Raw genomic sequence first — 55,951 nt, 5'->3', positions numbered from 1 at the left:
AGTCGGCAGAGCTGCTGCAGGGCGTCGACCAGCTGCTCTGGGGTAAACGCCACGCGCTCGCGTACGTCTACCGAGGCAGTCTTATGGTTGATACCAAGTGCAAGAAAGGCCATGCAAGGTCGCTGGTTGTGACGGGAAGCCGATAATTGTCCTCTTTCGCAGGTTTTAGAACAACCACCGTTCGCTATTGGAGTGATAGCAGGCCTCGTCCTGGCGGCAGACGCCCCTGTGGGAGCCGGCTTGCCGGCGATGAAGGCACTGCGAATGCTTGGCACCGGCTACGCCGGTGATCGCCGGCAAGCCGGCTCCCACAAGGGTCGCTTCGATGCATCGAGGGATGTGCGCGACGGTCAGCACTGGGCTGCCAGTCAAAAACCGTTTAACCACTAAACGAAGTTCCGAGAGATTTCCTACAAAAGTTAGTGTCAATGAAATCTTTCGACATATTCGTATGGATTTAATCCACAAACTTGTAGTCCTTTTCCGAAATTGCACCCGAGTCATTGCATTACCCAGTGTCAATACCTAGTCTTGGCGATCACTGTCCGGGCCAGGTCCCCGTCAGCACATACAAGCCCTTCACACTTAATGATTGCCAAGGAGCGGTAAGCATGGCTTTTGACGCTTATATAAAAATCGACGAGATTCCAGGCGATGGATGAGAAGTACAGCAAGTGGATCGAAGTCACTGGCTATGACTTCGGTGTCAGCCAAAGCACTTCAGCCACCGCAAGTTCAGCCGGCGGAGCGACATCAGGTCGTACTGCCGTAAGCAACTTCACTTTCACCAAGTTCCTCGACAGTGCCAGCTGCAAACTAATGGAAGCCAGTTGTGCGGGCCAGCACCTCAAGGAAGTCAGACTTGCGCTCTGCCGCGCGAGTGGTGACAAGCTCAAGTATTACGAGATTGTCCTCGAAGAAGTTATCATTGCCGACTACACCCAGAGTGCCGCCGACGGCGTGCCAATAGAGGTGGTTCAGCTCGACTACGGCAGGATCAAGACTACCTATACCCAGCAGAAGCGCATCGACGGCAGCGGCGGCGGCAACATCGCCGGCGGCTGGGACCGGATCGGCAACAAGAAGTACGCGTGAGGGTATCGCCATGTCCCAAGCTCGCGCCTATGTCAATCCCAGGATGCAGAACTACCACACGCTCAAGGCTGGCCTTGCCCTGACGGGGCACGCTGCCAGCAAGTTCGATGTGTTGAATTCGCATATCTACAACTCAGTGGTCAAAAGTGGTGAGCTAGTCGTCATGGGTGACTGGTCCACGCCGTCCTGCACCAGCCATGAGGCTTTTCTGATGTCAAAGGCCGCTATCACCCATATGGGCCTGATGCGCAGCGGTCAGGGCGCTGACGAATTTTTCCTGGAGAATTTCGAACTGCTGAAGAGCCTGCTTGCCCACGCCTCTATGGGCGCGGGCGTGGTCAGTGATGGCTGGAGCCGGCATCTAAAGGCTATTCAGGACACCCTGCTGGAAATTGAAAAGCTGCATAAGGAATACCTTGGCTCCGGCACGCTCAAGGCGCGTGACCAGTTTTATGCTAGGCGTGCTGCGCTGTTCGTGAAGCTGGATGAACAGTTGAGCAAGCTGGCAGCATTCGGGGCTGGTCTGCAGAATAGAGGGTCGATCAAAAGGACACTGGCGATTTCTACGAAGAGTTATCTGCATACGGGGGAGATTGCAGGGTATGCCGATAAGGTTGCGGGAGTCGCAAAGGCAGCCAGGCTAGTCAAAAAAGGCACCTACATCGGCATTGCGCTTGATATCTACGCATCAGGAATGGAAGTACATCAAGCATGTACCTCGGGGCGATCGGATGAATGCAGGAGAGCAAAGTATGTTGAAAGTAGCGCATTGGTGGGTAGCCTGGCGGGAGGCGGCGCTGGCGGTTACTTCGCAGGGGCTGCAGCAGTAGCTGGCTGCAGTATCGTTTTAGGAGTTCCGACCGGTGGGACTAGCGCGCTAGTTTGTGGAGTGGTCGGTGGCGCAATAGGCGGAGTCGCAGGGGGAGAAGCGGGCAGTATGGCTTTCGAGGTAATGGCTGACTACCTTTATGAGAACTTCATCAAATGACTTCAGCGATAGCCGCGATTATTGGATTTCTCATAATCACACCATTGGGGGTGACCATGTGCGTAGTCACCTACATCGCTTATCGCCATATTGACGAGATCGAAGCTTGCTTATCAAATTGCAAAATGGTTCGCGACAACAAATCAGCCTACTCAGAAGCCGGCTTGCTCGGAAAGCTTTTACGTATCGGCATAATTTCTTTCTCCCTAATGGCACCCAAATTATGCGCACGCAGAGGCCTGATCGATTTAAATGACGTTCAAAATATGCCGACTCGATTAAAGACACCACTGATCACAACCTGGAATTTACTTCTTGGGCTACTTGCTGCACTAATGTGTTTCCGAGTAACTTTGTACTTTTGGATGAATTGATCGACGGTTGATCTTGCAGGCGCAGGAGTGCTTACCTGTCCCAAAACATATCAGAGCCGCTGACACTGACAAGATCTGCGATGCAGGCGGCGAGGTTTTCGGAATCCTTTGTGAAAAAGCAAGGTACCGGGTGTCAAACTAGTGCACCCAATACCTGAGAGGGACAGGCGACAAAATTTGGAGACTTTTTGTACGAGGCGTTTGATAAATGACAAGCTCGCCGTGGATGTTCCTTTCATTTTTTATGTTGATCTCACTAATGATCAGTCTTGTGGCGCTCATTTACATCGCCTGCCGACACATCGAAACCATTGAGTCCCAGCTAATTAACTGCAAGTTTGTGCAAGGAAACCGGTCGATGTACTCCACTGCAGGAGTTCTCGGCAAGATGATGAGACTCTGCGGGATCGCCGGGATGCTCTCGACCCCAAATTTTTATATACGCCGAAACTTGGCAGACCCCATTGACATCCAAAGCATCCCGCAGAAAACCAAGCACCTGCTTCTGTTTTTCTGGTATTACCTGATACTCTCCGTTTCATCACTAATCATCTTCGAAGGTTTCACAAGGTATTTTGAGCGAGGTTAACTCAAGAGATAAAGGCGAGGCGAGCGTGCTAAAAGTGGAGCTAGCACCCTCGCCCAGACTGCAGCAGAGACAGCCGACATTCAGCGCCTCAATATCTGATCAGAGCGTATTCGGCCCGACTTTCAAAGCCCTAAGACTCAGTGCACAGCCTGCTTTCACGTATTCAACCTGAGCAGTAACCGCATCCTTGACAATGGCCTCACCCAGATCAGTGAGTTCTTGCTTCTTGATATGCTCGACACTCAAATGCAGCATGTGCATGGCTACATCCATGGCCTTCTGGAACGCCAGCAATGTGGTGTTCGGCCCCAGTTCGTCAATTACCTTATCCCACCGGCGATCAGCATCGTCCTGCAGCGTCAGGAATTCACGCATGGAAACTTTGTCGTCGGCGTAAATGCTGGCAAGCAGTTCTTCAAGCGATTTCGACATTACAGACATCGTTATTTCCTTGAGTTAGAGCAGCACTGAAATTCACTTGAAAATTCTTGAAACTGGATTTCTCAAGGTACATTTCCGAGCGGCTTCGATATTTGAAGCCGTAAACTAACTCAACCGCCAAGATCGGCAATCAGAACACCCTGCCCAACCCGCAAGCCTATTCGCATCGTCAGATCGATTTTTTTCAGCCACTTGTTTCAACCGGCCATTTCCATCTCACCGCCTCGGCCGATCCCTCAGAACCTCCGCCCCTCGCCATGGTCCGACCCATGCAGCCCTTGCTGTAAACCTCGACCTTCGCAGGTGGGTTTGCCCCCGCGCTTGTGTCATCATGCTCCGACCGCCGGTAAGTCCTTCTAAGCCTCTTTATATGAACAGACCCTACGCATTGCTGCTTGCCTTCGCCCTGCTCCAGGGCTGCCAGAGCCTGGCCCCGAAAAGTGCCGAGCCTACCGTTGCCGAGGCTGACAAAAGCGAGGCGCAAAAGCCCGTGGCGTATGGGTCGTTCACGCAAGATACGCTGTACAGCCTGCTGGTGGCCGAGCTGGCCGGGCAACGCAACCGCTTCGACATCGCCCTGGCCAACTACACCGACCAGGCCGCCAAGACCCAGGACCCCGGCGTTTCCGAGCGCGCCTACCGCATCGCCGAATACCTCGGTGCCGACGAGCCGGCCCTCGACAACGCGCTGGTCTGGGCCCGCAACGACCCGCAGAATCTCGACGCCCAGCGCGCCGCCGCCATTCAGCTGGCGCGTGTTGGCCGCTACGACGACTCCATGACCTATATGGAGAAGGTACTGCAGGGCAAGGGCGACACCCACTTCGACTTCCTTGCTCTGTCGGCCGCTGAAACCGACCAGAGCACCCGCGATGGCCTGATGCAGAGCTTCGACCGCCTGCTGGTCAAGTACCCGGACAACAGCCAGCTGGTGTTTGGCAAGGCCTTGCTGCTCAACCAGGACGGCAAGACCGAAGAGGCGCTCGAACTGCTTGAAGCGCACCCGACACAAGATGGCGAAATCGCTCCGATCCTGCTCCGCGCCCGCCTGCTCCAGGCCCTCGACCGCGGCTCGGAGGCCCTGCCGCTGCTGCGTGGGGCCATTCGCGACAACCCGGATGACAAACGCCTGCGCCTGACCTATGCGCGTACCCTGGTCGAACAGGACCGTATCGCCGACGCCAAGGGCGAATTCATCAGCCTGGTCCAGCAATACCCCGATGACGATGAGCTGCGCTACTCCCTGGCCTTGGTGTGCCTGGAGAACAAGGACTGGGACGAGGCCGAAAGCTACCTGCGCGAAATGATCGAACGCGACAGCAACGTCGACGCCGCGCACCTGAACCTGGGTCGCATCGCCGAAGAACGCCACGATCCGGCGGGCGCCCTGCGCGAGTATGCACAGGTCGGCCCCGGCCCCGATTACCTGCCGGCGCAATTGCGCCAGGCCGATATTCTCATCGCCAATGGCCGTGGCAGCGAAGCCTCGCGCCAACTTGCCGCGGCCCGCGAAGCGCAGCCGGACATCGCCGTCCAGCTGTACCTGATCGAGTCGGAAAGCTACAGCAACAACAATAAGGACGCCCAGGCCAACCAGGTGCTGCAACAAGCCCTCCAGCACTACCCGGACGACCTCAACCTGCTTTACACCCGTGCCATGCTGGCCGAAAAACGCGACGACCTGGCGCAAATGGAGAAAGACCTGCGCGCCATCATTGCCCGCGAGCCGGAAAACGCCATGGCCCTGAACGCCCTGGGCTACACCTTGGCCGACCGCACCACCCGCTATAGCGAAGCCAAGGCGCTGATCGACAAGGCCCACCAGCTGACCCCCGACGACCCGGCAGTGCTCGACAGCCTGGGCTGGGTCGCCTACCGCCTGGGCAACCTCGATGAAGCCGAACGCTACCTGCGCCAGGCGCTGGAGCGCTTCCCCGACCATGAAGTGGCTGCCCACCTGGGTGAAGTCCTGTGGGCCAACGGCAAGCGCCGCGAAGCACGTCAGGTCTGGGCCAAGGCCTTCGAAACCCAGCCCGACAGCCCTATCCTGCGCAAGACCGTTTTGCGCCTGACCGGATCCGAGACCCTCTAACGCCATGTTCTTGCGCCATTGCATCACCTTTACCCTGATTGCCCTGCTGGCCGGTTGCGCCGGCTTCGGTAGCCGCGAAGCCCTGCAGGGCCAAGGCGACCCACAGCAGTGGCGCGCTCATAAAGAGCAGCTGAGCACCCTCGATGGCTGGCAGATCAACGGCAAGGTCGGCATCCGTGCCCCGCGCGATTCCGGCAGCGGCACGCTGTTCTGGCTGCAGCGCCAGGACTACTACGACATCCGCCTGGCCGGCCCCCTGGGCCGTGGCGCCGCACGTCTGACCGGTCGCCCTGGTGGCGTGGTGCTGGAAGTGGCCAACCAGGGCCGCTATCAGGCAGAAAGCCCCGAAGCCTTGCTGGAAGAACAGCTTGGCTGGCAACTGCCGGTCTCGCACCTGGTCTGGTGGGTGCGCGGCCTGCCCGCCCCCGACAGCAAGAGCAAGCTGACCCTGGACGGCGACAGCCGCCTGGCCAGCCTCGACCAGGATGGCTGGCAGGTGCAGTACCTGAGCTACACCGAGCAGAACGGTTACTGGCTGCCCGATCGCCTGAAACTGCACGGCAAGAACCTGGACGTGACCCTGGTGGTCAAGGACTGGCAGCCACGCCAGCTGGGGCACTGATCGATGCACAAGATCACCCTGCCCGCCCCGGCCAAGCTCAACCTGTGGCTGCACATCATCGGTCGCCGTCCCGACGGCTACCACGAGCTGGAAACCGTATTCCAATTCCTCGACCACGGCGACGAGCTGACCTTCGCCCGGCGTGACGACGGCGTGATCCGCCTGCACACCGAGATCGCCGCAGTGCCACACGACAGCAACCTGATCGTGCGCGCCGCGCGCAAGTTGCAGGAACAATCCGGCACTGGCCTTGGCGCCGACATCTGGCTGAACAAGGTACTGCCCATGGGTGGCGGTATCGGTGGTGGCAGTTCGGATGCCGCCACCACCCTGCTGGCTCTGGCTCATCTGTGGCAACTGGACTGGGATGAAGACCGCCTCGCCGCCCTGGGCCTGACCCTGGGCGCCGACGTGCCAGTGTTCGTGCGGGGCCACGCCGCGTTCGCCCAGGGCGTGGGCGAGCAACTGACGCCGGTCGACCCGGAGGAACCCTGGTATGTCGTGCTGGTGCCGCAAGTGTCTGTCAGCACTGTAGAAATTTTTTCACATCCACTGTTGACACGTGATTCCCTCCCCCTTAAGATGCGCCCCGTTCCCGAGGGAAACAGTCGAAATGACTGCCAACCGGTGGTAGAGCAGAGTTACCCAGAAGTTCGCAATGCGTTGAATTCATTGGGTAAATTCACAAAGGCTCGACTGACCGGCACTGGAAGCTGTGTGTTTGGGGCCTTCCCAAGCAAAGCCGAAGCTGATAAAGTTCTGGCCCTTCTTTCAGAGACCCAAACAGGGTTTGTGGCGAAAGGAAGCAATATTTCGATGTTGCATCGTGAGCTGCAAAGTCTGATCAAGAAGTCGAGTGCCTAGCGCTCGCAGCAACAGATACAGGGGCGTCGCCAAGCGGTAAGGCAGCAGGTTTTGATCCTGCCATGCGTTGGTTCGAATCCAGCCGCCCCTGCCATTTTCCTTATACTCATCCAGGTATACCCTCAGCCTTCAGGTACTGCGCGTGTCCAAGATGATGGTCTTTACGGGGAACGCTAACCCCGATCTGGCTCGGCGTGTCGTACGTCAGCTGCATATTCCACTGGGTGATGTTTCTGTCGGTAAGTTCTCCGACGGCGAAATCAGTGCTGAGATCAATGAAAATGTCCGTGGTAAGGACGTCTTCATCATCCAGCCAACCTGTGCCCCTACCAACGACAATCTGATGGAACTGGTCGTGATGGCTGATGCCTTCCGCCGCTCCTCTGCGTCGCGAATCACTGCTGTGATTCCTTACTTCGGATACGCCCGCCAGGACCGCCGTCCGCGTTCGGCACGTGTAGCCATCAGCGCCAAAGTTGTTGCTGACATGCTCACTGTCGTGGGTATCGACCGTGTACTCACCGTCGACCTGCACGCTGACCAGATCCAGGGCTTCTTCGATATCCCCGTCGACAACATCTACGGCTCGCCCGTACTGGTCGACGACATCGAAGACCAGCGTTTCGAGAACCTGATGATCGTCTCCCCGGACATCGGTGGTGTCGTGCGCGCACGTGCCGTCGCCAAGTCCCTGGGTGTCGACCTGGGTATCATCGACAAACGCCGCGAAAAGGCCAATCACTCCGAAGTGATGCACATCATCGGTGATGTCGAAGGGCGCACTTGCATCCTGGTAGACGACATGGTCGATACCGCCGGCACCCTGTGCCACGCGGCCAAGGCCCTGAAAGAACACGGCGCTGCCAAGGTTTACGCCTACTGCACGCACCCTGTCCTGTCGGGCCGCGCGATCGAGAATATCGAGAAGTCGGTACTGGACGAGCTGGTGGTGACCAACACCGTCCCGCTGTCCGCCGCTGCTCAAGCCTGTGACCGTATCCGCCAGCTGGATATCGCACCGGTTGTCGCTGAAGCGGTACGCCGCATCAGCAATGAAGAATCGATCAGTGCGATGTTCCGCTAAGCGGAACAGGTATTGATGTGAAGCGCCCCGCCCCAGCATTTGTTGGGGCGGGGCTTTTTTGCCATCCCCGTTGGCGCTGGTCGCAAACGCCCTCGGGGGGCTATTTTGGAGAAACAAAATGACTGATTTCATTCTGAACGCCCAAGCGCGTACTGACCTGGGGAAAGGTGCGAGCCGCCGCCTGCGTCACTCCGCCAACATCCCAGCCGTTGTATACGGTGGCGATAAAGAAGCTCAATCCCTGACCATCGTGGCCAAGGAAATCGCCAAGCTGTTCGAAAACGAAGCTGCCTTCAGCCACGTTATCGAGCTGAACGTCGACGGCGCCAAGCAGAACGTCGTAGTCAAGGCCATGCAGCGTCACCCAGCCAAAGGCTTCATCATGCACGCCGACTTCGTTCGCGTCGTTGCTGGCCAGAAGCTGACCGCCAAGGTTCCGGTTCACTTCGTTGGCGAAGAAGCCCCGATCAAGAAAGGCGGCGAAATCTCGCACGTTGTTTCCGAGATCGAAGTTTCCTGCGAAGCCAAAGACCTGCCTGAGTTCATCGAAGTCGACCTGGCCAACGCCGAAATCGGCAGCATCATCCACCTGTCGGACCTGAAAGCTCCGAAAGGCGTAGAGTTCGTCGCTCTGGCCCACGGTGATGACAAAGCTGTTGCCAACGTTCACGCGCCACGCGTTGCTCCAGAAGCTGAAGCAGGCGCCGCTGAGTAATCCACTCGCGCGCCGGTGTTGATCGGGTTACAGTGCCGCGCACCGTAACCCACCAACTCCAAGGAAGAGCCCCTACGTGACCGCCATCCAGTTGATCGTCGGCCTGGGTAACCCCGGCCCCGAATACGAACAGACCCGGCATAACGCAGGGGCTCTTTTCGTTGAACGCATTGCCAGCGCCCAGCGCATCTCCTTGACCGCTGACCGCAAGTATTTCGGCCTGACGGCTAAATTCAGCCATCAGGGCAACGACGTTCGTCTGCTCATCCCCACCACCTACATGAACCGTAGCGGCCAGTCCGTGGCGGCCTTGGCCAATTTCTTCCGCATCAAGCCGGAAGCAATCCTGGTGGCGCATGACGAACTCGACCTGCCTCCAGGCGTCGCCAAGCTCAAGCGCGGCGGTGGCCATGGTGGGCACAACGGCCTGCGCGACATCATCGCGCAGCTCGGCAACCAGAACGACTTCCACCGCCTGCGGCTTGGCATCGGCCACCCGGGTGACGCCAAACTGGTCTCCAACTTCGTCCTGGGCCGCGCGCCGCGCGCCGAGCAGGAGAAGCTCGACGCCAGCATCGATTTTGCCCTCGGCGTGCTGCCGGACGTGCTCGCTGGCGACTTTGCCAAGGCGATGCGCGAGCTGCACAGCCAGAAGGCCTGATTTCCTAGAGAGGGGAATACCCATGGGTTTCAATTGCGGCATCGTCGGCCTGCCCAACGTCGGCAAGTCCACCCTGTTCAACGCCCTGACCAAGTCTGGCATTGCGGCGGAGAACTTCCCCTTCTGCACCATCGAGCCGAACAGCGGCATCGTGCCGATGCCCGACGCGCGCCTGGCGGCGCTGGCGGAAATCGTCAAGCCCAACCGCATCCTGCCGACCACCATGGAGTTCGTCGACATCGCCGGCCTGGTAGCCGGTGCCTCGAAGGGTGAAGGCCTGGGCAACAAGTTCCTCGCCAACATCCGCGAAACCGACGCCATCGCCCACGTGGTGCGCTGCTTCGAAGACGAGAACGTGATTCACGTTTCCAACAGCGTCGACCCCAAGCGCGACATCGAGATCATCGACCTGGAGCTGATCTTCGCTGACCTCGACAGCTGCGAGAAGCAACTGCAGAAGGTCACCCGCAACGCCAAGGGCGGCGACAAGGAAGCCCTGGCGCAGAAGGCCATCCTGGAAAAACTGATCCCGCACTTCACCGAGGGCAAGCCTGCGCGCAGCCTGATGAAGAACATGGCTGACGACGAGAAAGCCGTCATCCGTGGCTTCCACTTGCTGACCAGCAAGCCGGTGATGTACATCGCCAACGTCGCCGAAGACGGCTTCGACAACAACCCGCACCTGGACGTGGTCAAGGCCATCGCCGAGGAAGAAGGCGCGGTCGTGGTACCGGTGTGCAACAAGATCGAAGCCGAAATCGCCGAGCTCGATGACGGCGAAGAAAAAGACATGTTCCTCGAGGCCCTGGGCCTGGAAGAGCCTGGCCTGAACCGCGTGATTCGCGCCGGTTACGAGCTGCTCAACCTGCAGACCTACTTCACGGCCGGCGTGCAGGAAGTGCGTGCCTGGACCGTCCGCGTCGGCGCTACCGCGCCGCAGGCCGCTGGCGTGATCCACACCGACTTCGAAAAAGGCTTCATCCGCGCCGAAGTGGTGGCCTATGACGACTTCATCCAGTTCAAGGGTGAAGGCGGTGCCAAGGAAGCCGGCAAGTGGCGCCTGGAAGGCAAGGACTACATCGTCAAAGACGGCGATGTGATGCACTTCCGCTTCAACGTTTAACGCAACACCAGCGGCGCCCCCTTCGCGGGGCAAGCCCGCTCCCACAGGTAACAGCGCAAGGCTTGAGAGCGGCGCTGTGTTTGTGGGAGCGGGCTTGCCCCGCGAAGGGGGCGCCGCCATTTCCGGCCTGGAAAAGAACTTGATGCCTCCCTGAGCCAAGGCCCAGAATGGTTCGACGCGGTTCATGCGTCCTCTTTCCGGAGCCTCGACCATGCATGGAACGCCTCCCCGCCCCCGCTTCGACTGGAAGCGCTGGCTCCCCGGCCTGGCCACGCTGCTGCACTATCAAGCGGCCTGGCTGCCCAAGGACATCGCTGCCGGCCTGGTGCTGACCACCATGCTGGTGCCTGTCGGCATCGCCTACGCCGAAGCATCCGGGGTACCGGGCATCTATGGCCTGTACGCCACCATCATCCCCCTGCTCGCCTACGCCCTGTTCGGCCCCAGTCGAATCCTCGTGCTCGGCCCGGACTCGGCACTGGCTGCCCCCATCCTCGCGGTGGTGGTGCAGTACGCGGCAAGCGACCCACAACGGGCAATCGCCATCGCCAGCATGATGGCCCTGGTGGCCGGTGCTTTCTGTGTGATCGCCGGGTTACTGCGCCTGGGCTTCATCACCGAACTGCTGTCCAAACCGATCCGCTATGGCTACATGAACGGCATCGCCCTGACGGTGCTGATCAGCCAGTTGCCGAAGCTGTTCGGCCTTTCGTTCGACAGCCAGGGGCCAGTGCGCGACCTGTGGACACTGGCCCAGGCGTTGCTGGCGGGTCAGGGTCACTGGCCCAGTTTTGCCATCGGTGCCGGCAGCCTAGCGCTGATCTTGCTGCTAAAACCTTTCAAGCGCCTGCCGGGCATTCTCATCGCCGTGGTGCTGGCAACGCTGGCGGTAAGCCTGTTCAAGCTCGACCAGTTGGGCGTCAAGGTGCTCGGCGAGCTCCCCCAAGGCCTACCCAGCTTCGCGTTCCCCTGGGTGACCGACATCGACCTGGTCGAAGTACTGCTGGGCGGGATCGCCGTGGCCCTGGTGTCGTTCGCCGACACCAGCGTGCTGTCACGCACCTACGCCGCACGCCTGAAAACCCCGGTCGACCCGAATCAGGAGATGTTCGGCCTGGGCGTGGCGAACTTGGCCGCCGGCTTGTTCCAGGGCATCCCCATCAGCAGCAGTTCGTCGCGCACGCCGGTGGCTGAAGCGGCAGGCTCGAAAACCCAGCTCACCGGCATCATTGGTGCACTGGCGGTCACCCTGCTGCTGCTGGTAGCGCCCAACCTGATGCAGCACCTGCCCAACAGTGCCTTGGCCGCCGTGGTGATTGCCGCGGCCCTGGGGCTGTTCGAGTTCGCCGACCTCAAGCGCATCTTCCGCATGCAGCAATGGGAGTTCTGGCTGTCGTTCACCTGCTTCGTCGGTGTCGCGGTGTTCGGCGCCATCCCCGGCATCTGCATTGCCGTGGCGATCTCGGTGATCGAGTTCCTCTGGGACGGCTGGCGCCCGCATTACGCGGTACTCGGCCGGGTCGACGGCACCCGTGGCTACCATGATGTGCAACGTTATCCACAGGCCCGGCGAATCCCGGGCTTTGTGCTGCTGCGCTGGGACGCGCCGCTGTTCTTCGCCAACGCCGAGCAGTTCCAGCACACGGTGCTCGCTGCCGTTGATGAATCACCTACCCCCGTGCAACGGCTGGTGATCGCGGCGGAGCCGGTGACCAGCATCGACGTCACCTCCGCAGACATGCTCGCCGAGCTGGACCGGGCGCTGGAAGCGCGCGGGGTGGAGCTGCAGTTTGCCGAGATGAAGGACCCGGTGAAGGACAAGATGAAACGCTTTGGCTTGTTCCAGCACATGGGCGAGAACGCCTTTCACCCAACGGTCGGGGCTGCAGTGGATGCCTACCTTGCAGACAGCGGCGTCGACTGGCAGCCCTAGGCAGCCCGAACCCGGCGCCGATCAATCCAGGTCAACATGGCACTGGCATACAGCGACACCGCCAGGAACAGCGCCATGCGCACGGCAAAGGCGCCATACACATCCTGGCCGTTGGCGCTGTCCTGCACCGACTGGCCAAGCAGGATCAGCATGGTGGTCAGGCAACTGACCCAGTAGCCCGGGCTGTGCCGGCTCAACACCACGCGGTAGAGCCGGCGCGCCTGCCAAAGGGTGAACAGCAGCACCCACAGGAAAAACATCCACAGGTGCGCGAACAGGCTCAACGCCCCCCACATCAGAATGGCCAGCACCCCGGCCAGCAAGGTCGAGCCGATCAGCTCGCGGCTGGCGTGCCGGGCGCGGGTTTCCTCGGCCTGCTGGCCCAGGCTCACCGACTTCATGATCAGCGGCATGAACTGATCCGGGGCAATCATTGCCAGCAGGAACGCCGGCATCACGATCAACGTGGCGCGCAAGGCGACCCAGCTGACCGCCTCGGGAGGAAGCAGTGGCGGCGAGGGTTGCGCAGGCGCATCGGCAGGCTCGGGGAACAGCACATGGGCCACGGCAGTCGCCAGCGTCGCCAGCATCATGCCCTTGGCCAAGGCCTCGACCACCGAAAGCGCCAGGGTGAAATCGCTGGTGCCGGCCGCGGCGATCATGGTCAAGCCGATCACCAGCAAGTTGGCCAGCAATCCATTACCGCCCTTGAGCGCGTAACGCAGCACCAGGAACACCCCGACGCCGACCAGCAGTACCCCGCTCAACGGGGCATGACGCAACAGCGGAATCAACAGCAGACCACTGCCGCAACTGAGCAGCACCAGCACCGCCAGCGCCGGTGCGGCGCGCACCGGCAGCGGCGCGCTGCGCATGGCCAGCAGCAATACCGCGAACACCGGCGCCAGGATCGGCACCGGCAACCCCAGGCCAAAGCTCGCCGCCAGGCACAGCGCTACACCCCACGCCAGGCGCAACGCCCGCAGGCGGCGCAACTCAATAGGCATAGGCCAACCAGCTCATCAGCCACATGAACATCCGGCCCAACAGGTTCAACGGGTTGCCCTCGCCGGGCAAGGCCATGACTTCGGCCTGGCCGCCCACACGCAACCCGGACCTGTCCTGCAACTGATCGGCGTCGAGTTCGACGATCACCGGGAAGCGTTGCGCCGAGCGCAGCCACTCTCGGCTGTTCTGCACCGTTGGCAGGCTGCCGGGGGGCGCAGCCTGGCCGACGCTCACGCCATAGCCGATGCTGCGGATCCGCCCCTTCAGCACCTCACCGGGCATGGCATCGAGGATCACCAGCACCGGCACACCAGGGCGCAGGCGGCCCAGGTTGTTCTCGGTCATGTCGGCACTGATCCACACATCATGGATGGCGATCAGGGTCATCATCGGGGTACCGGCGCCGACATAATGGCCAACATCGGTTCGCAAGTCGGTGATCAGCCCGTTGGCGTCAGCGCGCACTACCGTGCGGGCGAGGTCCAGGCGGGCTTTTTCCACGTTCGCTGCCGCACTGCGCAACTGCGCGTTGTCGGCGTCGTCCCCCCCTTGCTGTTCACGTGCCCGTGCCACTTCGGCGCGAGCCGCCGCCACCTTGCTGATGGCCTGGTCACGGGTGGCCTGCGCCCCTTCCAGACGGCGAACCGACACCGTGCCCGGATCCTCTTCGATCAGCCGCTTGAGCCGCTCGGCATCCTGGCGCGCCTTGCGCTCGTTGGCCTGCGCCGCCACCAGCGAGGCCTTGGCCGAATCGATGCCTGCCGTACTGGCGCCCACCTGCCGCCTTACGGTATCGAGGTCGGCCTCGGCACGGGCCAGGGCGATGCGGTACTGGTCCTGATCCAGCTCGAACAGCACATCGCCTCGACGCACTTCCTGGTTGTTGCCCACCGCCACACGCTTGACCTGCCCCGCCACTTCGGGCGCCACCGGGACCACGTAGGCCTGCAGGCGAGCCTGCTGGGTGTAGGGCGTGAAACGGTCGGCGAGCAGGTACCAGACCAGGCTCACGACAATCAACAACAGCACCCAGTGAATGCCGCGATCGGGTGCCTGTGCCTCTGCAGCGGGCACATTCTTTACTTCGCTCATTGCGTTCCACCCTGTTCAGCTTCGTCGAGCAGATCGCCCCAGTCGGTACGTTGCTGCATCTGCTGACGCGTTTCGCGGTCGATGGGCGCGCGCTGGGTATCCCAGCCCCCACCCAACGCCTTGTACAAATTCACCAGGCCGCTTACCGCATTGCCCCGACTGACCAGGTAGCCATCCTGCTGCTGCAGCAACAATTGCTGGGCATCGAGCACACGCTGGAAGTCGGCGAAACCTTCGCGGTATTGCGAGCTGGCCAGGTTCAGTGAGCGCTGAGCAGCCTCGGAAGCGTCCTGCCGGATGGTGGCACTTTGCAGCGAGCGCACCAGGCCACTGGCGGCATCGTCGGCCTCGCGCGCCGCTTCGCGCACGCCCTGGTGATACAGCTCGATCAGTTGCTGCAGGCGCGCATCTTCCACGCGCACGGCGTTCTTGCGCCGGCCGTAGTCGAACGGGTTCCAGATCATGCTGGGCCCGGCGGCGATGTCGAAACTGTCGGGCAAGTTATTGGCCGAAAGGAAACTCCAGCCAATGCTGCCGAGCAGGCTCAGCTGTGGATAAAGGTCCGCTTCGGCGACACCGACCAAGGCCGATTGCGCCGCCACTGCTTGCTCGGCCGCGCGCACATCCGGGCGGCGCAACAACAGGTTGGCAGGCACGTCCTGCAGCAATGCCCGGTCGGGCATCGGCAACTGGCCGTGGCGCGCCTGCAACTCCGGGAACGGCCCAGGCGGGCGGCCAAGCAGCGAGCTGAGCACATTGCGCAAGGCATTGAGCTGATTCTCGAACTCGGGGATGGTGGCCTGGGTCGCAAGGTACTGAGTGCGCGCCTGCTGCCAGTCGAGCTCATCGTTCTCGCCGTGGCGGAACAGCCGCTCGGTGATTTCCAGGCTACGGGCCTGGCGCTTGGCGTTCTCTTCGGCAATGGCCAGCCGTGCTTCGGTGGTGCGCACGGCGAAGTAGGTATCGGCCACCTGGGCGCGCAGCAGCACCATGACGTCGGCGTAGTTGGCCTGGGAGGCGAAGTAGGCAGCGTCGGCGCTTTCGATGGCGCGACTGAAGCGGCCCCAGAAATCGATTTCCCAACCGATGTCGAAGCCTACGCTGGACTGCCAGAACACCGAATCGCGGGCGCTGGACGCGCCCGACTGGTCCTGCTTGAGGTACAGGCTTTGCGCACGCATCTGTTGCAGCTGTGGATAACGCCCGGTCTGGACGATGGACAACTGCGCGCGAGCCTCGGCAATGCGCAGGCCTGCGACTCGCAGGTTGGTGTTGTGCGCGTCGGCTTCGGCAATCAGTGCATCCAGGGTCGGGTCGGCGAACACCGCCCACCACTGTTGCAGGTCGGGCGTCGCCGCGTGCTGCCCGGCCTGTTCCAGCACCGGTGTGTTCCAGTCGGCCAACCAGGGGTCTTGCGGCGCTTGGTAGTCCGGGCCGACCTGGGTGCAGCCTGCCAGCAGGGCGAGCAGGCTAACGGCGTTACAGGCAGAAGGCCATTTGATGCAGTGTTTCACGCGTCCGGCTCAACAGGGGTTTCCGGCACTTGCAGGGCGACCCATTGCCAGAACAGCACGTAGGTCACGCCGAGAATCACCGGACCGATGAACAGGCCGATGATGCCCTTGACCACCATGCCGCCCAAGGCACCGATCAGCACCACCGGCATCGGCACATCTACCCCGCGCCCCAGCAGCAGCGGCTTGAGCACGTTGTCGGCGAGACCGGCAACGAAGGTGTAGACGGCGAAGATGATGGTCGCGGCGGTGAAACCGTCGGCATGGAAGACATACAGGATCACCGGCAGCGTGATCAAGGTCGCCGGAGCCTGGGCAATCCCCAGCATGAGCACGGCGATGGCCAGCATCCCTGCCCCTGGCACGCCCTTGACCACGAAGCCGACGCCAATCAGCAGCATCTGGATGAAGGCGATGCCGATCACCCCTTGGGCCACTGCGCGAATGGTCGCGGTGCACAGTCTGGCGATCGGCTTGCCACGCTCCTCACCGGAAACGCGCATGGCAATACGCTGCGCCGCGATCTCGCCGCGCTCGCCAAAGGCCATGATGACCCCGGAGATGATGACCGCCGCGATGAACAGCAGGAAGGCACCACCCGCACTGGCTGCCGCGCCCAGCATGCCCAGGCCGGCGCCTTTGAGGTAAGGCATCATGTTGTTCAGCACCGGCGCCAGGCTCTCGGAGGCCGACAACCACAAGGCATGCACCTTAGGCCCGATCAGCGGCCAGCTGGCGACCGAGTCAGGCGGTGTCGGCACGCTCCAGGCGCCGCTCTTGAGCAGGGTCACCATGCTTTCCACCGACTCGCTGATGGACACCACCACCAGGTAGATCGGTACCAGCAGCACGACCAGCATCAACAGCACCACCAGGGTCGCGGAAAAACCGTCCTTGAGGCCCGTGCCGCGTCTGATCCGCTGCTGCAACGGGTACAGCGTGACCGCAAGGATCACCGCCCACAGCATCAGCTCCAGAAAGGGCTGGAACACCTGAAAGGAGAAGATCACCAGCGCGGCAATCAACCCGGCCTTGATCAGCACATCAAGCAAACCCCGTGACAGGGCGCTGTCCAACTTTAAACCTTGTTGCATTGTTCTTTCTCCGAACATTCAAGACGCCATATGGCGCCGTTCACTTGCCCGTCTCGGTTGCACGCTCGGGGCGAGTGTCATCCCGCAATTGACGCGCCAGGGCCAGCATCACCAGAGGCACCACGGCCATCGACAGGGTGATGGCGAGCACCAGCAAATTGTGCACTTGCTGTGTCAGCACCTGATGTTCGATTGCCAACTTGAACACGACGAAGGCGAATTCGCCGCCAGACGCCAGGACTATGCCCAGGCACAGCGCCTCAGGGTGGGTCAGCCCCCCTGCGTAGCGTCCCAAGGCAAGCAACAATGGCATTTTGATAGCTATCAGCAATAGAGTTAGCCCTAACACCACCCAGGGCATGGAAAACAGCAGGCTCAGGTCAGCGCTCATTCCCACGCCAACGAAGAACAGCCCGAGCAGCAGGCCCTTGATCGGCTCGATCTGGGTTTCCAGCTCGTGGCGGAAGGGCGAGTCGGCCATCAGCACGCCCGCAAGGAATGCACCCAGGGCCATGGACACACCCACATGCTCCATGATCCAGGCAGTGCCCAGGACCACCAGCAATGCCGTGGCCATGGACAGCTCGGGCAGGCCCGAACCGACGGTCCACCTGAAGACCGGGGTCAGCAGGAAACGGCCAAAGATGATCACCACACCGATGCCCACCGCTACCGCCAGCATCGGCCAGTGACGTTCGTCGACAACGTCGACACCGCCACCCAGCAACGGCACCACGGCAATCAGCGGGATGGCCGCGATGTCCTGGAACAGCAGGATAGCGATCGCCAGCCGACCGTGGGGCTTGTTCAGGTCCTTGCGCTCGGCCAGAACCTGCAGGCCAAAAGCGGTAGACGACAGTGCCAGGCCCACGCCAAGGACGATCGCCGCCGCCTTCGATTGATCGAACAGCCAATAGGCCAACGCGCCGATGATCGCAGCCGAGAGCCCGACCTGCAGCGAACCGATGCCGAACAGTGCCCGGCGCATGGTCCACAGCCGGCGCGGTGAAAGCTCCAGGCCAATCACGAACAGCAACATGACCACGCCCATTTCCGAGAGGCGTGCGACGTTGTCCGGGCTGCCAAGCAGGCCGAATACCGATGGACCAATGAGGATGCCGGCCAGGAGGTAGCCTGGCACTGCACCCATTTTCAAGCGTTGTGCCAGGGGTACCAGAAGCACCACGGCCAACAGAAATACGACTGTCGCCTGTAACAGGCTGCCATCATGTGGCATGGAAGCGACTCCCTAGGTTTTTCGAAGGGGGCGCATCATACGCGTTCAGGGATAACTTTGAAGGGGTAGTCTACGGCCTTGTATTTGCCGATCTTGCCGCGTTTAGGCAGCTTCACCACCTCGTCGCGGGTGATGTCCTTGTACGGAACTTGCGTCAACAGGTGACTGATGATGTTGAGTCGGGCGCGACGCTTGTCGTCGGAGGGCGCCATGAACCAAGGTGCCCACGAGGTATCCGAGGCAGCGAACATGGCATCGCGGGCGCGGGTGTAATCGTCCCAGCGGGTGTACGACTTGAGGTCCATGGGCGACAGTTTCCACAGCTTGCGGCCGTCGTTGATACGGTCCTGCAGGCGGCGGGTCTGTTCCTCGGGGCTGACTTCGAGCCAGTACTTGAGGAGGATTATCCCCGACTCGACCATCAGCTTCTCAAGCAACGGCGTCACCGCCAGGAACTTGTCGGCCTGGTCTTGCGTGCAAAAACCCATTACCCGCTCGACGCCGGCGCGGTTGTACCAGCTGCGGTCGAAGATCACCACTTCGCCTGCGGCCGGCAGGTGGTTGAGGTAACGCTGGGCGTACATCTGGCTCTTTTCACGCTCAGTCGGCGCGGGCAGCGCCACCGTACGAAACACCCGTGGGCTGACGCGCTCGGTGATGGCCTTGATGGTGCCCCCCTTGCCGGCGCCGTCACGGCCTTCGAACACGATGCACACCTTGAGGCCCTTGGCCACGACCCACTCCTGCAGCTTCACGAGCTCGACATGGAGGTCTTTGAGTTCGCTCTCGTAGGCCTTGCGACCGAGCTTTTCCGTAGCGGCATCGAGGTCTTTCTTCTTGGGCGTCTTGGACATCACGTACTCCTTACAGCGAATGAAGAGTCATTATGGTCGATCCACGAAGAGTAGCCGTTTCGCTTGTAAGCGCTGCGTGACGTGCGTCAACCAGATAAGCGCGCGATATAAGTACGGAAAGTCCGAAAATCCAAATCAAAAATTATTTTTGATGCGTTTAATGTGGGGCATGTCTCGAGTTCTCGGTTGACAGGAAGATCGAGCGCCGCCCGCGCGGCGCATCGCGAGCAAGCTCGCTCCTACATTTGTTGCAACGTGCCACGGCCTGTCAGGCCATGGTTGTCCGCTTCTAGCGCCCGCCGAGATAGCGTGTCGTATCTGTAGGAGCGGATTTATCCGCGATGCGCCGCGCCAGCGGCGCTCGATCGCATAGGCACCCCAAGGACCGAGTCGAACACTTCACAAATTCCTGAACTAATTATTTCCCCCCAGCGATTTTTCCCCTCCGCACTCCCCACCAGAATCGCTCACCACAATCACAATAACCGTGAGGCCACTCCCGTGGACCAGACACTCCAGGTACGGCAGGCCGCCGCCGACCTCGTATCCGCCTTCGCCAGCAACGACACCGCCCGCTACTTCGCCTGTTTCAGCGAAGACGCCACCTTCCTCTTCCACACCTTGCCGCACCCCTTGCTGTCGCGCCGCGCCTACGAAGACCTCTGGGGCCAATGGCAGGCCGAAGGCTTCGCCGTGCTCGACTGCGCGTCGAGCAATACCCAGGTGAGCCTGCAAGGTGACGTGGCGATCTTCATGCACGATGTCGCCACGCATATCCGCATCGCCGGTGAGGAACACCAGCTGAGCGAGCGCGAGACCATCGTCTTCCGCCGCCAGGGCGAACGCTGGCTGGCCTGTCACGAGCACCTGTCGGTCATCAGCGCAGCCTGACCCCCTTTTACGCGGCCCTGCCGCCCTGCCATCGCACCCACAATAGGGCCCGTGCACTGCACCGGCCTACAACTACGCGCTGGAGCATCACCATGAGCCACTCGACCGGTATCGAGACCAATGGCGTCGAACAGATCCCCGACGATCAACGCGACGCCTCCCCGCTGGACCTGTTCCGCCTGATCTTCGGCGGCGCCAACACCTTCGCCACCGCTGTATTAGGCAGCTTCCCGGTATTGTTCGGGCTGTCGTTCCAGGCTGGGGTCTGGGCGATTCTGCTCGGCGTCGCCGTGGGCGCGCTGATCCTCGCCCCCATGGGCCTGTTCGGAGCGCTCAACGGCACCAACAACGCCGTGTCGTCCGGCGCCCACTTCGGCGTGCACGGGCGCATCGTCGGCTCGTTCCTGTCGCTGCTGACCGCCGTGGCGTTCTTTTCGCTGTCGGTGTGGAGCTCCGGCGATGCCCTGGTTGGCGGCGCCAAGCGCCTGGCCGGGCTGCCGGAAACCGACCTGACCCTGGGCCTGGCCTACGGCCTGTTCGCCGTGCTGGTGCTGGTGGTGTGCATCTTTGGCTTCCGCTTCATGCTGTGGGTCAACAAGATCGCCGTCTGGGCGTCGAGCCTGCTGTTCCTGCTGGGCATCTTCGCCTTCGCCGGGCCGTTCGACGCGGGCTTCGCCGGCAGCGTCAACCTCGGCCAGGCCGGCTTCTGGGCAGCGTTCGTCGGTGCGGCGATCCTGGCCATGAGCAACCCGGTGTCGTTCGGTGCCTTCCTCGGCGACTGGTCGCGCTACATCCCGCGCCAGACCCCCAAGGCACGCATCATGCTGGCGGTCATCGCCGCCCAGGCCGCCACGCTGATTCCGTTCCTGTTCGGCCTGTGCACCGCCACCCTGGTGGCCACCCAGGCACCGGACTACATCGCCGCCAACAACTACGTCGGCGGCCTGCTGGCCGTGGCGCCGAGCTGGTTCTTCCTGCCGGTGTGCCTGATTGCAGTGATCGGCGGCATGTCTACCGGGACCACCGCGCTCTACGGCACCGGGCTGGACATGTCCAGCGTGTTCCCGCGCCTGCTCAGCCGCGCCGGCGCCACCCTGCTGATCGGCGTGCTGGCCATCGGTTTCATCTTTATCGGCCGCTTCACCTTCAACCTGGTACAGAGCGTGTCCACCTTCGCGGTGCTGATCATCACCTGCACAAGCCCCTGGATGGTGATCATGATCCTCGGCCTCATCACCCGCCGCGGCTTCTACCACGCCGACGACCTGCAGGTATTCACCCGCGGCCAGCGCGGTGGCCACTACTGGTTCCTGCATGGCTGGAACTGGCGCGGCATGGGCGCGTGGATCCCCAGCGCGGCGGTCGGCCTGTGCTTCGTCAACCTGCCGGGGCAATTCGTCGGCCCGCTGGGCGACCTGGCCGGCGGCATCGACCTGAGCCTGCCGGTCACCCTGGGTATCGCCTGCGTGCTGTACCTGCTGCTGCTCAACCTGTTCCCTGAACCTGCTGGCGTGTATGGCCCCAATGGCCCGCGCTGGGTGCGCTGCAAGAGCACCCGGCACATGCCGGTCACCACCGCCGAAATGGCCTGACTGGAATACCACCATGACCACTTCCCACTACATCGCTGGCCGCTGGGTCGAAGGCCAAGGCAGCGACTGCATCAGCGTCAACGACCCGGCCCTGGGCCTGCCCTTCGCCGAGATGATGGCCGCCAGCGTCGCCCAGGTCGACCAGGCCGTGGCGGCTGCACGCGAGGCCTTGCCGGCCTGGAAAAACCTCGGCGCAGCCACCCGTGCAGCCTTCCTGCGCGGCTTTGCCGAGCAACTCGGCCAGCGCCGCGAAGCGCTGATCGCCCTGCAGATGCGCAACAACGGCAAGCCGCGCCACGAGGCCGAAATCGACCTGGACGACGCCATCGCCACCTTCGCCTATTACGCCGAGCTGGCCGAGCAACTGCCGGAAAAGAACCGTGACGTGCCACTGGCCGCTCCCGGCTTCACTGCCCGCACGCGCCTGGAACCGGTGGGCGTGGTCGGCCTGATCGTGCCGTGGAACTTCCCGCTGGTGACCAGCGCCTGGAAACTCGCCCCGGCCCTGGCCGCGGGCTGCACCGTGGTGCTCAAGCCCTCGGAAGTCACCCCGCTGATTGAGCAGGCCTACGGCCAGATCGCCGAGGCCCTGGGCCTGCCTGCCGGCGTGTTGAACATCGTCAACGGCAAGGCCGAGACCGGCGCGGCCCTGAGCAGCCACAACGGCCTGGACAAGCTGTCGTTCACTGGCAGCAACAGCGTTGGCAGCCAGGTGATGCGCAGTGCTTCGGCGCAGTGCCGGCCGGTGACCCTGGAACTGGGTGGCAAGTCGGCGATCGTGGTGTTCGATGACTGCGACGTGGACCAGGCGGTGGAGTGGATCGTCGCAGGCATCACCTGGAATGCCGGGCAGATGTGCTCGGCGACCTCGCGCCTGCTGGTGCAGGACGGCATTGCCGATGCACTGCTGCCCCGTCTGCAGCAGGCACTGGAAAAGCTGCGCGTCGGTAATCCATCGAGCGAAGAAGTGGACATGGGGCCACTCACCAGCCAGGCGCAATGGCTGAAGGTTGCCAGCTACTTCGCGACGGCCCGTGAAGAGGGTTTGCAGTGCCTGGCCGGTGGCAAGGCGCTGGACCGCGAGGGCTGGTTCGTCAGCCCGACACTGTATGCCGATGTGCCTGTGGACAGTCGCCTGTGGACCGAAGAGATCTTCGGCCCGGTGCTGTGTGCGCGTCGCTTTTCGACCGAAGCGCAGGCGATTGCCGAAGCCAACAACAGCCGCTTTGGCCTGGTCGCCACCGTCTGCTCCGCCGACCTGGAACGCGCCGAGCGCGTGGCCGATGCGCTGGAGGTCGGGCATGTGTGGATCAACTCGGTGCAGGCGGTGTTCGTCGAAACGTCGTGGGGTGGCACCAAGGGCAGTGGGATCGGGCGAGAGCTCGGGCCTTGGGGGTTGTCGGGGTATCTGTCGGTGAAACATGTGACGCGGTGCATGGGCTGACCACCGCAGGGGGCCGCTTTGCGGCCCTTTCGCCGGCAAGCCGGCTCCCACAGAGACTTGACGTTACTGCAGCGACATCATCATGGTTTTCGGCGATAAAGCGGGGCACAGCCTGAAGCCTGCGTACTTGGCATAGAACTGTTCCAGCCGCTCATTGAGCGGGTGAACGATCATCGCTACACAACCGACTATTTCAGATGCGACCAGCGCCCTTTCGATCGCATCCTGCAACAGATCCGTGGCCACCCCCTGGCCCGCTGCCTCGCGGGTAACGCCCATGCGCCCAAGCACTATCACAGGCAGGTCGTCGGGGGCGTTACGCCGTAACCTCGCAGACACACCATGAGCGCGTGCAACAGAGCCGTTTGAAAGCGTGTAATAACCAGCAACGGTCTGCGTTCCCTTGAAACAGGTCACATAGACCACGGCGTGCTTGCTGTGCTGGGCCTTCCAGGCCCTGTCCCGCAGATAGCCATCGATGGATGCCTCGCCACAATCGAACTGACTCAGGTCGTGAAACGTGTCGAGGATCTGCGGAGCACTCAGCTCCAGCGCTTCGGCCTTGCCAGCAGCTTCTTCACGCATTCGTTACTCCTGATGGGGTTGTCGGCCAGCGCTTGGGCGAACGTTTCGAACGCTTGCTCGTCAAGCAAGAACAGCCGTCGCTCCATCAGCACTTCCTCGGCACGCTTGCACGCCGCCTCCAGCACGAAGCTGGTGCGATCACCACCGACGATTTCCACCGCCGCGTCGATCAGGTCGCGCCGATGCTCGGCGACCCGCATGTTCAATGGAACCGCTTTGCTGCGATCCCGCGTGTGCATTTCACTCATTGTTGACTCCTCGCCCGTTCCACGCGGGCAATGACATCGACCGCTTCGGTCGACAGTCATCAAGGCTACAAAACCGTAACGCCAATGTATATCTGTAAATCTATTTGCGTTACACGCAGCGACAAATGGTAGCAGACACAAGGCCAGCGTGACTTTCTGGCCCTGTCGCCAAGTCCCACTCCCTGGTACCCCCCACAATCACAAGACCAGGCCGGACCACCATGCACCCTCAACGCACCGCCTTGCACAACGAATTGCACGCCCGCCCGTCGCTGTATTTCGACGGCCCGGCGCATGTCTTCCACCTGGCCCTGCTCGGCGGCGATGCAGCCTGCGCCGCGCTGTTGCAACGCTGCTGCCCCGATGCCGTGGATGCCCAGGCCGTACAAGGCATCAGCGCGCTGAACGGGCATCCCTTCAAGTGGGAACGGCACACGGAATTTTTCACCCTGACCCTGGTGGTGCCCTGCTCCAGCGCCGAAACCGAATGGCAAGCGCTACCGCCCGTGCTGGCCGATGCCATCGCCCCGCAGGCCGCCCAGGTGATCAACTCGGTACAGGTGCTGGTGCGCGACGAGCAAGGTCTGGACTTGCCCCACTACGGCTTCAAGGACCCGAGCGGCTCCTGCGTCGGCGGTGGTGATGCGGTCGTGTGGAGCGACTTCCGCTTGACCGCCGACGGCACCAACCGCTTCCTGTTCATCAACCGCCGTCTCAATGCCTACCGCCAGGGCCGGATGATCCGCCGCCTGCTGGAGATCGAGACGTATCGCATGATGGCCTCGCTGGCCCTGACCACGGCCAAGGCGCTGAGCCAGGAGCTGGACGCCTTCGACAAGACGCTGGTCAGCCTCTCCGAACGCAGTGCCGGGGGCGATGGCCACGATTCCAAGGGCCTGCTCGAAGCCATCGCCCAGCTGTCGCGGCAGGTGGTCAGCCTTACGGTCAAGACCCGCCATCGTTTCGGCGCCACGCAGGCCTATGCACAGCTGGTGTTCGAGCGCCTTGGCGAATTGCGCGAGAGCCATGTCGGCGATTGCCAGCGTCTTGGCGTGTTCATCGAGCGTCGATTCAAACCGACCGTGCGCTACTGCGCCGCCACCGAGCAACGCCTGGAACAGTTGGCCAAGAACGTCGCCAATCTGGGCGACCTGCTGCAAGCGCGCGTGCAGGTAGAGATGGAGGAGCAGAATGCCGAGATTCTGCGCAGCCTCAATGCCCGGGCCGATGCCCAGGTGAAGATTCAGCGCGCGGTGGAGGGGCTGTCGATCATTGCCATCACCTATTACCTGCTGAACCTGTTCAAGCTGCTGTATGGCGGGTTGAATCTGCTGGGGGTGGCACTGACCGCGCGCGATGCCCTGTTGGGCATGGCACCGCCAGTGTTGCTGGTGCTGCTGGTGATCCTGTTGCGGATCAGGCAGGCGAAACAGCATTGAGGCTGGGGGGCTGCTTGGCAGCCCAATCGCCGGCAAGCCGGCTCTCACAGGGTCACCACAGATCTCGAGAACGGTGGGGTACCTGTGGGAGCCGGCTTGCCGGCGATTGGGGTCACGCCGGCTCGTCAGCCGGACGCGACCCTTCCTGCACCAGCACCATGCTCTGCGGCGAAGACAGGGAAATGCCCTCGTCGCGCAACTGGCCGAGGATGGTGAACAGCAAGTCGCTGCGCGCCCCCGACACCTGCCGCGGCCCCGCCACATAACCACTGACCCCGATCACCATGCCGCTGCTGGTCAGATCCTTGAAGGTCACCGACGTCGCCGGCGCATCGAGCACCGCCTCGTGTTCCTTGAAGGCCTTGAGCAATACCTCGCGCACCCGATTGGCATCGGTCTCCAGTGGCAAGGTCAGGGTAATGCCCACCACGCCCAGGGCATTGCCCATGGTCACGTTGCGCACGTTCTGCGAGATGAACTGCGAGTTGGGCACGATCACCGTGGAGCGGTCGGACATCTGGATCTCGGTGGCGCGCACGTTGATGCGGCGAATGTCACCCTCGACCCCGGCCAGGCTCACCCAGTCACCCACCTTGACCGGGCGCTCGGTGAGCAGGATCAGGCCGGAAATGAAGTTCTGCACGATCTGCTGCAAGCCGAAACCGATACCGACCGACAGCGCACTGACCACCCAGGTCAGGCTGGTGAGGTTGATGTGCAAGGTCGACATCACCAGCATGGCCAGGAACAGGAAGCCCAGGTAGCCCACCAGGGTCACCAGCGAGGCACGCATGCCGGCGTCCATGTCGGTTTCCGGCAGCAGGCGTTCGCTCAGCCAGCGCTTGAGTACGCGAATGGCGAACAGGCCACCGAAGAAGATCACCACGGCGAGCAGGATGTCCCGGGGGACGATGTTCAAGTTGCCAAGCAGTTTGCCACCCGTGCCGTCCCAGTCGCCTAGGCTCAGCAACAGCTCGCTCGGGCTGGTGCCCGACGGCATCAGCGCCAGCAACACGGCGAGCAGCAACAACGTGGTACGGGTGATACCGCTCAATATGGTGCTGGCCTGCGCCTGGTGGCGTGGCGCCAGTCCCAGCGTCGAAGCGAGCGCCAGGCCACCGGGCTGACGGGGCGACAGCATGGTCTCGCAAAGGTCGCTGAGGAAGGTGGTCAGCAGGTAGGCGCAGGTGGCCACCACGCTGATCCACAGCAGCTTGGCCGCGAGGAAATAGGCCAGGGTCAGGTAGCCGGCCAACAGCGCCAGCGTGATCAGCGCGACCCACACCACGACCACGAACGGAATCAACCCGGCCAGGCCGCTTGGGCGCTCCAGCCCATGCTTGCGCCGGGTGCGGCGGTAACGCACCAGCGCCGCCGAGAAGATCACCACCACCACCAGCGCAGTCAGGCCGTTGGTCGCCACGGTCAGCGCCAGGCTGGTGCCGATCGTGCTGTTGATGCGCTCCATGGTCAACATCACCATCAGCGACAGGGCTAGCAGCTTGGGGAACCAACCCAGGGCGTTGGCCACTTCGTCATCGATCGGTGGCAGGCGCCAGGACGGGCGCTGCAGCATCAACATGGCGCGACCCAGCCCGGAAATGAAGGCGCTGAACACCACCAGGGCGAGGAAATGATTGGTCAGGCTGGCGATATCGGAGCCCAGTTCCGAGCTGCTTTCCAGGCCCCAACGCAGCAACGAAACCGAGCCGGCGATGGTCCCCAGGGTGGCCAAGCTCACGCTCAAGGCCAGTGCGCTTCGGCGCAGGCGACCTTCCGGCAGCCAGCGGACCATGGCGTCGGCGAGCAGACGTTCGAGCACCCGGCGTACCAGCGTCCAGACCAGGATCGCCGCCACCAGGCTGGTAAGGAAGAACCAGCGTTGCCCCGGACTGAAGGCACTGGCCACGGCATCGGCGGCCTCGCCACGCAAGTCGCGCAGGCGCACCACGTCTTCGTCGGTGGGACGGATCAGCGACTTCCAGAAGGCCGGCGTCAATGGGCTGGCCGCGCGGCTGGTGACCTGCGAGTTGAACTGGCTGCGGCGCAGGTTGACGATCTGCGTGGACAGGTCGCGGGCCGACTGAGTCAGCTTGGTGGCCTGTTCCTGTTCGCCGAGCACCGACTTCTTCGCGGCTTCGAGCTCTTTGCGCTGCAAGGTCAGGCTCTGGGCTTCGTCCGGTTGTAGCGGGCCGATGACCTTGAGCTTGTCGTCCAGTTTCTGCGCATCGGCCGCGCGCAAGACGCTCAGGGCCTCGGCCTGACGCTGGACCTGCATGGCAGCCAGGCGCAACTGCGACAGCACGTCGTCGTTGGCGCTGCTGGTCACGCCTTGACGAATCTGGTCCAGCCGATCGCTCAACTGCGCGAGGCTGGCGTCCTCATCCAGCGCTGGCAGTTCGGCGGCGGCCAGGCTGGACACCGGCGTGGCGGGTGCCGACCAGGCCGGGGTGGCCAATGCCAGCATCAGGGCCAACATCCCAAGGTAAAAACGGGAAAGGCTGCAACGCCTCATCGGATATTCCTCTTTACACTTAAATCTGGCCGTGGATTCTACGCGGCTTGTGGCAATCAGAAGAGTGCCGTTTCTCGCAACAATCTAAGGCCATTACCCCGAGGCAGAAGAAAGTGATCGGATGAAGCCTAGAATAAAATGGCGCTGCAGCCCCGCCCCTGCACAGAATTCACGGTACGCAGGGGACCTTTTGATCGCTACTGGCCGTACTGGCCCTATCACTCCCCCAGGTCCGCCACCGCCCGCAGCTTGCCCACCCGTCGATACGACTGCCGGGCAAAACACACGAACAGCCCGGCCATGATCGCCAGCGCCATCGGCAACCCGTGCGGCGCCACATCCATTGCCGCCCCACTGACCAACGGCCCGACTAGACTGCCGACGCCCCACAGCAAGCCGACGCTGGCATTGGCCGTGACCAGGTCCTGGCCTTTGAAGCGTTGCCCGATCAACACCAGCGCCAAGGTATAGATCCCCCCCGCCACCGCGCCAAGCACGACCAACAGAGGCCACAGCAGCCAGTTCATGTGCAGCAGCCATGGCAAGGCGATACCGATCGCCATCGCCACCAGCCCGCACACCAAGTGCAGCCCCGTCCGCTCGACACGGTCGGCCAGCCAGCCCAACGGCATCTGGAAGACCATGTCACCGGCGAACACCACCGTCACCATCAACGCCGCCACGCCAACGGCAATCCCATGGCTGGTGGCATACACCGGCAGCAGCGACAGCACCACCGCATCGAAGAACGAGAAGAACAGCACCGCCACGCACAGTGCCGGCGCGACCCGGAAGAAACCGGCCAGGCCAAAGCTCTTCTCGCCTTCCTCGCCATGTTCGACATGGTCGTTGGGCACGGTCAGCAGGATGCACAGCAAGGCCAGGCCATAGCAGACCGTCACCACACCGGTGATCCACGGGCTGTTGGCACCGAGCAGCGCCAACAGCGCCGGGCCGAGCACCTGGAAGCCGGTGAAACTGGTCGCATACAGCGCCATGATCTTGCCGCGGTTATGGTCCGGGCACAGTTCGTTGACCCAGGACTCGCCGAGAATGATGGCGATACCCATGCCAATGCCCAGGCTCAGGCGCAGCACGGCCAGCAGCCAGAGGGAATCGAACGCCGATTCGAGCAACGCGATGCTGACGGTGCACAGGCTGAAGCACAGCAGGTAGATGGTGCGCCGGGTCAGCAGGCGGCAGCAGGCGTCGACCATGAAGGCCGAAAGCATCATGCCTGCGGCGGGAATGGCCGAGATGATGCCGATTTCCAGGGTCCCGGCGCCGGCTTCATGCAAGCGCAACGACACCAGTGGCAGGCTGGCTCCCAAACTGAAGCCGACGACCGAAACGGCGAACAGAAGGCCCACCAGCAAACGCATGTTCATGTACCACTCCAAGCAAAACTGAAAAGACGCGCAGATACAGGCGCCCACGCGCACGCCGCAAGGGCGGACGACGCAGAGGCGCGGGTCAGTTCAGGGCAAGGTGTGGCGAGAAGGTGAAGGCGAACAGCACGCTGCGTCGACGCTTGAGCACCGTGTCGCTCGGCCACGCGCGACGCATCGCCTGGAGGGCAGGCTGGCGGGCGTGGGGGAGGCTCTGGGTACGGCGCATTGCTTTGAGACTACGCAGGTGTGGAAAAAGAGGCGGCACTCTAGGCCAGCCGGGTTGAGTCGTCAATTGCTGGGGGCCGCTGTGCGGCCCATTACCCTACGCCGTCCTGTAGGAGCGGCCTTGTGTCGCGATTGGGCTGCAAAGCAGCCCCAACGATCTCAACGCTTGCTGGTATTAGGCAAAAACACCGCCAACAACCCAAACAACGGCAGGAACGAACACAGCCCATACACGTACTCGATCCCCCGCAAGTCCGCCAGGTAACCCAGCAACGCCGCGCCAATACCACCAAAGCCAAACATCAGCCCAAAGAAAATCCCGGCAATCATCCCCACGCTGCCCGGTACCAGCTCCTGCGCATACACCACAATCGCCGAAAACGCCGACGCCAGGATGAAGCCGATCACCACGCTGAGCACGGTGGTCCAGAACAGGTCGGCATAGGGCAATGCCAGGGTGAACGGCGCCACGCCAAGGATCGAGAACCAGATCACCGCCTTGCGTCCGATGCGGTCACCGATGGGCCCACCGAAGAACGTGCCGGCGGCCACCGCGCCAAGGAACAGGAACAGGTGCAACTGCGAACTGGCCACCGACAGGTCGAACTTCTCGATCAGATAGAAGGTGAAGTAGCTGGTGAAGCTGGCCATATAGAAGTACTTGGAGAACACCAGAAGGCCCAGCACGATCAACGCCGCGATCACCCGCTGGCGCGAAATGCCATGGGTGGCCTGCACGGCCTTGCGCGCCTTGGCCTGGTTGAGGTGCTCCTTGTACCAGCGGCGCAGCATCAGGGTGACGGCGAAGAACAGCAGCCCGGCAACGCCGAACCAGGCCACGTGGGTCTGGCCGAACGGGATGACGATGGCGGCCGCCAGCAAGGGGCCGAACGCGGAACCGGCGTTGCCACCCACCTGGAAGGTCGACTGCGCCAGACCAAAGCGCCCACCCGAGGCCAGGCGTGCAATGCGCGAAGTCTCCGGGTGGAAGGTCGACGATCCAATGCCCACCAGTGCCGAAGCCAGCAGAATCATCGGGAAGCTGCCGACGAAGGCCAGCATGACGATGCCCACCAAGGTACACAGGGTACCGAGCGGCAGCAGATTCGGCGCCGGCCGACGGTCGGTGAAAAAGCCGACCCAGGGCTGCAGCAGCGAAGCGGTGATCTGGAAGGTCAGGGTGATCAGGCCGATCTGGGCGAAGCTAAGGTTGTAGTTGGCCTTGAGCATCGGGTAGATCGCCGGCAGCACCGACTGGATAAGGTCGTTGATCAGGTGCGCCAGAGCGCAGAAGGTGATGATGCGCATCACCAGCGGGTTGGCTTGGCTCGCCGAACCGGTGCTGGCGGTGGAGGTGCTGCTGAAGGCCATGAGCTTGAGTTCCGTCCGCAGGTTTGGGATCCGATTATCAGGAAACAAATAGATACATAGCTACCTTTTTTATCCCTCGGCCGTCGCGTACTTGTAAATGGTTCTCAATACAATTAGCATCTTTGCACCACCCTCCCCCCGTAATCGTTGGGCGAAACCGCCCTCACGCGAGCACACCGACCGATGAGCCCGATGCCCGTCACGCAGATTCAGGCCGATCCCCAGCAGGAAGCCCTGGAATGGTTTTCACGCCTGCGCCAACCTGGCTGCGATGAGCGCGAACGTCAGGCGTTCGGCCGCTGGTGCCAAGACCCGCGCAATGCCCACGCCTATGCCGAGCTCGAGGCTTGCTGGCAGCAACTGCAGCCTCCCCCCGCGCGACCACGACCGCAGCTGGCTAAGGTAAAACGCAGCCGCCGAGGCCTGGGTCTGGCCTTGCTGTGCCTGCTGCTGCTGGGTGCGCTGGCCTATCTTTATTGGCCACTGATGCAGCGTTTGGGCAGCGAACTGTACACCGACGCCGGCGAACGCCGCAGCGTGCGCCTGGCCGACGGCTCGACCTTGCACCTGGACAGCGCCAGCGCGATGAATGTCGACCTGCGCACGCGTACCCGGGAGCTGCAACTGGTGCAGGGCCAGGTGTACCTGGAGGTGAAGCTCGACGGCCGCGCCCTGGAGGTGCAGGTAGACGATGCACGCATCCAGGTGTTCGGCACACGGTTGATGGTGGCACGCCATGCCGGGCATGACGAACTGGTGGTGTTCAACGGTAAAGCGATGATCGTTCAGGGTGCTGACCAGCGCCTGGTGGCGACCGGTGAACGCGTGACGTTCAACGAGGCGCGGATCGACCCGGTGCACAAGGCCGATGTAAAAGCAGCGGACGCCTGGCGCATGGGCCAGCTGCGCGCCAGCGACATGCCATTGGGCGAGGTCATCGAGCGCTTGGCCAGTTACCAGGGGCGGCGTGTGTGGATGATGGACGAACAAACCGCTTATCGGCGCGTGAGCGGCGATTTCAACCTCGACCGCCCCGGCGAAACCCTCCAGGCACTGGCTGCCGGGCAGCAACTGCAGCTATACGACGTGCTCGGCCAGTGGCTGATCGTGCGCTAAACCGCGGTTGGCGGCTAAGTTTTTGAAAGCGTGCAAATTTTTTTTGAAATGAGTGTTGACACAGGGGCATCACAAGGGAATAATGCGCGCCATTGGCTACATAGCTCAGTTGGTTAGAGCATAGCATTCATAATGCTGGGGTCCGGGGTTCAAGTCCCTGTGTAGCCACCAAACTTGAAAAGGGCTTACCGCAAGGTAAGCCCTTTTCTTTTGCCCGCAGAAAAGTTCAGCGCACGCCCGCCACCACCACAGCCAGACCCAGCCCGATCAGCGCCACGCCGATCACGCGGTCGACTACCTGCTGTCGCTCGATCATCGCCTTGCGCAGCCCCGCACTCGAAAAGAACACCGCTACCAGACTGAACCAGGCCCAGTGGGCGAACGACATGAATGCACCGTAGGCAAAATCCAGCGCCAGCGGACTGCCGGGCTGCACCACCTGGGTGTAGGCGCTGATCACGAAGAGCATGGTCTTGGGGTTGAGGGCGTTGGTCAGGAACCCCGTGCGCAATACGGCCAGCAAGCTCGAACCTGACGGCTGGCCCTCCAGGTTGATGCGAGCCGTGTTGGTCAGTGATTGGTAACCCAGGTAGATGAGGTAGCCGGCCCCGAGCACCTTCATGCCAAGGAATAGCGCCGGGCTCTGGCTGATGATCACCGCAATACCCAGCACCGTGTACAGCACATGCACCTGCACGCCCAGGGCAATCCCCACCGCAGCCGCCAGGCCAGCCTTGCGGCCCTGTGCATAACTGCTGCGGGTAACCATGGCGAAATCGGCGCCGGGGCTGATGACGGCCAGGAGGGTGAACAGGGCAACGGCGAGCAGTTCGGTCACGGGAGATCCTCGATAGGCGATGAAAATGCACAGAGGCGCTCATTATCGAGGTTGCGCATTCGAGGAAAAATCGATTTATAGTGAGGCAGATTCGCTAGGTTTTCTCACAGATATGCGTTGTGGGTGCTTGCCGGCGATGAGGCCAGCACTGACGAAACAGGACCCCATGAAACTGCCCCCACTCACCGCCTTCCGCTACTTCGACATCGCCGCCGAAACCGAAAGCTTCGTGCGCGCCGCCGAGCGCCTGCATGTCACCCACGGCGCCGTCAGCCGCCAGGTGCGCCAGCTGGAGGAAAGCCTGGGCATCGAACTGTTCGAAAGGCGCAACCGCGCCATCTACCTCACCGCCGCCGGCCGCGCCCTGCACGGCACCACCCAGGCGATCTTCGAACAGCTCGAAGGCGCCGTGCAGCGCCTGCAGCAGCAGGAACGCGACAACGTACTGGTACTGTCCTGCGAGCCGACCATCGCCATGCGCTGGCTGATCCCGCGCCTGCCGCGCTTCCATGCCGCCCACCCGGACCTGCAACTGCACCTGGTGGCCGCTGGCGGGCCCGTAGATTTCGCGCGCAGTGGCGTCGACCTGGCGCTAAGGCGCGACGACTTCCACTGGCCGCCGGCGCTGCACAGCCTGAAGATCTGTGATGAATGGATCGGCCCGGTCGGCCGCGAGCCCCGTAGATCGCTCGATGGCCAGCGTCAACTGCACAGCTCTACACGGCCAAGCGCATGGCCCACGTGGCTTCGCCTGAGCGGCCAGCACGCGCGGCACAGCGAGCGCAGCGACTATGAGCATTTTTACCTGTCACTCCAGGCCGCCAGCGCGGGGCTGGGCCTGGCCATCGCCTCGGCACTGATGGTGTGCGACGAACTCGACAGCGGGCAGTTGCAGGCACCGTTCGACTTCCTGCGTGACGGTTCTGCGTACCACCTACTCAGTCCGCAGCCCCTCAGCGACGGCGGCAAGCGCCAACGCTTCGCCGAGTGGGTGATGAGCGAAAGCCAGGCCTGCCTCGCTCAGCTGGGCTTGCTGCAGAACGACGACTCGGAACTGCCATCACCCCCCCAGGTTCGATAGCCCGCTGTGTCGATATGGATGCGCCCGCTCGGATAGCGCCCCAGGCCCATGTTCCAGGCCTGTCCGTATTGCTGCCAGAAGCGGCACAACGGATTGGGGTCAGCCCAGCCCGGCAGCAGGATATCGACCGCAAAGGCTCGGGTGTGGGCGCTGGCCACGGCACCGCCGGCGCAGCGGTTGAGGCTTGGGGCGCGGTAGGCCGACACCACTTCGAACTGGCGCAGGATGCCTTGCGTGTCGAGGGTCTTGATCAGCGCCAGCGTGGACCGTACTGCAGGCCAGTTGGCGGAAGGCGGCACGGCGAACGGCGAGGCCCGGCACAGCTTCCAGTCGGACGCCGAGCGCAGCAGTTGGTGAATCGGCACCACACCATACAGGCGGGCGTCTACCAGCATCTCGCGAAAAGGCCGGGTCTGATGGTCCCCGGCCCATTGGGCGAACATCCACAGGTCTCGCTCATCGGCCTGGGCCGCACCCGTGAGCAACGCCACTGCTATCAGCCATCCTCGTGCACTTCTCATTCCTGCTCCCCCTGCTCCACCATGAGCACGGCCGCCAACCTTGGCGCCTGCTGACAAGGAGTTAAGCATGAACAAGAAGACTGCCTGTGCGGGCCCTTTCGCGGGGCAAGCCCGCTGCCACAGATAGAGCGCTCATTTCCTGTGGGAGCGGGCTTGCCCCGCGAAAGGGTCCGCACAGTTAACCCAAGGTCAGTCTTCGAGCAACGTACACGCCATCACCAGCGCATCCTCGCGCCCGCCCGCAACAGGATAGTAGTCACGCCGACGTCCAATCTCATTGAAACCATAGCGCTCATACAACCGATACGCCGATTGGTTACTGGCCCGCACTTCCAGGAAGCACTCCCGCCCATTGAGCTTGTAGGCCCGCGCCATCAGGTGTTCGAGCAAGCGCAGTCCCAGGCCACATCCCTGGTTCTCGGGCTTGACGGTGATATTGAGCAAGTGCGCCTCGTCGATGATCACGTTGATCACGCCATGCCCAACCTGCTGCTGGCCATCGAACATCAGCCACACTTCGTAGGACTTGAGCGCATCCTGGAAGATGCCGCGGGTCCAGGGGTGGCTGAACGCGGCATATTCGATCTTAAGCACGGCATCCAGATCCGCCTCGGTCATCGGGCGGAAACTGATCGATTCACTCATTCAACGCTCTTCCAGCGCGCCATCAGCTGGCGCATCGCTTTCCAGACGTCCGCCTTGCGCTGCGGCTCGTCCATCAACAGTTCAAGGCCCGGCAAGGCCCAGGCGTCGCCCAGGCCGTCGAGCTTCAGTACTTGGTAATAGGCTTCGTCCTCGACACCGGCGGCGAAGCGCAGGGCCGGCAGGCCGATCAGCCACAGGCAGGTGCAGGGTGCTTCTTCCAGGCGCGCCTGGATAAAGCCCTGGACGAAATCACGCGCGGCGCCGGGGCCCTGGTCCATGTTGCCGCGCACCAGCAGCGGCCAGCGCACCGGCTCGCCGATGATCTGCGGCGCGTCGGGCAAGCCGGCGGCGCGCAGCATGTCCTTGAGCAGCAGGTAGGACGGGTCGCGGCTCTGGAACGGCTGCGCGGTGGCCAGCTCCACCAGCAACAGGCAACTGCCGGCACGCAGCAACTGCAACGAGAAGCGTGGGGGCGGCACCGCTGCTGGTCGTGGCGCGGGGGCCTCTTGCTCCGCCTCGACCGGCTTGGCAACCGGCTTGGGCGTGCTGCCTGGGCGCGGAATTTCGATTTTCGGGCGTTCACCGGAGCGGGCCTGGGGTGCGGCCGGTGCCTCGTTGGCAGCCGGTGCGAAGGGCCTGACCTCGAATTCGGCTTCCTCGACCGGAACCTGCGGCAGCAGCAGTTCGGGGCGCGACGGTGCGGCGAACGGCAGTTCGGCGCGCGGCAGCCAATGCACCACTTGCATGGCGGAAAGGTAGGCGCGGCGGCGGGACTCGGTCAGCAAGGCACGGGTATCCGGGGGGCTAAATCAATCGGGCATTCTAACGCTGTTGGCCTTTGAGCGCCGCAACTGGTCGGCAGAAAGTTGTTGTCTTCACTGGCCTCATCGCCGGCAAGCCGGCTCCCACAGGGCTCGGTGGTGTACCTGTGGGAGCCGGCTTGCCGGCGATGAGGCCGGAGAATCCCCCAGATAAATCAGGGTTATCCCTCATTACAGACCAAGGGGTGAAATCCTCCCCCCGGGATGCAGTACAATCGCCCCCTTTTTACTTGGCAACGAGTAGACGCCAATGATCGAACCCAAGCGCGTCCTGCGCGCCCTAGCCGAACACTGGGCACTGATCGAGCCGCTGTGCGAGCGCTTCGACCAAGGCACCCTGAGCCTGGTCGAACTGCGCCAGCAAGTGGGTCGCCAGCAGGTGGAAAGCACGCCGCAGGACATCACCCAGCTGCTCGACGTATGGATCCGCCTGGATATCCTGGTGCCAGTGGCCAAGAGCCCGAACCGTTTCGAGCTCAACGCCCAGATCCACGACTTCCTCGCCTACCTGCGCCGCGAGCACCGTCTGGGCCTGTGCCTGGAAATCGAGGCTTACCTGCGCCACCTGGAGCGCCTGGCCGGGCACATCCAGGACGCCTTCGACAACCGCGACAGCGACGACCTGGCACGCCAGCTGCGTCTGCTCGACATGCGCGTGCGGGATGTACTGAAGAAGCTCGACAACGATGAGCAGGCACTGGTCGCCGTGGCCGAACGGGCCAAGACCAGCAACCGACAGATTCCGCTGCGCCAGCGTTATGCCGAGGTGCTCGCGACCTGGGACGAGTACGTCGAGCCGATGATCCAGCTGGTCAACGCCGACGGCGCCTTCGAACAGGGCGTGCGCAAGGTCGAGACGGTGCTGTTGAAACTGCTGGGCGAACAGGCGCGCCTGGGCCACCTGGTCGACGACGACATGCTGCTGCGCACCCACGCGCGGATTCTGGAAATGCAGACCAGCGCCCAGCTGACCCTGCGCCACGCCCGTGAACTGTTGCTGCCGCTGCGCGAAGAAGCGCGCCGGCACAACGCCGTGACCCGTGGCGCCGCGCTGGCCCTGTCGGTGATCCGGCGCAAGGGCATCGACGCTGTGCCGCAGGCCGCCATGCCGCTGTTCACTCGCCCGCAGAGCACCTTCCTCGGCAGCGCCAGCCAAGTCGAGGCGTATGTCTACGCCCTGGCCCGCTTCGAGCCGAAACCGGCCAAGTTCCCCAAGGCCCACAAGACCCAGAGCGGTCCGCTGCCGCGCGCGCCACGCACGGTCAAGGAAATGCTCGAACGCTGCGAAGGCGCCCTGCCGCTGCCCGACCTGATGGTCTGGCTGCTGGAGCAGGAACCCGAAGGCGCCACCGACGAACTGCTCTACTGGTTCTCGCGCCTGTCGCGCGAGAAGCGCTTCAAGCGCGAGCGCCTGGAACGGCGCGAGTACACCACCCAAGAACACCTGGTCAGCCTGCGCTCGTTCGCCCTGTCGTCCGGCCGCGAAGCGCAACCTGAAACCAACGCGAGCCCAGCCCATGCATCTTGATCTTTCCGAACTGTCCCAGCTCGCGCCGATCTTCCGCGAGCTGTTCAAAGGTTTCCACGTCAGCCGCCGCGACCCGGAAATGTACGCCCAGCTGTCGAACTTCCAGGACCAGTACCGCACGCTGTTCAAGGCCCTGGGCTTCGAGCTGGTCTGCGATACCCGCGGCTTCTACTACTTCGTTCCCGAGCAGGCTGCCGCGCAGGTCAACAAGACTGCCCAGCGCCTGTCGTTGTTCACCTTCATCCTGGTCGAGCACCTGGCCGACCAGGGCCGCGACCCGATGGCCGTGCTCGACGGTGGCAGCATCGGCCGGGACGAACTGCCCTCGCTGCTGGACAAGTACCGCGACCTGTTCCTGCAGGCCGAAGTGCAGACCGTCGACGAGCTGGAAGAAAAGATCATGCGCCGCATGACCCAGCTCGGCTTCGCCCATGAGGAAGGCGGCATCTACCGCTTCTTGCCGCCAATGCACCGCTTCCTCGACGTGTGCCTGTCGGTGCAGCAGGACCGCGACCTGGCAGCCAGCCTGCACAGCGACCTGCCGCTGCCGACCCCGGTACTGGTCGAGGAAGAGAGCGCCGAAGCGCTGGCGCGCACCGACGACCCGCTCGACCTGACCCCGTTCGAGGCCGAGGAAAGCGAAGAAGAGGCCCTGGCCCGGGCCATCCGCGAAGAGCAACAGGAGATTGATGCATGAGCCAGGAACGCTACGGCATCCGCCGCTTCGCGCTGCTCAACACCGCCGGCTACAGCCTTGGCCTGTTCCCCCTGGAGCACCCGCTGTCGGTCTACGGCGCCAACAACCTGGGTAAATCGGCGTCGATCAACGCCCTGCAGTTCCCGATCCTGGCGCGCATGTCCGACATGAGTTTCGGCAAGTACAGCCTGGAGCAGTCGCGCCGCTTCTACTTCGCCAGCGACACCTCGTACATCCTTTGCGAACTGAACCTGCCCCACGGCCCCCACGTGATCGGCGTGGTCGGCCGTGGCCCAGGTGGCGGTTTCGGCCACCAGTTCTTCGCCTACAAAGGCGAGCTGGACCTGGCCCATTACCAGAAGAACGACACCTGCCTGCGCCAGAAGGAGCTGTTCACCAACCTCGAGCGCCTGGGCCTGAAAGCCTATGAGCTCAAGCCGGACGAACTGCGCCGGCTGCTGGTCGGCGGCCACACATCAGTGCCGCTGGACCTGACCATGATCCCGCTGCGCTCGACCAGCGAGCAAAGCCTGAAAACCTTCCGCGCGCTGTTCATCAACCTGCTGCACATGCGCGAGATCACCGCCGCCAAGCTCAAGCAGCTGTTCCTCGATGCCTTCGAGCACAGCCTGCGCTCGGGCAGCGTCGACTACATCGCCGCCTGCGAAGAAGCCTTCCGCGACGTGCGCCGCATGGAGCAGGACTACAACGCCCTGGTCGCCGCCGGCCCCCTGGTCGAGGCCCTGGCCGGCGGCGTGGCCCAGCGCGACATCCTGCGCGGCAAGCTGCACCGCCTTTCGCCACTGCTCGACAACCTGCTGGGCACCTGGCAGGAATACGCCATGGCGCGCAAGGAAGAGCTGGTCATCCAGGCCGAGCACTACCGTGGCGAGCAAGACCGCCTGCAGAACGACCAGCGTGGCGGCACCCAGGAGCTGATGCGCCTGGAGCGTGAAATCACCGGCATCCAGCGCTGGCTGGGCGAGCTGTCGGTGCTCAAGCACCGCTTCGCCCTGGTCGATGACGTCAAGGTCCTGGAGCAGCAGTTGCTGGCGGCCAAGGACGCCCACGACGAACTGGCCGGCGCCCTGGCCCAGTCGCGCCAGTTCTCCGCCGAAGACCTCGACGAGCGCGTACGCGACCTGGAAAAACGCCTGAAGCAGGTCAAGCAGCAGCTCGACCACGCCGACAACAACAGCTACGCACGCCTGCGCGAAGAGTTCTCGCAGCAGGATGTCGACCGCCTGATGCGCCTGTTCAACGGTGCGCTGTTCAGCCTGCCGCTGGGCGACCGCGGCATCGAGCTGGACGACAGCGACCTGTGGGTGAAATCCCTGGAAGCGGTGCTCGAAGGCTTCAAGGGCGAGCGCTTCGAAGCGCCTGGCATTTCCATCGATATCTCGCACATCGACCCGCCGGCCTTGCAGGCCCTGGCCGACCGCGCCGCGCTGCGCGACCAGAAAGACCGCCTGGATCGCGAGCTGAAGCAGCTCAAGACCCAGCAGTCGGTGGCCGCCGACCGCAGCGCCTCCAAGGCGCAGACCGAAGCCCTGTACCAACAGGTACTGGATGCCCAGAAGGCGCTGGAAGACTACCGCCGCAGCGAAACCCTGGCGGCCGAAGAGCCCGAGAAGCTGGAGCAACTGGCGCAGCTGGAAGCTGCCCAGGACGAGCTCAAGCGCTCCAGCGATGCGTTCACCGAGCGGGTCCAGCAACTGTCGGCCAAGCTGCAGCTGGTCGGCCGCCAGATCGGCGATTTGGAATCCAAGCAGCGCACCCTGGAAGATGCCCTGCGTCGTCGCCAACTGCTGCCGGCCGACCTGCCGTATGGCACGCCGTTCATGGAAGCGGTCGACGACTCCATGGACAACCTGCTGCCGCTGCTCAACGACTACCAGGACAGCTGGCAGGGCCTGCAGCGCGTCGACAACCAGATCGAAGCGCTGTACGCCCAGGTGCGCCTCAAGGGCGTGGCCAAGTTCGACAGCGAAGACGACATGGAGCGCCGCCTGCAACTGCTGGTGAACGCCTATGCGCACCGTACCGACGAGGCCCTGACCCTGGCCAAGGCGCGCCGCGCCGCCGTCACCGACATCGCCCGTACCCTGCGCAACATCCGCAGCGACTACGACAGCCTCGAGCACCAGCTGGCCCTGTTCAACCGCGAGATCAACAAGCGCCAGGTATCCAACCTGGAGAGCTTCCGCGTGGTGCTGGCGCCGAACAAGGAAGCGCTCAAGCACATCGACCAGATCATCCACAGCGCCGGCCAGTACGAGGAAGGCGAGACCCTGTCGGTGTTCGACCTGACGCAAAGTGCCGATCAGGACCACAAGAACGAAGAGGCCAAGGAATACCTGGCACGGCTGGTGGCGGCCAACCACAACCAGCTGGGGCTGAAAGACCTGTTCGAACTGGCTTTCGAGATCACCAAGATCAACAGCCAGCCGGTGATCCACGCCGACATCGATGGCGCTGCCTCCAACGGCACCACCATGACCATCAAGGCGCTGACCAACATGTACCTGTTGCTGCACTTGATGGACCGCGACCTGGCCGGGCGCATTCGCTTGCCGTACTACCTCGACGAGGCGGCGGACATCGACGAACGCAACCAGGCGGCGTTGCTGGAGACCAGCCTGCAGCTGGGCTTCGTGCCGATTCTGGCGAGCGTGAAGCCGCAGGTGTCGGCGCATGTGGCGATCGATCTGGAAGGGGGTAGCGGGCCGAATGGCATCTACATCGACGAGGCGGACTGGAAGTTCATCAGTCGGCTGGATGAGGTGAAGGCGGTCGTGCGCGAGGATGAGGCCGAGGAATTGGCCTGACTCGGGGTATTGGGGCCGCTTTGCGGCCCTTTCGCGACACAAGGCCGCTCCTACAGGGGAATGCGTACCCCTGTAGGAGCGGCCTTGTGTCGCGAAAGGAGGCCAAAGGCCTCCCTAGGACCTCAGTGCGCCCAAGGCAGAATCGGTATCGCCGTCACCGCGTTCTGCGGGCTGCCCTCGATCATGCGGTCGCTATACACCAGGTACACCAGCGTATTGCGCTTCTTGTCCAGGAAGCGCACCACCTGCATGGTCTTGAACACCAGCGAGGTGCGCTCCTTGAACACTTCCTCGCCGTCCTTCAACTCCCCGCTGAAGCTGATCGGCCCGACCTGACGGCAGGCAATCGACGCCTCCGCCCGATCCTCGGCCAGCCCCAAGCCACCTTTCACCCCACCGGTCTTGGCCCGCGACAGGTAGCAGGTCACGCCCTGCACCTTCGGGTCATCGAAAGCCTCGACGACGATGCGATCATTCGGCCCGACGAACTTGAACACGGTGGACACCTGGCCAATTTCCTCGGCCCCGGCAACCATCGGCAGCGCCAGCGCCAGCACGGCCATCGCCCACTTCAGCACGCTCATACCAGCACCAGGTTGTCGCGGTGCACAAGCTCCGGCTCTGCGCTGTAACCAAGGAGGGACTCGATGGCATCGGATGGCTGACCGATGATCTTCTGTGCTTCCAGCGCACTGTAGTTGGCCAGGCCACGGGCCACTTCAAGACCATCCGGACCGACACAGACCACCATCTCGCCACGGCGGAAGCTGCCCTGCACGGTCTTCACGCCGACCGGCAGCAGGCTCTTGTTGGCCTCACGCAGCGCCTGCACGGCACCGGCGTCGAGGACCAGGGTGCCACGGGTCTGCAAGTGGCCCGCCAGCCATTGCTTGCGCGCCGCCAGCATGCCGCGCTCGGGCGACAGCAGCGTGCCCAGGCGTTCGCCGGCCTTGAGACGGTCGAGCACGCGCTCGATGCGGCCACCGATGATGATGGTGTGGGCACCGGAGCGGGCCGCCAGGCGCGCGGCGCGCAGTTTGGTCTGCATGCCACCACGGCCCAGGGCGCCACCGGTACCACCGGCCACGGCGTCGAGCGATGGGTCGTCGGCACGGGCTTCGTAGATGAGCTGCGCTTCGGGGTTGTTGCGCGGGTCGGCGTCGAACATGCCGTCGCGGTCGGTGAGGATCACCAGCAGGTCGGCTTCGACCAGGTTGGCCACCAGCGCGGCCAGGGTGTCGTTGTCGCCGAAGCGGATTTCGTCGGTGACCACGGTGTCGTTTTCGTTGATCACCGGCACCACTTCGAGGTCGACCAGGGTACGCAGGGTGCTGCGCGCGTTCAGGTAACGCTTGCGGTCGGACAGGTCGTCGTGGGTCAGAAGGATCTGCGCGGTGTGCTTGCCGTGCTCGCCGAAGCTCGACTCCCAGGCTTGCACCAGGCGCATCTGGCCGATCGAGGCAGCGGCCTGCAGCTCGTTCATCGCGCTCGGTCGCGAAGTCCAGCCCAGCTGGCTCATGCCGGCAGCCACGGCCCCGGAGGAGACCAGTACCAACTCCACGCCTGCTTCACGCAGCGCGACCATCTGCTCGACCCACACGGCCATGGCGCCACGGTCGAGGCCCTTGCCATCCGCCGTGAGCAGCGCACTACCGATCTTCACGACCCAGCGCTTGGCGCCAGTCACCTTGCTTCGCATCTTGTCTTCCAACCTATGTCGAATCTGTAGATACCGTAGATACAAAAACGCCGCTCCAAAGAGCGGCGTTTAGTGTACTGCAACCGATCAGTCGCGCACGTAAATGATTTCCGGGCCGTCTTCGTCGTCCTCGAAATCATCGTCCCAGGCATCGTCGTCGCCGATGTCGTGCACGCTCTTGACGCCGGTACGGCGCAGGGTGCGGGCGTCGTCCAGGGCCTGCAGCTGGGCACGGGCTTCGTCTTCGATGCGCTGGTCGAGCTCGGCCAGCTCTTCGGCGTAGGCCGGGTCGTTGGCCAGGCGGTCGGCGCGGTCTTCGATGTAGCGCATCAGGTCGTGGCTGAGCTGCTCGGTGCCCTGCTTGGAGATAGCCGAGATCACGTAGACCGGACCTTCCCACTGCAGGCGCTCGACCACTTCCTTGACGCGCTCGTCGCGCTCGTCGTCCATCAGCATGTCGGCTTTGTTCAGCACCAGCCAGCGCTCACGGTCGGTCAGCGACGGGCTGAAGCGGGTCAGCTCGTTGATGATGACTTCAGCGGCATCGGCCGGGCTGCTGCCGTCCAGCGGCGCCAGGTCGACCAGGTGCAGCAGCACGCGGGTACGCGCCAGGTGCTTGAGGAAGCGGATACCCAGGCCGGCACCGTCGGAGGCGCCTTCGATCAGGCCGGGGATGTCGGCGATGACGAAGCTCTTCCAGCGGTCGACGCTGACCACGCCCAGGTTTGGCACCAGGGTGGTGAACGGGTAGTCGGCAACCTTCGGCTTGGCGGCCGATACCGAACGGATGAAGGTGCTCTTGCCGGCGTTCGGCAAGCCCAGCAGGCCAACGTCGGCCAATACCTTCAGTTCCATTTTCAGGTCGCGCTGATCACCCGGCTTGCCTGGGGTGGTCTGGCGCGGCGCACGGTTGGTACTGGATTTGAAACGGGTGTTGCCCAGGCCGTGCCAGCCGCCTTGGGCGACCATCAGCTTCTGACCTGGGGTGACCAGGTCGCCGATCACTTCCTGGGTCGAGGCGTCGATCACGGTGGTGCCGACCGGCACGCGCAGGAACAGGTCTTCGCCCTTCTTGCCGGTGCAGTCGGTACTGCCACCGTTGGAGCCGCGCTGGGCTTCGTGGTGACGGGTGTAGCGATAGTCCACCAGGGTGTTGAGGTTTTCGTCGGCAACCATGTACACCGAGCCGCCATCGCCACCGTCACCGCCGTTGGGGCCACCGTTCTCGATGAACTTCTCGCGACGGAAGCTCATGCAACCGTTACCGCCGTCACCGGCTTTGACCCGAATGGATACTTCGTCAACAAACTTCATTCAAAAACCGCCTCTCGTCGATCGACGAGTTGAAGACTTAAAAAACCTGAGGCTCTTGCAAAAATGAGCGCGGCGGCCCCGTACGACCGTAGAAACCCACGCCGGCAGCCCATACAAACAGCTTTGCAAGAGGCTCACCACAAACGAAAAAGCCCCGTCGCATGACGGGGCTTCTGGAGCGACGTCGCGATTAAGCGGCGACGATGCTCACGTAACGGCGGTTGAACTCGCCTTTCTTCTCGAACTTGATCACGCCTTCGATCTTGGCGAACAGGGTGTGATCCTTGCCCATGCCAACGCCGTAGCCGGCGTGGAACTGGGTGCCGCGCTGACGGACGATGATGTTGCCGGCCTTGACGACCTGGCTGCCATACATCTTCACGCCAAGGCGTTTCGATTCTGAGTCGCGACCGTTACGGGTACTACCACCAGCCTTCTTGTGAGCCATGGTTCAATTCTCCAAATAAATTCAGGGGATCTAGGGGATTAAGCCTGGATGCCGGTGATTTTGATCTCGGTGAACCACTGGCGGTGGCCCATACGCTTCATGTGGTGCTTACGGCGACGGAACTTGATGATGCGTACTTTATCGTGACGGCCTTGCGAAACGACTTCGGCAACAACTTTAGCGCCAGCGACGACGGGTGCGCCGATGGTGACTTCTTCACCGTTGGCAACCAGCAGAACGCGATCGAAAGTCACGGATTCGCCAGTGGCGATTTCCAGCTTTTCGATCTTGAGGAATTCACCTTCAGCGACTTTGTACTGCTTGCCGCCGGTAACGATTACTGCGTAAGACATGGGTATTTCTCCGATAATCCTGCTCACCCAGCGCTTTATATGATGAGTATTGGCTGGCATGGCTGCATGGGGCTGGAACGGCCCTGTGCAATTGCGTAAGGCAGGTGCTGCCCAGGAAGTTAGGGTGCGCGATTGTACGCAACCCGGCTTTTGCTTGCAAGTACCGGCCCCGGCCCACGGGCAGCGCGCCTTGACACACCGGGACCTGCGACCTAGCATGCCGCGCAACCTCACTGGAGCAGCCGATGCAACCCCAAACCTTCTACCGCGCGGTAGCTGACGATTTCAGCGCCGTCGACGAGATCATCAAGAAGCAGCTGACCTCGCGCGTGCCGCTGGTATCGAAGATCGGCGACTATATCACGTCCGCCGGCGGCAAACGCCTGCGCCCCCTGCTGGTGCTGCTGTGCGGCAAGGCCTTGGGTCGCGAGGGCGATGACCTGCGCCTGCTGGCCGCGACCATCGAATTCCTGCACACCGCCACCCTGCTGCACGACGACGTGGTCGACATGTCCGGCATGCGCCGTGGCCGTTCCACCGCCAACGCGCTGTGGGGCAACGCGCCGAGCGTGCTGGTGGGCGACTTCCTTTATTCGCGCTCGTTCGAAATGATGGTCGAGCTGGGCTCGATGCCGGTCATGCAGATTCTTTCCAAGGCCACCCGTGTGATCGCCGAGGGCGAAGTGCTGCAGCTGTCGCGTGTTCGCGATGCCAGCACCACCGAAGACGTCTACATGGAAGTCATCCGCGGCAAGACCGCGATGCTGTTCGAAGCTTCGACCCACAGCGCCGCCGCGCTGGCCGAGGCCACCGAGCAGCAGCGCGAGGCCCTGCGCACCTTTGGTGACCACCTGGGCGTGGCCTTCCAGCTGGTCGACGACCTGCTCGACTACAAGGGCGACTCGCAGACCCTGGGCAAGAACGTCGGCGACGACCTGGCCGAAGGCAAGCCGACCCTGCCGCTGATCTACACCATGCGCGAAGGCACGCCTGAGCAGGCGGCACTGGTACGCCAGGCGATCCAGAAGGGTGGCCTGGAAGACCTGGAGCAGATTCGTGTGGCGGTGGAAGCGTCCGGCGCCCTGGACTACACCGCGCAGCTGGCGCGCGACTACGTGGCCAAGGCCATCGAATGCCTGGAAGTGCTGCCGGCCAGCGAGTACCGGGATGCGCTGGTTGAGCTGAGCGAGTTTGCTGTAGCGCGTACGCACTAAAAAAACGCGTCGCCCTCTTCGCGGGACAAGCCCGCTCCCACAGGACCTGCATAGCCTCCTGTAGGAGTGGGCTTGTCCCGCGATGCTTTTGTGCAGACGAAACACTTCCTGGAGAAAACCTTATATAATATGGGCCTTTACCGCCTGTCTGTTTAAGGAACCGAAGTGAGCACTCTGCCAGCCTGCCCAAAATGCAACTCCGAATACACCTATGAGGATGGCACTCAACTGATCTGCCCCGAATGCGCCCACGAGTGGTCGGCCAATGGCGAAGCCGAAGCCGCCAGCGACGACGTGGTGAAGAAGGATTCGGTCGGCAACGTGCTGCAGGACGGTGACACCGTCACCGTGATCAAGGACCTCAAGGTCAAGGGTTCGTCCCTGGTGGTCAAGGTCGGCACCAAGGTCAAGAACATCCGCCTGTGCGACGGCGACCACGACATCGATTGCAAGATCGACGGCATCGGCGCCATGAAGCTGAAGTCGGAATTCGTGCGTAAGGTCTGATTGCGCAAAATCCGCCAATTGGCGCTTGCTATTCTGATAATAAGAATTATTCTCATTGGAACCGCTATCCAAGGAGAATAGCCATGACTTATCTGATCGACGCCTGGCTGGACCGCCCCCACCCCTACCTGCGCATCCTGCACCGTGAAACCGGTGAAGTGTGCGCCGTGCTCGAAGAAGAAGCGCTGGATGAACTGCGCGACCAGGGTGACCTGGACCTTGAAGGGCTGAATTCGAGCGAGCCGGTGGTGCTCAAGGAGTTGGTGCGAAATCTGTTTCTGTTCTGCTATGCGCGGGCGTTGCGCCCTGCGGGAACAGACTGGAATTGATACTTGCAGGCCTGACGCCATCGCGGATGAATCCGCTCCTACAGGCTATGTAGGAGCGGATTCATCCGCGATTGGCCAACGCAGGTCTTACAGAACGTCGAGCAGCTCGACGTCGAACACCAGTACGCTGTGCGGCGGGATGCTGCCAACGCCCTGGGCGCCGTAGGCCAGCTCGCTCGGCACGTACAGGCGCCATTTGCTGCCGGCATTCATCAGCTGCAGTGCTTCGGTCCAGCCAGCGATCACGCCACCCACCGGGAATTCAGCCGGCTGGCCACGGTCGTACGAGCTGTCGAACACGGTGCCGTCGATCAGGGTGCCGTGGTAGTGGGTGCGCACGTTGCTTTCGCGGGTCGGCTTGGCGCCTTCACCTGCGGTCAGCACTTCGAACTGCAGGCCCGATGCCAGGGTGGTGATGCCTTCGCGCTTGGCGTTCTCGGCCAGGAATTCCTTGCCCGAGGCAGCAGCAGCTTCAGCCTTGGCGGCAGCTTCGGCTTGCATCAGTTCACGGATGACCTTGAAGCTGGCCGACAGGTCGGCTTCGTTGACGCGGCTGTCGGCGCCGTTGAAGGCGTCGGTGAGGCCGGCCAGGATGGCTTCCAGGCTCACGCCCGGTGGCGGGTTGTCGCGCAGCTGGCCGCCCAGCTGACGGCCGATGCCGTAGCTAACGCGGGTTTCGTCGGTAGACAGGTTGAGTTCGGACATTGTCGTGCTCCACTGCAGGGCGCAGTGCAGCCGCGCCCTTGATGAAAAGGGCGAGCAGCCTAGCACACTGGGAAGCTGCGAGCAGCTACCAGGCCGAACGCTGGGAAATCGGCACCTTGAGGTCTTCTTCGGGGTGGGAACCCATACCGCACATTTCATCCTGCACGGACCAGTGCACCAGGTTCATCGAGACCATCGGGATGGTCTGCAACAACTTGCGCGCATCCTCCACCGAATGTACCCGCAGGCGCTCGCCACGGGTGTCCGCCAAAGGGTGGGCGCGGCCCTTGACCCGGGCTTCGATCAGATAGTCACCGCCTTCGATGGCGATCAGGTTGACTTCGTCGACATGGCCAGCCCTGGCCTCGGTATTGAGCTGATGCAGGTTCATGGGAGCACCTCGCTGGTGGAACCACGCATGAGTGCTCATTTTTTGTACGGGGGCGGGGAATACACAAGGCATAACTGACGCCGCTCGTCAGTTGGCCACAGCATGGCGATCGCTGTAGGAGCGGCCTTGTGTCGCGAAAGGGCCGCAAAGCGGCCCTAATAATCCTTGCTGCGAAGCTGAGATCCTGGGGCCGCTGCGCAGCCCTTTCGCGACACAAGGCCGCTCCTACAACAACCGCGCAGCGAAGGGCTCAGTGCTTGGTGAGCTTGTCCAGGTAGCCCATGCAGAACGCCGACACCACGAAGGTCATGTGGATGATCACGTACCACATCAGGTAATCGGTGGAGATGTTCTGTGCATCCATGAACACCCGCAGCAGGTGAATGGACGAAATCGCCACGATCGAGGCGGCCACCTTCATCTTCAGCGACGAGGAGTCCATCTTGCCCAACCAGTTGAGCTTCTCCTTGCTGTCGTCGATGTCCAGCTGCGACACGAAGTTCTCGTAGCCCGAGATCATCACCATCACCAGCAGGCCGCCGACCAGCGACATGTCGATCAGCGAGAGGATCACCAGGATCAGGTCGGCTTCGCTCAGGGCGAAGACGTTGGGCAGGACGTGGATGACTTCCTGGAAGAATTTCAGCGCCAGGGCCAGCAGGCCGAGGGACAAACCGAAGTAGATGGGGGCGAGCAGCCAGCGCGAGGCATACATCGCGTTTTCGAGAATACGTTCCATGGAGGGTTTTGGGACTCGTCAGGTGACTGGAAAAGCGAGCGCGAGTATAGCCAGCCGCCTGTGACAGCAAAAGCCCGGATTGGAGGGGCTGCGGTGCAGCCCAATCGCCGGCAAGCCGGCTCCCACAAAGACTGCGGTGCGCCCTGCTCTCAGGATTCAGGATGGAACTGGTAGTCCCCAAGGTTGCGGCAGCGCTCGCCATTGATCCGCCGCAACTGTGCCTGCAAATGCAGGGTCCAGATCTGCGGCCCTTCGGTCACCTGATACCCATGCAGGGTCAGGCTGTCGACGATGGCGTTGAGCACCGACTCAGCCACCAGCGGCCCATGGAAAGGCCCCTGTGCCTTGATTGCCGAGGGTTGTTCACCGGACATGCCGGCGGCGAACAGCAAGGTCCACATGCCGTTGTCCCCGGCCAGCGGACGGATGCTGCATTCGATGCGGGTCACCAGGCCCAGGCACTGGCGAGTAAGGCTGAGGTTGCGCATGGTCGCGTCCCCTCCAATGAGCCCTGTTCAGCCCGAAGCTCCCAGGCTGTTTCCATCCTGAACGCTGATGCCGTCCTTAGGTTCCATCATAGAAGAACAGCACAGAAAGATTGAAAACCGGCGCTGAACGGTAGCACATGGCCGCCAGCGCCGATTTATTGACTTAGGCGGGTTTGGCCTGGGCAATCACCTCTTCCAGGCGCTCCTTTTCCGCCCGCTCGATCTCTTCTTCGCTGATCATCTCGGCGATCTCGCGCAGGCGCTCGACCACCCGGGCATTGACGCTGCCTTCGGTGAACTGGCCCTTGTCGTCCAGCTCCCCGGCGTCCTCGCCCACCAGCAGGCTCAGCGCCTCGTCAGCCTGGCTGACCGCGTAGACATGGAACTGGCCGTTCTCCACCGCCTGCAGCACCCGCTCATCGAGCATCAAGGTAGCGACGTTGGCGCGCGGGATGATCACCCCCTGCTCGCCGGTCAGGCCACGGGCCTCGCAGAGGCGGAAGAAGCCTTCGATCTTCTCGTTGACCCCGCCCACCGCCTGCACTTCACCGAACTGGTTGATGGAACCTGTGATGGCGAAGCACTGCTTGAGCGGTGTGCGCGAGAGTGCCGAGATCAGCGTGCAGGCCTCACCCAGCGAAGCGCTGTCGCCGTCCACATAGCCGTAGGACTGCTCCAGGGCGATGCTCGCCGAAATCGCCAGGGGGAATTCCTGGGCATAGCGGCTGCCCAGGTAACCGGTGAGGATCATCACCCCTTTGGAGTGGATCGGCTGGCCCAGGTTGACCTCGCGCTCGATGTCGACGATGCCGCTGCCGCCCGGGTAGACGGTGGCGGAAATACGCGCCGGCATACCGAACGCCGAGTCGCCGACTTCCAGCACGGTGAGCCCGTTGCACTTGCCGATTGCCGCCCCCTCGGTGTCGATCAGGATGATGCCGGCGAGCATGTCGTCGAGCACCCGCTGCGAGACGCGACCGGTGCGGGTGGCCTTGGCCTTCAGCGCACGTTCGATATGCCCGGCGTCGGTCATCTCGTCACTGGCCAGCTGGCGAATGAAATCGGCCTCGCTGACCAGCTGGAACAAGTCACCGATACGTGCCGACAGGCGCGACTGGTTTTCCGCCAGGCGCGCGCTGTAGGTGGCCAGGCGCGCCACGGCATCGCTGGTCAGCGGTGCCATGCCCTCCTCGTTGGTGCGGGTGCGCAGCAACTGGGCGAACTGCTCCAGGTTCTCGTCGACCATCGGCATGTCTTCGTCGAAGTCCACCAGCACCCGGAACATCTCCTGGAAGTCCGAGTCGTGGTCCTGCAGCGCGTAGTACAGCTGGCGCGAGCCGATGATCACCAGCTTGACGTTGAGCGGGATCATCTGCGGCGTCAGGCTGACGGTGGCGACCCGGCCCAGCTCGCCCAGCGGTGATTCCATCTTCAGCTTGCGCGACTGCAGGGCGCGCTTGAGCGCATCCCACACGAACGGCTCGCCGAGCATTTTCTCGGCTTCGAGGATCAGGAACCCGCCGTTGGCACGGTGCAGCGCACCCGGGCGCAGCTGGCGGTAGGAGGTGTACAGGGCGCCCTGGTCGGTACTGTATTCGATCCGGCCGAACAGGTTGTCGTAGGTCGGGTGCGGCTCGAACACCACGGGCGCGCCACCGTCAGCGTTGTGGCCCACCACCAGGCTCGGGGCGTACTGCTCTTCGAGCAGCTTGCGCGCGGCGGCGTCGGTCTTGCTGTCATCGACCAGTTGCTCGACCACGGTACGCAGCAGGTTCAGCTGCACGGACTGCAGGTAGGCACACACCGCCGCGTTCTCGGCGTACTTTTCCGACAGCGGCGCCAGCAGGGGTTGCAGGGCCAGGGTGATGGTTTCTTCGTTGAGCTGGCGCAGCTGGTTGTTCGACTCGCGCTTCCATTGCGGCAGGCTCGCCAGCTCCTCGTTGAGGCGCTCTTCGAGCAGGGCGATGTCCTCGTGGAACTGCTCACGCACCTCTTCCGGCAGCTGGCCGAACTCGGCCTCGTCCAGCGCCTTGCCATCGGCCATCGGGGTGAAGGCGACATTGCTGGCGTCGCGGTACAGGGCCACGTCCTTTTCCAGCGAAGCGCGCTCGATCACATCCAGGGCGCGGTCGTATCGCTGATTGAAGGCGCGGTCGATGGCGCCTTTCTTCTGCTGGTACGACGGGTGCTCGAACACCGCCGGGAAGGTGGCCAGCAGGTTGTCGATCAGCCCGCCCATGTCGCTGATGAACGCCGCGGCGCTGCCCGAGGGCAGCTCCAGGGCACGCGGCTCGCGTGTATCGTCGTAGTGGTTGACGTAGACCCAGTCGGCCGGGGTCTGTTGGCGCTTGCCCTCGGCCTTGAGGTAGCGCTTGACGAACGAGAAGCGGCCGGTGCCGGGCTCGCCCATCACATACACGTTGTAGCCAGGGCGCGGCATGGCCACGCCGAATTGCAGGGCCTCGACGGCACGCTCCTGGCCCAGGACGCCACGAAACGGCTCCAGATCGTCGGTATGGGTAAAGGCAAACTGCTCGGGGGAGAAACGCCGGGTCAGGGCTTCAGGCGCGAGACGCAGGCGCGCAGCGACAGGATCGGGCATTGGGTTTCCTTACTTCGGCGGGGCGGATACGCAGCATTCTGGCGCTGCCCGCGCGCGCCTTGCAAGGCTCGGCGGGACTTTATGTCGCAGCGCCCACGCGGTAGTACAGGAGCAAATTTTTCGCAATGAACGACGCAACCTTTAGATCGTGCCTAAACTCCAAGCTGCGCGGGTGGGTGAAACGCTTTCCCGACCTGGCAACCGAGTTGCCAGAAACCCTGACCCTTGGTTAAGACAAATAGAGAACAAATGCTATGAAACGGATTCTTCTGGGTACTCTGTTCACCGTGGTCTCCCTCAACGCCATGGCCGAAGCGCCAGGTGGCCCGAACTGCGGCTGGGGCAACATGCTGTTCGAAGGCCAGCGCGGCACCCCGGCTCACTTCCTGGCCTCCACCACCAACGGCACCTCCGGCAACGCCACCTTCGGCATGACCTCCGGCACCAACGGCTGTTCCACCAAGGCCTCGCTGACCTACGGTGGCAAGTCCTGGTTCGCCATGAACGGCATGATGAACGAACTGTCCGAAGACATGGCCATGGGCCAGGGCGAAGCCCTGACCACCTACGCCGTGGTCCTGGGCGTGGCACCGGAAGACCGCGGCTACTTCGCCTCGGTTGCCCACCAGCATTTCAACCAGATCTTCAGCAGCGCCGACGTGACTGCCGAGACTGTCCACAGCAACACCCTCGCCGTTCTGAAGAACGACCCGCGCCTGGCCAAGTACGCTACCGAGGCCTAAACGCAGCTACTCCCGCCCCACCCCGGGGCGGGTTTCGCCTTTTTCGGCATCGTTAAGAAGTAGTTGCCCGACATGCTCAAACGCCTCGCTTACCTGGCGCTGTGTATCTGCGCCCCCGTTCAGGCTGCACCGGTGCTGGACGACGCCCGTGTGCAACAACTGGCCAACACCCCCTACTGGATCGCCTTGGGCCATTACGAAACCGCCAAGCTCGGTGGTTGGCGCAGCTATGTGGACGATGACGCGTTCTTCCTCGCCGAGGACGGCGCGCACCACCCTGACCAGGAACTGCGGGCCACGGTGCAGGCGCTGTATGCCCCGGCCAACCTGGGCGACAAACACGCCCAATGCGTGTTCCCCGCGCGTACCCGCTGGCTGCGCGAGCAGCTTGACCTGCAAGGCCTGCCGCAGCCGGACTGCCAGGAATTCAAGACCTGGTACCAGTCGATCGACCCGCACAGCGCCGCGTTGATCTTCCCGGCGGCCTACCTGAACAGCCCGTCGTCGATGTTCGGCCATACCCTGCTGCGCATCGACCAGTCCACTACCCGCAGCGACGACACCACGCTGCTGAGCTACGCGATCAACTTCGGTGCCTATATCGAAGGCAGCGACAACAGCATCCTGTATGCCTGGAAAGGCCTGATGGGCGGCTACCCGGGCCTGTTCGCGCTGATGCCCTACCAGGAAAAACTCTCCGAATACCGCAGCCTGGAGAACCGCGACCTGTGGGAGTACCAGCTGGACCTGACGCCCGAGGAAACCGGGCGCATGGTCGAGCATGTGTGGGAGCTCAAGCAGATCCAGTTCGACTATTTCTTCTTCGACGAAAACTGCTCCTACCGCCTGCTGGAGCTCCTGCAGGTGGCCCGGCCGAGCCTGGACCTGACCTCGCAGTTCCCGATCACCGCCATCCCCACCGATACGGTCAAGGCCGTCAAGCAATCGGGCCTGGTGGCCAGTGAAACCTACCGCCCTTCGCGCGAACGCGAACTGCTGGCCCGCGCCGAGCCGCTGGACCCCGACGAAAAGCGTCAGGTGCTGGCCGTGAGTGCCGACACGGCGCAACTGCAAAGCCCCGCGTTCACCGCCCTGCCCCGCGAGCGCCAGGCGCTGGTGCAGGATGCCGCCTACCGCCTGGAGCGCTACCGCGCCAACGGCCAGGAGCGCGACCCCGGCCAGGCAGCCCGCAGCTTCGAGCTGCTACGGGCGATCAACCGCAACCCGCCGCCGCCACTGGAAATCGAACGCCCCGGCCTGCCTGAGGACGGGCATGACTCGCGCACCTGGCAGCTGGGGGTCGGAACCCGTGAAGACCGCGCTTATGCCGAGTACGGCCTGCGCATGGCCTATCACGACCTCAACGACAACGCCTATGGCTTCCCCCTGGGTGCCCAGATCGAAATCCTCCAGCTCAAGCTGCGCCAGTACGAAGGCAACGACTGGCAGGTGCAACGCCTGGACCTGGCCACCATTCGCTCGCTGACGCCGCGCAACGCGCTGCTCAAGCCCTGGTCGTGGCAGGTTGCCGGCGGCCTGGAGCGGGTGCCGGGCAAGCATGACGACGAGGTGCTGGTGAGCCATGTGAACGGCGGTGCTGGGGGTACTTGGCAGCTGGCCGATGGCTTGCTGGGCTTTGCCCTGGGGACGGTGCGGATCGAGCACCACAACGACTTCGCCCAGTTCATCGCACCGGCGGCGGGGTTCAACAGTGGACTGCTATGGCGTAATGGGCTGGGCAACCTGACGCTGGAGGCCAAGGGCGACTACTTCACCAATGGCGAGGTGCGGCGCAGTGTGAGCTTGAACCAGCAGTGGGAGATCAGCCAGAACCTTGGGCTGAGGCTGAGTGCTTCGCGGGAGTTCAGCCATTTGGCGACGGCGCAGAACGAGGTGATGCTGGAGCTCAAGTGGTATCACTATTGATGGTGGCCTGTACTGGCCCTTTCGCGGGGCAAGCCCGCTCCCACAGGGTACTTGTGGTGAACCTTGTGGGAGCGGGCTTGCCCCGCGAAAGGGCCGGCACAGACCACAGAGTATTCAATGTGAACCAACCGACGCTTTGACACTGTTTTGACAACCCCACGACAACTGGCCACCTAGACTTTCCGGTATCACTCAGAGGGTCTCGAAGGTCATGTCGCGGTACTGGTTCGGCTTATGCATTGCCTTGTTGCTGTCAGGTTGCGAAACCACCCACGAGCAGATGCTCAGCCAAGGCTACCCGCCCTCCTACGCCGACGGTTTCCAGGACGGCTGCAGCAGCGGCCGCCAGGCCGCCGGGGTCATGGCTGGCGACTTTCGCAAGGATGTCCCGCGCTACCTGCACAACCGCCAGTACGAAACCGGCTGGGACGATGGTTTTCGCCAGTGCAATGCCATGAAGAATGGCGAGGATGAACGCCAGTACCGTGACCGCTACTGGGACGAGCGTGACCGCGAATGGCAGCAGGAGAAAGACCGCGACGCCGCGCGTGCCTATCGTCACGACTAGGTCGCAAACGGACATCCGTTGAAACCTGCGACCTGTCACCATGGTCTCCAGCACAAGGAGGCCCACCCATGAGCCGAGCATTCGTCAACGAAGACCAGGCTGCCGCCCAGGCCGATCAACCGGTGGAGCGGCGCGTCAGCGACCAACCCAACTACGTCACCGCCAGTGGCCTGCGCCAGCTGCAGCAGCGCGTGGCCGAGCTCAATGCGCTACGCAGTGAATTGCAGGCCCAGGGTGATCGTGCGGACAAGCAGCGCCTGGCGGATGCCGAGCGCGATCTGCGCTACTTCAGCGCTCGGGTGCAGAGCGCGCAGGTGGTGCCTGCCGCCACCTCGACGGACAAGGTGCAGATTGGTAGCCGGGTGAGGTTTGTCGATGAGCAGGACCAGGAGCATGTGGTGCAACTGGTGGGGGAGGATGAGGCCGATGCTGTCCGGGGGCTGATCAATTGGGGTTCGCCGCTTGGTCGGGCGTTGTTGGGCGCCGGGCCTGGGGATGAAGTGGTGTGGCGGCGGCCGGCTGGGGATCAGTTGATTGAGGTGGCTGGTATCGAGGTTGGAGATTGAGGGACTTGGGGCCGCTTCGCGACCCTTTCGCGACACAAGGCCGCTCCTACAGGGACCACGCCGTGCTTGACGTTTTGCCTGTAGGAGCGGCCTTGTGTCGCGAAAGGAGGGTGTCAGAAATTTTGTGTTCGGGCATAACATGAGTAAGAGGTGCATGTATGCCAACCAAAAAGAAATCTGAACGCCAACCAGTGCGAGAGCTG

At 62.8% G+C, this 55,951-nt stretch carries 53 protein-coding genes, 2 tRNA genes and 1 pseudogene (1 of these 56 cut by a window edge); 28 read left to right on the top strand and 28 right to left on the bottom strand.

What is annotated here, in order from left to right:
* Positions 1 to 113: the 5' portion of a glutamyl-tRNA reductase gene (hemA, locus tag ACIPZG_RS00280; RefSeq protein ID WP_400639017.1), read on the bottom strand. The gene continues 1,165 nt to the left of window position 1, outside the view; only the first 113 of its 1,278 coding nucleotides appear in the window; its start codon is at positions 111 to 113; its stop codon lies off the left edge, out of view.
* Positions 114 to 611: 498 nt separating this feature from the next.
* Here hemA and ACIPZG_RS00275 point away from each other — a divergent pair.
* A pseudogene (locus tag ACIPZG_RS00275) lies at positions 612 to 1,095 on the top strand (Hcp family type VI secretion system effector).
* A 10-nt stretch (positions 1,096 to 1,105) separates the two neighbouring features.
* Positions 1,106 to 2,083 (top strand): hypothetical protein, encoded by a 978-nt coding sequence (locus ACIPZG_RS00270; RefSeq protein ID WP_400709030.1) that lies wholly within the window; start codon positions 1,106 to 1,108, stop codon positions 2,081 to 2,083.
* A gap of 1,062 nt (positions 2,084 to 3,145) precedes the next feature.
* Here ACIPZG_RS00270 and ACIPZG_RS00265 read toward each other — a convergent pair.
* On the bottom strand, positions 3,146 to 3,487 hold the full coding sequence (locus ACIPZG_RS00265) for a hypothetical protein (protein ID WP_400709027.1): 342 nt from the start codon (positions 3,485 to 3,487) through the stop codon (positions 3,146 to 3,148).
* A 370-nt stretch (positions 3,488 to 3,857) separates the two neighbouring features.
* On the opposite strand from ACIPZG_RS00265, the gene ACIPZG_RS00260 reads away from it, so the two are divergent.
* The 9 genes from ACIPZG_RS00260 to ACIPZG_RS00220 all read left to right on the top strand — a co-directional run bounded on the left by ACIPZG_RS00260 (position 3,858) and on the right by ACIPZG_RS00220 (position 12,581).
* Complete coding sequence (locus ACIPZG_RS00260) at positions 3,858 to 5,579, top strand: tetratricopeptide repeat protein (RefSeq protein WP_400709024.1); 1,722 nt, start codon at positions 3,858 to 3,860, stop codon at positions 5,577 to 5,579.
* A gap of 4 nt (positions 5,580 to 5,583) precedes the next feature.
* Positions 5,584 to 6,201 (top strand): lipoprotein insertase outer membrane protein LolB, encoded by a 618-nt coding sequence (gene lolB / locus ACIPZG_RS00255; RefSeq protein WP_008099054.1) that lies wholly within the window; start codon positions 5,584 to 5,586, stop codon positions 6,199 to 6,201.
* Between the two features lie 3 nt (positions 6,202 to 6,204).
* Positions 6,205 to 7,065 carry a 4-(cytidine 5'-diphospho)-2-C-methyl-D-erythritol kinase gene (ispE, locus tag ACIPZG_RS00250; RefSeq protein WP_400709021.1) on the top strand — a complete coding sequence of 287 codons (861 nt, stop codon included), beginning with the start codon at positions 6,205 to 6,207 and terminating at the stop codon, positions 7,063 to 7,065.
* Positions 7,066 to 7,084: 19 nt separating this feature from the next.
* Positions 7,085 to 7,159: transfer RNA gene (locus ACIPZG_RS00245), tRNA-Gln, on the top strand.
* A gap of 48 nt (positions 7,160 to 7,207) precedes the next feature.
* The gene (locus tag ACIPZG_RS00240; RefSeq protein WP_016391678.1) at positions 7,208 to 8,149 is read left to right on the top strand and encodes a ribose-phosphate pyrophosphokinase; all 942 of its coding nucleotides are present in this window, start codon (positions 7,208 to 7,210) and stop codon (positions 8,147 to 8,149) included.
* Positions 8,150 to 8,267: 118 nt separating this feature from the next.
* On the top strand, positions 8,268 to 8,864 hold the full coding sequence (locus ACIPZG_RS00235; protein ID WP_400639010.1) for a 50S ribosomal protein L25/general stress protein Ctc: 597 nt from the start codon (positions 8,268 to 8,270) through the stop codon (positions 8,862 to 8,864).
* A 76-nt stretch (positions 8,865 to 8,940) separates the two neighbouring features.
* Entirely contained in the window at positions 8,941 to 9,525 is a 585-nt protein-coding gene (pth, locus tag ACIPZG_RS00230) for an aminoacyl-tRNA hydrolase (RefSeq protein ID WP_400709018.1), read from the top strand.
* A gap of 22 nt (positions 9,526 to 9,547) precedes the next feature.
* Complete coding sequence (ychF, locus tag ACIPZG_RS00225; RefSeq protein WP_008099042.1) at positions 9,548 to 10,648, top strand: redox-regulated ATPase YchF; 1,101 nt, start codon at positions 9,548 to 9,550, stop codon at positions 10,646 to 10,648.
* Positions 10,649 to 10,859: 211 nt separating this feature from the next.
* Positions 10,860 to 12,581: a SulP family inorganic anion transporter gene (locus tag ACIPZG_RS00220; RefSeq protein ID WP_400709015.1), complete on the top strand. Its 1,722-nt coding sequence runs from the start codon at positions 10,860 to 10,862 to the stop codon at positions 12,579 to 12,581.
* On the opposite strand, the gene ACIPZG_RS00215 is transcribed toward ACIPZG_RS00220, so the two are convergent.
* From ACIPZG_RS00215 to ppk2, 6 genes are read right to left on the bottom strand one after another with little or no spacing between them, the layout of a single operon-like run.
* Positions 12,578 to 13,588 (bottom strand): DUF2955 domain-containing protein, encoded by a 1,011-nt coding sequence (locus tag ACIPZG_RS00215; RefSeq protein WP_400709012.1) that lies wholly within the window; start codon positions 13,586 to 13,588, stop codon positions 12,578 to 12,580. The genes ACIPZG_RS00220 and ACIPZG_RS00215 overlap by 4 nt on opposite strands.
* Complete coding sequence (locus tag ACIPZG_RS00210) at positions 13,578 to 14,681, bottom strand: HlyD family secretion protein (protein ID WP_008100882.1); 1,104 nt, start codon at positions 14,679 to 14,681, stop codon at positions 13,578 to 13,580. Before ACIPZG_RS00210 ends, ACIPZG_RS00215 begins: the two co-directional genes overlap by 11 nt.
* On the bottom strand, positions 14,678 to 16,195 hold the full coding sequence (locus ACIPZG_RS00205; protein ID WP_400709009.1) for an efflux transporter outer membrane subunit: 1,518 nt from the start codon (positions 16,193 to 16,195) through the stop codon (positions 14,678 to 14,680). Before ACIPZG_RS00205 ends, ACIPZG_RS00210 begins: the two co-directional genes overlap by 4 nt.
* A complete protein-coding gene (locus ACIPZG_RS00200; RefSeq protein ID WP_400639005.1) occupies positions 16,192 to 17,289 on the bottom strand; it encodes an AI-2E family transporter in 1,098 nt (365 codons plus the stop codon). The genes ACIPZG_RS00205 and ACIPZG_RS00200 overlap by 4 nt, the downstream gene beginning before the upstream one ends.
* 40 nt (positions 17,290 to 17,329) lie before the next feature.
* Positions 17,330 to 18,526: a monovalent cation:proton antiporter-2 (CPA2) family protein gene (locus ACIPZG_RS00195; RefSeq protein WP_400709006.1), complete on the bottom strand. Its 1,197-nt coding sequence runs from the start codon at positions 18,524 to 18,526 to the stop codon at positions 17,330 to 17,332.
* Positions 18,527 to 18,561: 35 nt separating this feature from the next.
* The gene (gene ppk2, locus ACIPZG_RS00190; RefSeq protein WP_400709003.1) at positions 18,562 to 19,380 is read right to left on the bottom strand and encodes a polyphosphate kinase 2; all 819 of its coding nucleotides are present in this window, start codon (positions 19,378 to 19,380) and stop codon (positions 18,562 to 18,564) included.
* A 501-nt stretch (positions 19,381 to 19,881) separates the two neighbouring features.
* On the opposite strand from ppk2, the gene ACIPZG_RS00185 reads away from it, so the two are divergent.
* The 3 genes from ACIPZG_RS00185 (at position 19,882) to ACIPZG_RS00175 (ending at position 23,307) form a co-directional block, all read left to right on the top strand.
* Positions 19,882 to 20,271, top strand: a complete 390-nt coding sequence (locus ACIPZG_RS00185) for a YybH family protein (protein WP_400709000.1) — start codon at positions 19,882 to 19,884, stop codon at positions 20,269 to 20,271.
* A 92-nt stretch (positions 20,272 to 20,363) separates the two neighbouring features.
* Positions 20,364 to 21,863: a purine-cytosine permease family protein gene (locus ACIPZG_RS00180; protein ID WP_400708997.1), complete on the top strand. Its 1,500-nt coding sequence runs from the start codon at positions 20,364 to 20,366 to the stop codon at positions 21,861 to 21,863.
* Between the two features lie 13 nt (positions 21,864 to 21,876).
* On the top strand, positions 21,877 to 23,307 hold the full coding sequence (locus ACIPZG_RS00175) for an aldehyde dehydrogenase family protein (RefSeq protein ID WP_400708994.1): 1,431 nt from the start codon (positions 21,877 to 21,879) through the stop codon (positions 23,305 to 23,307).
* A gap of 63 nt (positions 23,308 to 23,370) precedes the next feature.
* Here the strand turns inward: ACIPZG_RS00175 and ACIPZG_RS00170 are convergent, their stop codons facing one another.
* Both ACIPZG_RS00170 and ACIPZG_RS00165 read right to left on the bottom strand, forming a co-directional pair.
* Complete coding sequence (locus ACIPZG_RS00170) at positions 23,371 to 23,892, bottom strand: GNAT family N-acetyltransferase (RefSeq protein WP_400708991.1); 522 nt, start codon at positions 23,890 to 23,892, stop codon at positions 23,371 to 23,373.
* Positions 23,850 to 24,140, bottom strand: a complete 291-nt coding sequence (locus ACIPZG_RS00165; RefSeq protein WP_400708988.1) for a DUF1778 domain-containing protein — start codon at positions 24,138 to 24,140, stop codon at positions 23,850 to 23,852. The genes ACIPZG_RS00170 and ACIPZG_RS00165 overlap by 43 nt, the downstream gene beginning before the upstream one ends.
* Before the next feature lie 221 nt (positions 24,141 to 24,361).
* On the opposite strand from ACIPZG_RS00165, the gene ACIPZG_RS00160 reads away from it, so the two are divergent.
* On the top strand, positions 24,362 to 25,579 hold the full coding sequence (locus ACIPZG_RS00160) for a DUF3422 domain-containing protein (RefSeq protein WP_400708985.1): 1,218 nt from the start codon (positions 24,362 to 24,364) through the stop codon (positions 25,577 to 25,579).
* Between the two features lie 112 nt (positions 25,580 to 25,691).
* Here the strand turns inward: ACIPZG_RS00160 and ACIPZG_RS00155 are convergent, their stop codons facing one another.
* The 4 genes from ACIPZG_RS00155 to ACIPZG_RS00140 form a co-directional block, all read right to left on the bottom strand.
* Entirely contained in the window at positions 25,692 to 28,094 is a 2,403-nt protein-coding gene (locus tag ACIPZG_RS00155; RefSeq protein ID WP_400708982.1) for a DUF3772 domain-containing protein, read from the bottom strand.
* Positions 28,095 to 28,312: 218 nt separating this feature from the next.
* Positions 28,313 to 29,482 carry an MFS transporter gene (locus ACIPZG_RS00150; RefSeq protein ID WP_400708979.1) on the bottom strand — a complete coding sequence of 390 codons (1,170 nt, stop codon included), beginning with the start codon at positions 29,480 to 29,482 and terminating at the stop codon, positions 28,313 to 28,315.
* An 85-nt stretch (positions 29,483 to 29,567) separates the two neighbouring features.
* A complete protein-coding gene (locus ACIPZG_RS00145) occupies positions 29,568 to 29,711 on the bottom strand; it encodes a hypothetical protein (RefSeq protein ID WP_176512188.1) in 144 nt (47 codons plus the stop codon).
* A gap of 158 nt (positions 29,712 to 29,869) precedes the next feature.
* Positions 29,870 to 31,081 carry an MFS transporter gene (locus ACIPZG_RS00140; RefSeq protein ID WP_400708976.1) on the bottom strand — a complete coding sequence of 404 codons (1,212 nt, stop codon included), beginning with the start codon at positions 31,079 to 31,081 and terminating at the stop codon, positions 29,870 to 29,872.
* A gap of 183 nt (positions 31,082 to 31,264) precedes the next feature.
* Between ACIPZG_RS00140 and ACIPZG_RS00135 the strand changes: the two genes are divergently transcribed.
* Positions 31,265 to 32,197 (top strand): FecR family protein, encoded by a 933-nt coding sequence (locus tag ACIPZG_RS00135; RefSeq protein WP_400708974.1) that lies wholly within the window; start codon positions 31,265 to 31,267, stop codon positions 32,195 to 32,197.
* 94 nt (positions 32,198 to 32,291) lie between these two features.
* Positions 32,292 to 32,368, top strand: a tRNA-Met gene (locus ACIPZG_RS00130).
* Positions 32,369 to 32,423: 55 nt separating this feature from the next.
* Here ACIPZG_RS00130 and ACIPZG_RS00125 read toward each other — a convergent pair.
* Positions 32,424 to 33,035 (bottom strand): LysE family translocator, encoded by a 612-nt coding sequence (locus ACIPZG_RS00125; RefSeq protein WP_400708971.1) that lies wholly within the window; start codon positions 33,033 to 33,035, stop codon positions 32,424 to 32,426.
* A gap of 166 nt (positions 33,036 to 33,201) precedes the next feature.
* Between ACIPZG_RS00125 and ACIPZG_RS00120 the strand changes: the two genes are divergently transcribed.
* On the top strand, positions 33,202 to 34,116 hold the full coding sequence (locus ACIPZG_RS00120; RefSeq protein ID WP_400708968.1) for a LysR substrate-binding domain-containing protein: 915 nt from the start codon (positions 33,202 to 33,204) through the stop codon (positions 34,114 to 34,116).
* On the opposite strand, the gene ACIPZG_RS00115 is transcribed toward ACIPZG_RS00120, so the two are convergent.
* From ACIPZG_RS00115 to ACIPZG_RS00105, 3 genes are all read right to left on the bottom strand, one after another.
* Positions 34,056 to 34,637, bottom strand: a complete 582-nt coding sequence (locus tag ACIPZG_RS00115) for a D-Ala-D-Ala carboxypeptidase family metallohydrolase (protein ID WP_400708965.1) — start codon at positions 34,635 to 34,637, stop codon at positions 34,056 to 34,058. The two genes, ACIPZG_RS00120 and ACIPZG_RS00115, sit on opposite strands and share 61 nt — an antisense overlap.
* A gap of 189 nt (positions 34,638 to 34,826) precedes the next feature.
* Positions 34,827 to 35,282, bottom strand: coding sequence for a ribosomal protein S18-alanine N-acetyltransferase (gene rimI / locus ACIPZG_RS00110; RefSeq protein WP_400708962.1), 456 nt, complete (start codon positions 35,280 to 35,282; stop codon positions 34,827 to 34,829).
* The gene (locus ACIPZG_RS00105; protein WP_400708959.1) at positions 35,279 to 36,067 is read right to left on the bottom strand and encodes an energy transducer TonB; all 789 of its coding nucleotides are present in this window, start codon (positions 36,065 to 36,067) and stop codon (positions 35,279 to 35,281) included. The genes rimI and ACIPZG_RS00105 overlap by 4 nt, the downstream gene beginning before the upstream one ends.
* Positions 36,068 to 36,353: 286 nt before the next feature.
* On the opposite strand from ACIPZG_RS00105, the gene mksB reads away from it, so the two are divergent.
* From mksB to mksF, 3 genes are read left to right on the top strand one after another with little or no spacing between them, the layout of a single operon-like run.
* Positions 36,354 to 37,631 carry an Mks condensin complex protein MksB gene (gene mksB / locus ACIPZG_RS00100; protein WP_008092032.1) on the top strand — a complete coding sequence of 426 codons (1,278 nt, stop codon included), beginning with the start codon at positions 36,354 to 36,356 and terminating at the stop codon, positions 37,629 to 37,631.
* Positions 37,621 to 38,328 (top strand): Mks condensin complex protein MksE, encoded by a 708-nt coding sequence (gene mksE / locus ACIPZG_RS00095; RefSeq protein ID WP_008092029.1) that lies wholly within the window; start codon positions 37,621 to 37,623, stop codon positions 38,326 to 38,328. The genes mksB and mksE overlap by 11 nt, the downstream gene beginning before the upstream one ends.
* Positions 38,325 to 41,156: an Mks condensin complex protein MksF gene (gene mksF / locus ACIPZG_RS00090; RefSeq protein WP_400708956.1), complete on the top strand. Its 2,832-nt coding sequence runs from the start codon at positions 38,325 to 38,327 to the stop codon at positions 41,154 to 41,156. Before mksE ends, mksF begins: the two co-directional genes overlap by 4 nt.
* Before the next feature lie 122 nt (positions 41,157 to 41,278).
* On the opposite strand, the gene ACIPZG_RS00085 is transcribed toward mksF, so the two are convergent.
* The 5 genes from ACIPZG_RS00085 to rplU form a co-directional block, all read right to left on the bottom strand.
* A complete protein-coding gene (locus ACIPZG_RS00085) occupies positions 41,279 to 41,719 on the bottom strand; it encodes a CreA family protein (RefSeq protein ID WP_177324902.1) in 441 nt (146 codons plus the stop codon).
* A 17-nt stretch (positions 41,720 to 41,736) separates the two neighbouring features.
* Entirely contained in the window at positions 41,737 to 42,855 is a 1,119-nt protein-coding gene (proB, locus tag ACIPZG_RS00080) for a glutamate 5-kinase (protein WP_008092025.1), read from the bottom strand.
* A gap of 87 nt (positions 42,856 to 42,942) precedes the next feature.
* The gene (gene cgtA / locus ACIPZG_RS00075; protein ID WP_008092024.1) at positions 42,943 to 44,169 is read right to left on the bottom strand and encodes an Obg family GTPase CgtA; all 1,227 of its coding nucleotides are present in this window, start codon (positions 44,167 to 44,169) and stop codon (positions 42,943 to 42,945) included.
* 190 nt (positions 44,170 to 44,359) lie between these two features.
* Positions 44,360 to 44,617 (bottom strand): 50S ribosomal protein L27, encoded by a 258-nt coding sequence (gene rpmA, locus ACIPZG_RS00070; RefSeq protein ID WP_008092023.1) that lies wholly within the window; start codon positions 44,615 to 44,617, stop codon positions 44,360 to 44,362.
* 38 nt (positions 44,618 to 44,655) lie between these two features.
* On the bottom strand, positions 44,656 to 44,970 hold the full coding sequence (gene rplU / locus ACIPZG_RS00065; protein ID WP_008092021.1) for a 50S ribosomal protein L21: 315 nt from the start codon (positions 44,968 to 44,970) through the stop codon (positions 44,656 to 44,658).
* A gap of 245 nt (positions 44,971 to 45,215) precedes the next feature.
* On the opposite strand from rplU, the gene ACIPZG_RS00060 reads away from it, so the two are divergent.
* The 3 genes from ACIPZG_RS00060 to ACIPZG_RS00050 all read left to right on the top strand — a co-directional run bounded on the left by ACIPZG_RS00060 (position 45,216) and on the right by ACIPZG_RS00050 (position 47,020).
* Positions 45,216 to 46,184, top strand: coding sequence for a polyprenyl synthetase family protein (locus ACIPZG_RS00060; RefSeq protein WP_400638990.1), 969 nt, complete (start codon positions 45,216 to 45,218; stop codon positions 46,182 to 46,184).
* A gap of 165 nt (positions 46,185 to 46,349) precedes the next feature.
* Complete coding sequence (locus ACIPZG_RS00055) at positions 46,350 to 46,691, top strand: zinc ribbon domain-containing protein YjdM (RefSeq protein ID WP_008092017.1); 342 nt, start codon at positions 46,350 to 46,352, stop codon at positions 46,689 to 46,691.
* 83 nt (positions 46,692 to 46,774) lie between these two features.
* Positions 46,775 to 47,020, top strand: coding sequence for a hypothetical protein (locus ACIPZG_RS00050; protein ID WP_008092014.1), 246 nt, complete (start codon positions 46,775 to 46,777; stop codon positions 47,018 to 47,020).
* A gap of 87 nt (positions 47,021 to 47,107) precedes the next feature.
* Here ACIPZG_RS00050 and ACIPZG_RS00045 read toward each other — a convergent pair whose 3' ends face one another.
* The 5 genes from ACIPZG_RS00045 to ACIPZG_RS00025 all read right to left on the bottom strand — a co-directional run bounded on the left by ACIPZG_RS00045 (position 47,108) and on the right by ACIPZG_RS00025 (position 51,945).
* The gene (locus ACIPZG_RS00045) at positions 47,108 to 47,725 is read right to left on the bottom strand and encodes an FKBP-type peptidyl-prolyl cis-trans isomerase (RefSeq protein WP_400708953.1); all 618 of its coding nucleotides are present in this window, start codon (positions 47,723 to 47,725) and stop codon (positions 47,108 to 47,110) included.
* A gap of 85 nt (positions 47,726 to 47,810) precedes the next feature.
* Entirely contained in the window at positions 47,811 to 48,116 is a 306-nt protein-coding gene (locus tag ACIPZG_RS00040) for a DUF6482 family protein (RefSeq protein ID WP_008092011.1), read from the bottom strand.
* Between the two features lie 250 nt (positions 48,117 to 48,366).
* Entirely contained in the window at positions 48,367 to 48,855 is a 489-nt protein-coding gene (locus ACIPZG_RS00035) for a TIGR00645 family protein (RefSeq protein ID WP_008092009.1), read from the bottom strand.
* A gap of 149 nt (positions 48,856 to 49,004) precedes the next feature.
* Positions 49,005 to 49,343, bottom strand: a complete 339-nt coding sequence (locus ACIPZG_RS00030; RefSeq protein WP_008092007.1) for a hypothetical protein — start codon at positions 49,341 to 49,343, stop codon at positions 49,005 to 49,007.
* A gap of 163 nt (positions 49,344 to 49,506) precedes the next feature.
* On the bottom strand, positions 49,507 to 51,945 hold the full coding sequence (locus tag ACIPZG_RS00025) for a Lon protease family protein (protein ID WP_400708950.1): 2,439 nt from the start codon (positions 51,943 to 51,945) through the stop codon (positions 49,507 to 49,509).
* 254 nt (positions 51,946 to 52,199) lie between these two features.
* On the opposite strand from ACIPZG_RS00025, the gene ACIPZG_RS00020 reads away from it, so the two are divergent.
* The 4 genes from ACIPZG_RS00020 (at position 52,200) to ACIPZG_RS00005 (ending at position 55,748) form a co-directional block, all read left to right on the top strand.
* Positions 52,200 to 52,688 carry a DUF3015 domain-containing protein gene (locus ACIPZG_RS00020; protein WP_400638988.1) on the top strand — a complete coding sequence of 163 codons (489 nt, stop codon included), beginning with the start codon at positions 52,200 to 52,202 and terminating at the stop codon, positions 52,686 to 52,688.
* A 72-nt stretch (positions 52,689 to 52,760) separates the two neighbouring features.
* On the top strand, positions 52,761 to 54,614 hold the full coding sequence (locus ACIPZG_RS00015) for a DUF4105 domain-containing protein (RefSeq protein WP_400708947.1): 1,854 nt from the start codon (positions 52,761 to 52,763) through the stop codon (positions 54,612 to 54,614).
* 211 nt (positions 54,615 to 54,825) lie between these two features.
* A complete protein-coding gene (locus tag ACIPZG_RS00010; protein WP_400638986.1) occupies positions 54,826 to 55,182 on the top strand; it encodes a hypothetical protein in 357 nt (118 codons plus the stop codon).
* Positions 55,183 to 55,250: 68 nt separating this feature from the next.
* Positions 55,251 to 55,748, top strand: coding sequence for a GreA/GreB family elongation factor (locus ACIPZG_RS00005; RefSeq protein ID WP_400708944.1), 498 nt, complete (start codon positions 55,251 to 55,253; stop codon positions 55,746 to 55,748).
* The last annotated feature ends 203 nt before the right edge of the window (positions 55,749 to 55,951 follow it).

It is taken from the genome of Pseudomonas sp. NPDC089395, from assembly GCF_044749525.1.
Lineage (GTDB): Bacteria > Pseudomonadota > Gammaproteobacteria > Pseudomonadales > Pseudomonadaceae > Aquipseudomonas.
Note: the sequence above shows the minus strand (reverse complement) of the source record. Positions and strands in the feature narration are given on the sequence as shown.

Coding starts and splice junctions, on each gene's coding strand:
- ACIPZG_RS00005 (WP_400708944.1), top strand. CDS start 55,251: ATGAGCCGAGCATTCGTCAACGAAGACCAGGCTGCCGCCCAGGCCGAT.
- ACIPZG_RS00045 (WP_400708953.1), bottom strand. CDS start 47,725: ATGTCCGAACTCAACCTGTCTACCGACGAAACCCGCGTTAGCTACGGC.
- ACIPZG_RS00220 (WP_400709015.1), top strand. CDS start 10,860: ATGCATGGAACGCCTCCCCGCCCCCGCTTCGACTGGAAGCGCTGGCTC.
- lolB (WP_008099054.1), top strand. CDS start 5,584: ATGTTCTTGCGCCATTGCATCACCTTTACCCTGATTGCCCTGCTGGCC.
- ACIPZG_RS00060 (WP_400638990.1), top strand. CDS start 45,216: ATGCAACCCCAAACCTTCTACCGCGCGGTAGCTGACGATTTCAGCGCC.
- ACIPZG_RS00200 (WP_400639005.1), bottom strand. CDS start 17,289: ATGCAACAAGGTTTAAAGTTGGACAGCGCCCTGTCACGGGGTTTGCTT.
- ACIPZG_RS00015 (WP_400708947.1), top strand. CDS start 52,761: ATGCTCAAACGCCTCGCTTACCTGGCGCTGTGTATCTGCGCCCCCGTT.
- mksB (WP_008092032.1), top strand. CDS start 36,354: ATGATCGAACCCAAGCGCGTCCTGCGCGCCCTAGCCGAACACTGGGCA.
- ACIPZG_RS00115 (WP_400708965.1), bottom strand. CDS start 34,637: ATGAGAAGTGCACGAGGATGGCTGATAGCAGTGGCGTTGCTCACGGGT.
- ispE (WP_400709021.1), top strand. CDS start 6,205: ATGCACAAGATCACCCTGCCCGCCCCGGCCAAGCTCAACCTGTGGCTG.
- proB (WP_008092025.1), bottom strand. CDS start 42,855: ATGCGAAGCAAGGTGACTGGCGCCAAGCGCTGGGTCGTGAAGATCGGT.
- cgtA (WP_008092024.1), bottom strand. CDS start 44,169: ATGAAGTTTGTTGACGAAGTATCCATTCGGGTCAAAGCCGGTGACGGC.
- ACIPZG_RS00235 (WP_400639010.1), top strand. CDS start 8,268: ATGACTGATTTCATTCTGAACGCCCAAGCGCGTACTGACCTGGGGAAA.
- ACIPZG_RS00085 (WP_177324902.1), bottom strand. CDS start 41,719: ATGGCCGTGCTGGCGCTGGCGCTGCCGATGGTTGCCGGGGCCGAGGAA.
- ACIPZG_RS00175 (WP_400708994.1), top strand. CDS start 21,877: ATGACCACTTCCCACTACATCGCTGGCCGCTGGGTCGAAGGCCAAGGC.
- ACIPZG_RS00025 (WP_400708950.1), bottom strand. CDS start 51,945: ATGCCCGATCCTGTCGCTGCGCGCCTGCGTCTCGCGCCTGAAGCCCTG.
- ACIPZG_RS00150 (WP_400708979.1), bottom strand. CDS start 29,482: ATGAACATGCGTTTGCTGGTGGGCCTTCTGTTCGCCGTTTCGGTCGTC.
- rplU (WP_008092021.1), bottom strand. CDS start 44,970: ATGTCTTACGCAGTAATCGTTACCGGCGGCAAGCAGTACAAAGTCGCT.
- ACIPZG_RS00265 (WP_400709027.1), bottom strand. CDS start 3,487: ATGTCTGTAATGTCGAAATCGCTTGAAGAACTGCTTGCCAGCATTTAC.
- ACIPZG_RS00035 (WP_008092009.1), bottom strand. CDS start 48,855: ATGGAACGTATTCTCGAAAACGCGATGTATGCCTCGCGCTGGCTGCTC.
- ACIPZG_RS00195 (WP_400709006.1), bottom strand. CDS start 18,526: ATGCCACATGATGGCAGCCTGTTACAGGCGACAGTCGTATTTCTGTTG.
- rimI (WP_400708962.1), bottom strand. CDS start 35,282: ATGAGTGAATCGATCAGTTTCCGCCCGATGACCGAGGCGGATCTGGAT.
- ACIPZG_RS00050 (WP_008092014.1), top strand. CDS start 46,775: ATGACTTATCTGATCGACGCCTGGCTGGACCGCCCCCACCCCTACCTG.
- ACIPZG_RS00040 (WP_008092011.1), bottom strand. CDS start 48,116: ATGAACCTGCATCAGCTCAATACCGAGGCCAGGGCTGGCCATGTCGAC.
- ACIPZG_RS00155 (WP_400708982.1), bottom strand. CDS start 28,094: ATGAGGCGTTGCAGCCTTTCCCGTTTTTACCTTGGGATGTTGGCCCTG.
- ACIPZG_RS00160 (WP_400708985.1), top strand. CDS start 24,362: ATGCACCCTCAACGCACCGCCTTGCACAACGAATTGCACGCCCGCCCG.
- mksF (WP_400708956.1), top strand. CDS start 38,325: ATGAGCCAGGAACGCTACGGCATCCGCCGCTTCGCGCTGCTCAACACC.
- ACIPZG_RS00170 (WP_400708991.1), bottom strand. CDS start 23,892: ATGCGTGAAGAAGCTGCTGGCAAGGCCGAAGCGCTGGAGCTGAGTGCT.
- rpmA (WP_008092023.1), bottom strand. CDS start 44,617: ATGGCTCACAAGAAGGCTGGTGGTAGTACCCGTAACGGTCGCGACTCA.
- ACIPZG_RS00260 (WP_400709024.1), top strand. CDS start 3,858: ATGAACAGACCCTACGCATTGCTGCTTGCCTTCGCCCTGCTCCAGGGC.
- ACIPZG_RS00270 (WP_400709030.1), top strand. CDS start 1,106: ATGTCCCAAGCTCGCGCCTATGTCAATCCCAGGATGCAGAACTACCAC.
- ACIPZG_RS00180 (WP_400708997.1), top strand. CDS start 20,364: ATGAGCCACTCGACCGGTATCGAGACCAATGGCGTCGAACAGATCCCC.
- ychF (WP_008099042.1), top strand. CDS start 9,548: ATGGGTTTCAATTGCGGCATCGTCGGCCTGCCCAACGTCGGCAAGTCC.
- ACIPZG_RS00020 (WP_400638988.1), top strand. CDS start 52,200: ATGAAACGGATTCTTCTGGGTACTCTGTTCACCGTGGTCTCCCTCAAC.
- ACIPZG_RS00030 (WP_008092007.1), bottom strand. CDS start 49,343: ATGCGCAACCTCAGCCTTACTCGCCAGTGCCTGGGCCTGGTGACCCGC.
- ACIPZG_RS00010 (WP_400638986.1), top strand. CDS start 54,826: ATGTCGCGGTACTGGTTCGGCTTATGCATTGCCTTGTTGCTGTCAGGT.
- ACIPZG_RS00135 (WP_400708974.1), top strand. CDS start 31,265: ATGAGCCCGATGCCCGTCACGCAGATTCAGGCCGATCCCCAGCAGGAA.
- mksE (WP_008092029.1), top strand. CDS start 37,621: ATGCATCTTGATCTTTCCGAACTGTCCCAGCTCGCGCCGATCTTCCGC.
- ACIPZG_RS00120 (WP_400708968.1), top strand. CDS start 33,202: ATGAAACTGCCCCCACTCACCGCCTTCCGCTACTTCGACATCGCCGCC.
- ppk2 (WP_400709003.1), bottom strand. CDS start 19,380: ATGTCCAAGACGCCCAAGAAGAAAGACCTCGATGCCGCTACGGAAAAG.
- ACIPZG_RS00165 (WP_400708988.1), bottom strand. CDS start 24,140: ATGAGTGAAATGCACACGCGGGATCGCAGCAAAGCGGTTCCATTGAAC.
- ACIPZG_RS00215 (WP_400709012.1), bottom strand. CDS start 13,588: ATGCCTATTGAGTTGCGCCGCCTGCGGGCGTTGCGCCTGGCGTGGGGT.
- ACIPZG_RS00210 (WP_008100882.1), bottom strand. CDS start 14,681: ATGAGCGAAGTAAAGAATGTGCCCGCTGCAGAGGCACAGGCACCCGAT.
- ACIPZG_RS00145 (WP_176512188.1), bottom strand. CDS start 29,711: ATGCGCCGTACCCAGAGCCTCCCCCACGCCCGCCAGCCTGCCCTCCAG.
- ACIPZG_RS00140 (WP_400708976.1), bottom strand. CDS start 31,081: ATGGCCTTCAGCAGCACCTCCACCGCCAGCACCGGTTCGGCGAGCCAA.